We start from the raw sequence: 57212 nt of genomic DNA on the forward strand, positions 1-57212 counted from the left end.
GCGCGACCAGCACGAGCTTCACCTACACGGTGAGCGACGGCACTTCGACGGTGACGGGCACGAGCACGATCAACGTGACGCCGGTCAATGATGCGCCGGTGGCCAGTTCGTCGAGCATCACGGTGGCCGAAGAAAGCCAAAACACGGGTCTGGGCCTGAGCGCACCGACCGATGTGGACAGCACGAGCCTGACGATCACGGTGACGGGCCTGCCGAGCGTGGGCACGGTGACGCTGGCCGATGGCACAGCGGTGAGCAACGGCATGACGCTCACGAGCGCCGATCTGGCGGGTCTGCAATACGACGCGCCGGCGGACCTGGCGAGCGCGACCAGCACGAGCTTCACCTACACGGTGAGCGACGGGACATCGACGGTGACGGGCACGAGCACGATCAACGTGACGCCGGTCAATGATGCGCCGGTGAACACGCTGCCGAGCAGCTTCACGACCAACGAAGACACGTCGGTGAAGCTGACGGGCATCTCGGTGACGGACGTGGACGCGGGCAGTGGCACGATGACGGTGACGCTGGCAGTCAATAGCGGCACGATCACGGCAGCGAGCGCGGGCTCGGTGACCGTGAGCGGCACGGGCACGGGCACGGTCACGCTGACCGGCACGCTGACAGACATCAACAGCTACCTGGCGTCGAGCACGACGGCACCGACCTATGTGCCGGTGGCCAACGCGAACGGCACGGCGACGCTGACGATGACGACCAGCGACGGTGGCAACACCGGCACGGGCGGCACGCTGACGGACACGGACACCAGCACGATCACGATCAGTGCGGTCAACGACGCACCGGTGAACACACTGCCGAGCAGCTTCACGACCAACGAAGACACATCCGTCAAGCTGACGGGCATCTCGGTGACGGACGTGGACGCCAGCAGCGGCACGATCACGGTGACGCTGGCGGTGACGAGCGGCACGATCACGGCGACGGGCACCAGCTCGGTGACCGTGAGCGGCTCGGGCACAGGCACGGTCACGCTGACCGGCACGCTGACAGACATCAACAGCTACCTGGCGTCGAGCACGACGGCACCGACCTATGTGCCGGTGGCCAACGCGAACGGCACGGCGACGCTGACGATGACGACCAGCGACGGTGGCAACACCGGCACGGGCGGCACGCTGACGGACACGGACACCAGCACGATCACGATCAGTGCGGTCAACGACGCACCGGTGAACACACTGCCGAGCAGCTTCACGACCAACGAAGACACATCCGTCAAGCTGACGGGCATCTCGGTGACGGACGTGGACGCCAGCAGCGGCACGATCACGGTGACGCTGGCGGTGACGAGCGGCACGATCACGGCGACGGGCACCAGCTCGGTGACCGTGAGCGGCTCGGGCACGGGCACGGTCACGCTGACCGGCACGCTGACAGACATCAACAGCTACCTGGCGTCGAGCACGACGGCACCGACCTATGTGCCGGTGGCCAATGCAAACGGTACGGCGACGCTGACGATGACGACCAGCGACGGAGGCAACACCGGCTCAGGCGGCACACTGACGGACACGGACACCAGCACGATCACGATCAGTGCGGTCAATGACGCACCGGTGAACACGCTGCCGAGCAGCTTCACGACGTCCGAAGACACATCTGTCAAGCTGACGGGCATCTCGGTGACGGACGTGGATGCCAGCAGCGGCACGATCACGGTGACGCTGGCGGTGACGAGCGGCACGATCACGGCGACGGGCACCAGCTCGGTGACCGTGAGCGGCTCGGGCACAGGCACGGTCACGCTGACCGGCACGCTGACAGACATCAACAGCTACCTGGCGTCGAGCACGACGGCACCGACCTATGTGCCGGTGGCCAACGCGAACGGCACGGCGACGCTGACGATGACGACCAGCGACGGTGGCAACACCGGCACGGGCGGCACGCTGACGGACACGGACACCAGCACGATCACGATCAGTGCGGTCAACGACGCACCGGTGAACACACTGCCGAGCAGCTTCACGACCAACGAAGACACATCCGTCAAGCTGACGGGCATCTCGGTGACGGACGTGGACGCCAGCAGCGGCACGATCACGGTGACGCTGGCGGTGACGAGCGGCACGATCACGGCGACGGGCACCAGCTCGGTGACCGTGAGCGGCTCGGGCACAGGCACGGTCACGCTGACCGGCACGCTGACAGACATCAACAGCTACCTGGCGTCGAGCACGACGGCACCGACCTATGTGCCGGTGGCCAACGCGAACGGCACGGCGACGCTGACGATGACGACCAGCGACGGTGGCAACACCGGCACGGGCGGCACGCTGACGGACACGGACACCAGCACGATCACGATCAGTGCGGTCAACGACGCACCGGTGAACACACTGCCGAGCAGCTTCACGACCAACGAAGACACATCCGTCAAGCTGACGGGCATCTCGGTGACGGACGTGGATGCCAGCAGCGGCACGATCACGGTGACGCTGGCGGTGACGAGCGGCACGATCACGGCAGCGAGCGCGGGCTCGGTGACTGTGAGTGGTTCGGGCTCGGGCACGATCACCTTGACTGGTACGCTGGCCAACATCAACAGCTACCTGGCGTCGAGCACGACGGCACCGACCTACGTGCCGGCATCGAACGTCAATGGCACGGCGACGCTGACGATGACGACCAGCGACGGTGGCAACACCGGCTCTGGCGGCACGCTGACGGATATTGATACCAGTGTGATCACGATCAGTGCGGTCAACGACGCACCGGTGAACACACTGCCGAGCAGCTTCACGACCAACGAAGACACATCCGTCAAGCTGACGGGCATCTCGGTGACGGACGTGGATGCCAGCAGCGGCACGATCACGGTGACGCTGGCGGTTGATACCGGCACGCTCACAGCTACGAGCTCGAGCTCAGTCACGGTGACGGGCACGGGCACCAGCACGGTCACGTTGACTGGCACACTGTCTGACATCAACAGCTATCTGGCGTCGAGCACGACGGCACCGACCTATGTGCCGGTGGCCAATGCGAACGGCACGGCGACGCTGACGATGACGACCAGCGACGGTGGCAACACCGGCTCTGGCGGCACGCTGACGGACACGGACACCAGCGCCATCAAGGTCACAGCGGTTGCTGACGCCCCGACGTTGGCCATCACCACAACCACTTCTGCCGGTTCCATCACGGTACCGACCAGCGTTGGTTTGACGCGCTACACCTACACCAATATTTCGACTGTGGATACCACGGTGGCGTCGTCACCGACCAATTTTGAGGCTGGTGTCGAGGCTGCAACGGCCACGAGTTCAACTACCGTGACCAATGTGGCAGTGACATCAACCGTGGCGGTTGATACGGCCCAGCGCTATTACGGCTACATCTATCTGGAGGCTGGGCACACCTATCTGATTACCGGTACCAGAGATGACACCTTGGTCGTGAAAATTGGTGGCACGACGGTGGTTGCCTCCGGGTACAACAACTGGGGTGATCTGAGTTCGGCTACAACGGGGACGGGGACAAATGGAAACAATGTCTCAACCTACACCGCCTACACGGTGACCGTGTCGGGTTACTACACCATCGAGGTTGACTACTACAACGGTGATGGTGCGTCCGCACTCGATTTGAATGTGTCGGTGGATGGTGCCACATCAGTCGACTTGAGTACCTCGAACTTCAATCTCTACACATCAACGACCTCGTTCTCGTCGGTGGCAGGCTCGCTGGTGTCGATTGGTGATGGCGGGTATTACCCTGCTTCTGGCTATGCCAAGCTGACCTTGGCCAACGTGACGGCCTCCCTGACTGACACAGACGGGTCCGAGACGCTGGCATTGACCGCCAGCGGTGTGCCTGTGGGCTACACCTTGACCGATGGGGTGCATACCTTCACGGCAACCAGTTCGTCTACCTCAACGGACATTTCGAGTTGGAATCTCCATGATCTGACGATCCTGGGTGGCAGCACGTCAGCTGACAACAGCGTGACGCTGACGGTGACAGCAACGGCGACAGAAAGTTCGAACGGCAGTACGGCCTCGACGACCTCCACTGTCACCCTGGACACTTCTTCGACGACGACATACACCATTGGTACCAGTGCCAGCGCCTCGACGACCGGTACCACCGGCGACGATGAAATCCTGGGTCTGGGTGGTAATGACACCCTCAATGGAGGCAATGGTGATGATGTGCTGATTGGCGGAGATGGCAATGACAGCCTCGTTGGTGGCGCTGGATCTGACGTGCTGTGGGGGGGAGCCGGCAACGACACCCTGACAGGGAACACCACAACTGCGACTGAAAATTCGACTACGGACGTTTTCGTCTGGCGACTGGCTGATGCAGGAACGGCAGGTAGCGCGGCTGTGGACACGGTGACACGTTTCAGCACGGTTGCCGCCAGCAGTGGCGGCGATGTCCTGGATCTGCGAGACCTGTTGCAAGGCGAATTGCACACTGGTACGGCCGTGGGCAACCTGACGAACTACCTGCATTTCACAACAGTTGGTGGGACAACGACCATCCATATCAGCACGGCTGGTGGTTTCACAACGGGCAATTACACAGCTGAAGACCAGCAAATCATCTTGACGGGTGTGAATCTGGGGGCTGGTACTGATGCATCCATCATCCAGACGTTGCTGACCAACGGTAATTTGAAGACGGATTGACCATCCACCCCATGAGTGACTTTCCGTCTTCTGACCCGGGCACCTTTGAATGGCAATTGGCTGACGCTTCTACAGCGTCAGCCCCTGCCGTCAAGTCCGAAGTCATCGCCGATTTCAACCCCGCCGCGCCAGCGGCTGGGGGAGATGTGCTTGATCTGCGAGATGTGTTGACTGCAGGGCAGGGCGGATCAGGTGGCCAACTCGACCATTTCCTGGATTTCGACACCACCTCGTCGGCTGGTTCGACCATCGTGCGCATCAGTGCCACCGGCGGGTTCGGCGAAACGCCAACAGAGTTGCCGCAGGAAACCCAGCGCATCGTGCTGGAAGGCGTGGACTTGCGTCTGGCGATGGGGCTGGACAGCCATGCACCCGACACCCAGGTTATTGCCCGGCTGCTGAGTACTGGCAATCTGATTGTTGATCTCTGATTCAGTTCAGCGCTGGATCACGTCAATCTGACCGGCTGAAGCTTTTCGGGGTTCGGCCTATACTCGTCGCAACTGACCACTTTCCTAGCGCAGACGCCCCATGAAGTTTCAAGGTACCGACCAATACGTTGCCACAGACGATCTCAAGCTCGCCGTCAACGCAGCGCTGACCCTGCAGCGCCCCTTGCTGGTCAAGGGTGAGCCGGGTACGGGCAAAACCATGCTGGCTGAACAGGTGTCCGAAGCCCTTGGCATGCCTTTGCTGCAATGGCACATCAAATCGACCACCAAAGCCCAGCAAGGCCTTTATGAGTACGACGCGGTCAGCCGTTTGCGCGACAGCCAGTTAGGTGACGAAAAGGTCAAGGACATCCACAACTACATCGTCAAGGGCGTGTTGTGGCAAGCCTTTGAAGCCGAGCAGCCCGTGGCGCTGCTGATTGACGAAATCGACAAGGCCGACATCGAGTTTCCGAATGACCTCCTGCGTGAAATCGATCGCATGGAGTTCTACGTTTACGAGACCCGTCAGATGATCAAGGCCAAGCATCGCCCGCTGGTGATCATCACCTCCAACAATGAGAAGGATCTGCCTGATGCCTTCCTGCGTCGGTGCTTCTTCCATTACATCCGCTTCCCAGATGCGACCACGATGAAGCAGATCGTGGACGTGCATTACCCGAACATCAAGAATGATCTGGTCAGTGCGGCCCTGCGCCACTTCTATGAGGTGCGCAATCTGCCGGGCCTGAAAAAGAAGCCGAGCACGTCGGAGTTGATTGACTGGCTGAAACTGCTGCTGGCCGAAGAGATTCCGGCTGAAGTGCTGCATGGCGAGGGTGACAAGGTCAGTGTGCCGCCCATGGTGGGTGCCTTGCTGAAAAACGAGCAGGACTTGAGCCTGTTTGAAAAACTGGTGCAGATGGCCCGCAACAACCGATAAGCTTCGAGGCGGTCAGGCCAGATGCAATAGAGGGGCGCACACCACACGGTTGCGCCCTTCTGCTTTGGCACGGTAGAGCGCCTCATCGGCTCGGTGCAGCAGCGCAGACAAGGGCTCTTCACGCCCTTGTGAAGTAGCCAGCCCGGTCGAAATGGTGACCTTGATCAGTTCTCCGTTCCAGGCCACGCTGGTCTGACTGACGGCCTGACGCAGTCGTTCCGCGGCAAGCAGGGCACCTTCGTGCAGGGTTTGTGGCAACAGCAGGCAGAACTCTTCTCCCCCAAAGCGGGCCACCCGGTCCACTTCGCGGGCATGCTCCTTCAGCGTGGCCGATACGGCGCACAGCACGGCGTCTCCGGCAGCATGCCCGTAGCAGTCGTTGATGCGCTTGAAGTGGTCCACATCCAGCATCAGCAAGGTGAAGTGCTCGCCGTAGCGCTGCATGCGCACCACTTCGCGGTCCAGCAGGTGCTCGAAGGCGCGCCGGTTCAGCAAGCCGGTCAGGGCGTCATGATGAGACAGGTGTTCGAGTTTCATCACCAGGCGCCGCACAACGATGTAGCCCAGCACGAAGCACGACAGGATCGAGGCGACGATGCCCAGAAACACCACACCATACTGCGTCAAAGTGCGGTCTGGCCAGCCCGTTGGCCAGAGGCTCGATGGGATCATTTCACTCAGGCTCAGCCCGGCAAAAATCAGTCCGGCGGTGGACTGCAGGATGCCATGCGCAAGAGAAATGCCTGGTTCGAACTCCATGATCAGCGGGCGGTGGCACTCGCGGGCTGTCTGTACCAGCCCCCACGCATAGATCGCCGCGCAAGCTGTGATGCCGGCGGCTTTCCAGTTCAAGGGGATGCAGATGGCCAGGCAAAACAGGGGGGTCACCAGCGCGGCGAGCACGTGTCCCAGGTCGGTGCGGTGTATGCGCAGGAAGGACTGCAGGCCGCGGCGTGTGGAGACCTGGGCAAACAGGCCGCAGACAGCGGCCAGTAGCACCAGGGTGGTGTCATCGGCTGCGCGGGTGTTGGCGGCCATCAGGGCCAGCGCGGCCCCGTTGGCCAGAGCTGACACAAACCAGTGCATGGCGGCTTTGCGAGACAAGCCTAGCCAGGCCCCGGCAGTCCACCAGGTCAGCGCCATGAGGGCATGCGTGAGCACGACAACCGACAGCAAGAGGTGGTGAACATCCATGTTGTCAATTTAACGGCGGACTCTGTGCGCGAGATGAGCGGGGCAACCCTGATTTCTGTTCGTCCCGTTACTGCACGTCACCCGATAACAGGCCAAAATACGACATAGTTGGCAGGACTTCACATGCTCATTGATTTCTTCTTTGCCTTGCGCGCGGCTCGTCTTCCGGTCACGATTCCGGAATATCTGAGCTTGCTCGATGCGCTCAAACGCGGTGTGATTGAACCCTCGGTGGACCAGTTCTATCATCTGGCGCGGATGTCGCTGGTGAAAAACGAGACCCATTTCGACAAGTTTGACCGCACGTTCGGGGCCTATTTCCATGGCGCCACGCAGGCGCTCGACCTGACACGCGATCTGCCTGCCGAGTGGCTACGCAAGCGCTTCGAACGTGATTTGACGCCCGAAGAGAAGGCTGCCATCGAAGCGATGGGCGGACTCGACAAGCTCATGGAGCGGCTCAAGGAGCTGTTCGAGGAGCAAAAGGAGCGTCACGAGGGGGGCAATAAATGGATTGGCACCGGTGGCACCTCGCCCTTTGGCGCCTATGGCTACAACCCCGAAGGCATCCGCATTGGTCAGGATCGCTCACGTCATCGCAGTGCGGTGAAGGTGTGGGACAAGCGGGAGTTCAAGGATTACGACGACTCGATCGAACTCGACACCCGCAACATCAAGGTGGCTTTGCGCCGTTTGCGCAAGTTCGCGCGGCAGGGCGCAGCAGAAGAACTGGCACTTGATGAGACGATCCATGCCACCGCGGCCAACGCCGGCATGCTGGACATCAAGATGGTGCCCGAGCGTCACAACACGGTGAAGGTGCTTTTGCTGATGGATGTCGGTGGCTCGATGGACGACCACATCCACCGCGTGGCCGAGCTGTTTTCGGCCGCCAAGAGCGAGTTCAAGCACCTGGAGTTCTATTACTTCCACAATTGCGTCTATGACTTCATGTGGAAGGACAACCACCGCCGCTATACCGAGCGCATCCCGACCTGGGATGTCATCCGCAAGTACAACAAGGATTACAAGCTGATCTTTGTTGGTGATGCGACGATGAGTCCGTACGAGATTCTGCAGCCCTATGGCTCGGTCGAATACAACAACGAAGAGCCGGGTGCCGAGTGGATTCAACGCCTGACCCATGCCTTCCCGCACTTCGCCTGGATCAATCCTGAACCGCCGGGTGTGTGGGAGTACCGTCAGAGCGTGTCGGTCATGCGTCAGTTGCTGGGCAACCGCATGTTCCCGCTCAGCTTGCAGGGGCTTGATGGTGCCATGCGGCTGCTGAGCAAATAAAGCGGATCCATGGCGAGGTTGCTCTCTGGTTTCTTGGCTGCGGCGGGCTTGTTGCTGGTCAGCGCTTGTGCTTGTGCACAATCGCCTTCCACATCGGTGCCAGGTTCGGCAGAGGGGGGCGCTGTGGCTGCCATGGCGCCCGACGCTGCTGCCAGTGCCCCATCGCGTGTCCGGCGTCCGCCACCGGACTGGCGGCTGGAAATCAAGGCGCCCGACGATATTCGCCAGCTGCTGTCGAGCTATCTGGATCTGGCCCGCTACCGGGTAGAAGCCCAATCTGCGGCCAACGCACCGGCTAATTCAGCCTCTGAGGCCGCCACGCTTCCTCTCATGACAACCACGACCATCAGTCGCAGCGAGTTGCGGCGCCTGGTAGCAGCCATGCCTGATCAGGCTCGGGATCTGATCGAAGCTCAGGGTTATTTTGCTGCCACCATCACCACCAGTGTGGGCGATGAGGTCGAGGGCCAACCGCTGGTGATCACGCTGGTGGTCGATCCGGGTCCGAAAACAAGGGTCACTCAGGTCCAATTGATGTTTGAAGGCACCCTGGATGTGAAGGCCGATGCGGGCGACAAGGCGGCATTGGCACTCGAGACCCAGTTGGCGGAGCAGTGGACTCTGCCGGTGGGCAGTGATTTCCGGCAGGACGAGTGGGCTGCAGCCAAGAACGCCTTGCTGGCACGACTGCGGGCACAGGGCTATCCGATGGCCAGTTGGAGTGGTGCAGCTGCCACCGTCGATGCGCAGGCGCACACGGCCAAGTTGTTTGTCGTGGCAGACAGCGGGCCGGCGTTTCGATTCAGCCATGTGGACATCGAGGGCCTGAAGTACCACAGTGCGTCCACGATTCTCAATGTGTCGCCCTTCACCACAGGTGAATTGGTCACCGAGAAAGAACTGCTGGATTTTCAGGAGCGCATCCAGAAGCTCGACTTGTTTGACAACGTCTTCGTGACGCTGACCCCTGACGAAAGTCAGGCCGATGCCGCGGTCGTGTCGGTGCAGGTTCGGGAGATGTTGCTGCAGCAGGCCACGCTGGGTGTGGGGATCAGCAGTGACACCGGGCCGCGCGTATCAGCCGAACATGTGCATCGTCATGTGTTTGGAACCGATTGGCAGTCGAAGTTGAAGCTCCAGCTGGGCCAAGACGACTCGTCTTTTGAGTCCACATTCACCTCCGCGCCGTTGAAAGGCCGTCGACGCTGGACTTCGGCGCTCCAGTTGGCGCGTGAGCTTCAGTCGGACGATTCGGTCAAGACGAGTGAAGGCGCACGTTTTGGTCAACTGCAGGAAGGTGATCGCCTGGAGCGGACCCATTACGTTGAATACATCCATGCCAAGGTAGATAACAGCAGTGGTGACCATGTGTCTGACGCATCCGCCGTCGATGCCACGACGCAATGGACCTGGCGTGATGTGGACAATCAATTGCTGCCAACCAAAGGCATTGCCCTGACGACCACGTTGGCGCTGGGGCAGAGTTTTGCGCGCATCGGTGGCAGCGGTGGTTTCGGCCGTGCTTACGGCAAGGTGGTCTGGTATCAGCCGCTGCCTTTGGGCTGGTACGCCACCACGCGGGCCGAGGTGGGGCAGGTGCTGGCCAGGGGCAGTGTGAGCGTGCCAGACACCTTGCTGTTCAATGCGGGCGGTGACAACTCGGTGCGTGGCTATGACTACAACAGCCTGGGCATTGAAAAGGACGGCGCCACGGTGGGGGGGCGTGCGATGGCGACGGGCAGCATCGAGTTGGCCCATGTGTTGTCCTCCCGGATGCCCAGCTTGCTGGGGGCGGCCTTCGTCGATACCGGTGCGGTGTCCGACCACCTGAGCGACCTCAGTTTCGTGAAGGGCTTGGGTGTGGGCTTGCGGTGGCGCAGCCCGGTCGGTCCTTTGCGTTTTGACATTGCACGTGGTGTGGATGCGAACCAATGGCGCGTGCATTTCAGTGTGGGGATCGCGCTGTGAGTGACGGGCACGGGCGCATGCGTCAGGTGGGCCGTGTGGTCTGGCGAACCGTGCTCGGCTTGTTGGCGGCGGGGGGGCTGGCGATTGCGCTCACAGCCGGGGCAGCATGGTGGATATTGCGGACACCCGGTGGCACCGCTCAGGTGCTGGACTGGCTTCCCGGCGTGCGTGTGGTGGCGCCTAGCGGGGCACTCCTGGGCGACTTCGCTGCGGCACGAATCGAGATAGACATGCCCCGAGGGGGCCGATTGACGCTGCTTGAGCCCAGTTGGAGCAAGCTGAGCGTGGCCTATGACCCTGGGGTGCTGTGGCAGTTCGGCCTGCGGGCCGATCGTGTGCAGGCGCGAGAGGTCGAACTCAAATGGGTCAGCAACCCGGTAGCAACGCCGGCTCAGGGCGAGCCTGCACTCTCGGTGCCTTTTTCGCTGGATGTGAAGCGGGTGGAGGTGGGGCGCTTTGCCAGCAACCTGCTGGGCACGCAGACGGTTGCGCAACTGGTGGCGTCCCTGCGCCTGCAGCGCCCGTCTTCAGCTGTGGGGGGGCGTGGCCATAGCCTCCAATTGACGAGCCTGGATGTCGCCGGCTGGCATCTTCAGGGGCAAGCCGATCTGGGCGTGCACGGGCTCAAACAGACCCAACTGAATCTGAAGGCGCAGCAGCAAGATGGTGGCACTGCGGCACAGGTGCCCGTCGGCGCAGCGGTTTTGAGCTTGCGAGGGCCTTTATCGCAGCTGTCAGCGCAGGGGGCGATCAGTCTGACGGGTGGCAAAACCGGCGCGCAGTCCCTGAGTTGGCAGGGCGAGTTGGCGCCTTTTGCGGCTTGGCCGGTACACACCTTGTCGGTTCAGTCCCAGGGGCTGGATCTGGCTCGAGTCTGGCCAGAGGCTCCGCGTACCGCGGTGACTGGACAGATTCAGATCATCCACGAACAGCCCAAAGGCAGCCGCACGGCCAGCCTGCATGGCGTGGTACATGTGCGCAATCCGGCCTCAGGCCCCTGGGATGCAGGGAGGGTGCCACTCACGCAACTGGATGGCGATGTCTGGCTGGACAGCCCATCCAGCCTGGCTGGTACGACATCGTCCGCGTGGTGGCAAAAGGGCTGCTTGTCAGCCAGGGCCGTGTTGCCTTCGCCTGATGCCAAGGCGCGGCTGGAATTGGAAGGCCCGTGGAATCTGGCTGTTGCAGGGCAGACGCGCGTGCAGGCACGACTCACCGCCATTGACCTGAAGTCGATGGATGGTCGCGCGCCACCTTTGCGTGTGGGTGGCGAACTGCGGGTGCAGCCCGATGCCGCGCAGGACGGTCATCCCAACTGGCAGAAGTTGTCCGTTGTTGCGCAACTGTCTGGCGTGAGAACGGATTCGAGCAGTGCCGTTGCCAACCGACCGGTTTCTGCAGACCTGGATGGCAGCTGGACGCCTGGGGAGGTTCTGGTTCGGCAGTTGAGGCTGCTGTCCGGTGGCGTACAGGCGCGCGTGACCGGCAAGGTGCTGTTGCCGCCTCAGCATCCGGTCTGGCAGGTGCAGGCGCAGGTTGATCTCAAAGAGTTCGATCCCCTGGCCTGGTTGCCATCGACGTGGCTGCCTCCCGGGCCGCATCGTCTGCAAGGCAGTGTCCGCCTGGATGTGGATGGCTTGCTGCAGGGGCAGGCTTCCGCTCACCTGGACAAGAGCATGCTGTCCGGACTGGCTCTGGACGGCAGCGTGAACTGGGTGGCGCCGGCCGGGCGCGCTGACATGTCTGTTCAGTCAGACCTCAAGCTGGCTGGTAACCGCTTCACGCTGGCGGGTGACGTTCCTGTTCAGCGCCAGGCCGGACAGGTGCGCTGGTCCGCGCAACGTTCGGTGAAGTTGGCCGCTTCGTTGCAGGCGCCGGTTGTTGGGTCGTGGCAGCCCTTGCTGGCCTGGTTGGGCTGGCGCGACGTCCAGGGACAGTTGGCTGCAGACGTCGGTGTCGAGGGCGTTTGGCCCGCATGGCGTGTGCATGGCAATCTGCATTCGGATGGTCTGAAAGCCACATCGCCCCAGCAAGTGCCGATGGAGCTGAGCAAGACGGTGGGGCAGTGGGATTGGCAGATGGCCTCCAGCAATGCGCCCGTGTCCGGTTCCGTGAATCTGTCTGCGGGCCGGGTTGGCAACGTCCGGCTGAATCAGTTTGTCGCACAACTCTCGGGCTCGGCTGCCAGCCACAGGCTGAAAGCTCAGGGTGATGTACAGCTCAGTACCACCTCGTCAGGAGCCCACCCGCGCACCACCGTGAGGGCTGCGCACCTGGACTGGTTGTCTCAGGGTGGCTGGCTGGGTGGTGGCGTGCTGGGTTGGCGAGGCGAGGTGAGCCACCTGCAACTGCGTACGGTGGAACGCAAGCCTCAGGACATGCTGGTGGCAGACACCATGCCCATGAGTTGGCGACTGGATGAGCAGGCCTTGAATGCGCAGGTCGGTGCATCTGCACTCAACCTCGCTGGCGCCCAGACACGTGTCAAGGAGTTCGTGTTGTCCTATCCCCGGCAGGGGGGCGGCATCGAGCAGTCGCAGATCAACCTGGCGATGGAGATCACACCTTTCGCCCTGGCCGATGTGCTGGCGCGCTGGCAGCCGCAAGCTGGGTGGGGCGGCGATTTGATGGTCGCGGGGCATGTGCAACTGGTGCATCGCCCGGGCGAATCATGGCAGGCTGACGGCCGATTGGAGCGGCAATCAGGTGACTTGTCTTTGTCCGAGCCCTCCATCCAGGGCAACACACGGCAGAGCCTGGGTATCAAAGTGGCGGTGGTGAGTCTGACCGGGCGGCAGGGGGTCTGGAGCTTGTCCCAGCAGTTTGAAGGGCGGGTGCTCGGCACCGTCAAGGGTGCCCAACAGGTGGTGGTGAAAGACCCGTCTCGCCTGCCAGCTGGTGGTGATGCGGTCTCTGGTGCGCTGGATCTCAACATTGGCAACCTGCGTCCGTGGGGCGTGTGGATGCCTGCGGGCTGGCGTCTGGGTGGGCAGGTACAGGCGCATGTGGCGATGTCTGGCACCTTGATGCACCCAGGCCTGACAGGGTCGGTCAAGGGGCAGGCGCTGTCAGTCGGGAACGCCTTGCTGGGCGTCAATCTGGCCGATGGTGTGCTCGACCTGTCGCTGGATGGTGACCACGTGACCTTGACGCAGTTGGCTGCGCATGGTGCGTCAGACCAAAGCGGCGGGCTGGTGTCGGTGACCGGCGATGCTCGGCTCGGGGCATCGAACGAGTCGCCTCAGGTCAAGCTCAATGTGCGCGCTGATCGGTTTGCCTTGCTGCAGCGCATTGACCGCCGTGCCTTGGTATCGGGCCAGGGTGTGATCGAGATGGGCGAGGACGACCTGAAGGTGGATGGCCAGTTCACGGTTGATGAGGGGCTGGTCGACATCAGTCGCTCAGACGCACCGACTTTGGGTGACGACGTCAATGTGATCAACCGGCCCGGCGAGGTGGCGTCGGATGACGCGGCTCAGGATGTCGAGGCCGCACAGGGCGCCAAACGCAAGCTGCAGGTGAATCTGACGGTTGATCTGGGGAGCAAGTTGCAACTCAAGGGGCGAGGATTGGAGACCTTGCTGGCAGGCCATCTGCGCCTGACCACCCCCAATGGGCGACCAGCCCTGAACGGCGTGGTCCGCACGGTATCGGGCAAATATGCGGCGTATGGGCAGAAGCTGACCATCGACCATGGCTCGATCACGTTCAACGGCCCCGTTGAGAACCCCCGTCTCGATATCCTGGCGCTGCGTCCCCAGTCCCCATCAGCTCAAACCGAGGTCAAGGTAGGTGTACAGATATCGGGCACGGCACAGGAGCCTCGTGTGCGGCTGTATTCGGACACTTCCATGTCTGAAACTGAAAAGCTGTCCTGGCTGGTGCTGGGGCGCGGTCCTGCCGGCTTGGCTGGTGCGGACATCGGCTTGCTGCAAACGGCGGCATCGGCCTTGCTGGTGGGGGAAAACGGCTCGCCCAAGGACTCGGTGCTCTCGGCCATTGGCCTCGATACCTTGTCAGTTCAACAAAAGAGCAGCGGAGACGTGCAGACCACCGTGGTCAATGTCGGCAAGCAGATATCGCGGCACTGGTATGTCGGATATGAGCGCAGCCTCAACGCGACAACGGGTAGCTGGCAACTGGTCTATCGGCTGGCCCAGCGCGTGACCTTGCGGGCGCAAGCGGGTGAAGACAATGCGCTTGACCTGATCTGGTCCTGGCGGTTCAACTGAGTGCAACAGGGCTCAGCGCAGCTTGCCGAGCAGGGATTCCACGTCCTCCAGGACGGTCTTCATGTCTTCGGGGTGGTTCTCGCGGTCTGCCCCGTGGCAGGCTTGCAGCTGCTGCTCCATGTAGCACACCGTCATGCGCACGTAAGTGCTTTCCAGCGCCTTGCGTACGGCGGCCATCTGGGTGGCAATCTGCATGCAGGGCTCGCCTGACTCGATCATGCGCTGAATGCCTCGCAACTGCCCCTCGGCTCGCTTGAGCCGATTGAGCAGGTCGGTGCGGTGCTTGTCGTCGAGTGTGGCCATGGCGCGTGACGGTGATGGGGTGCGACTCAGCCAGGTATGAGTACGCTGGACTGCGGATTGGCGGGGTCGTAATAGACCTTCACCTTGGCGCCGACCGGGAAGGGCTGCAGGGCTTGAGCCGCTTCCTGTTCGGAGAAATAGCGCGGTCCCATCGCTTTCAGGCGGCGGCCGGTGTACGTCGTACCATTGACGACGTATTGGTAGCTGAGCTCGACATCCCAATCATGATTGGGTACGGCGACCTGGCTTTCACTGACGTTATGGGTGCGTGGGCGGGATTGTGTGATGTCTCCGTCAACATACGGCCAGGACTGGCTGGCCTGACGATCCCGCCAGGCGTGCCAAGCCAGCGTGCCGAAAAACAGCACGAAGCCGATCAACAGAATTTTTCCCAAATCGCCGCTCATGAGGCCGGATTGTCGCGCGAAGATACACCCCCCGGTATTGATCTATCTTGGAAAGTTGTCACTGTCATGGCCTCCAGCAGCCCTTTTTATGCCCACCTGTCCCGCTTGCGCTTCATCAAGCGTTGGGGGTTGATGCGCAATGCGGTGGAGGAAGACGTCGCTCAGCACAGCTGGGAAGTGGCCATCCTGGCCCACGCGCTGGCGGTGATTCGGCGGGATGTGCTGGGATTGCCCTGTGACCCCAATTCGGTGGCCACGCGCGCACTTTTTCATGATGCGACAGAGGCCATCACGGGGGATCTGCCCACGCCGGTGAAATATTCTCCGGCGATGCGTCATGCATCGGCCAATCTGGAAAACGAAGTGAGCGGCGAAATGCTCGCGCTGTTGCCTGCTGCGGTGCGTCCGGCCATCGAGCGGGCGCTTGACCATCGGCAGTGGCCGGAAGATGAGGCTCGGCTCATCAAGACGGCAGACAGGTTGGCGGCCTGGCTCAAGTGCCAGGCCGAGTTGCGCTATGGCAACCGGGAGTTCGAGCAGGCTGCGCAGCAGATTCACGCCAAGCTGGAAGAGACGATGACGCCTGAATTGCGTTATTTCCTCGACCAGTTTGGCGCTGCCTACGACTTGACGCTCGACTCCCTCATGCGTTCAGCCGACTGATATCAGGCGGGCAGAGCGGGGTAGTCAATGTAGCCGTGCGGGCCTTGGCCGCCGTACAGGGGCGCATCCTTGAACAGTTCGTTCAGGGGGGCGTTTTCCTTGAAGCGGCGCACCAGGTCCGGGTTGGTGATCATGGCGCGGCCAAAGGACACCAGATCGGCCTTGCCGGAGGCGATCGCTTCCTGAGCCATTTCCTTGGTGTAGCCGTTGTTGACCATCCAGACACCGCTGTAGAGGCGGTGCAGGGCTTCGTAGTCGAACGGGGCGATGTCGCGCGGGCCACCGGTGGCACCTTCCACCACGTGGATGTAGACCGGGTGCAGCTTTTCCAGTTCGCGCACCACATGCTCGAACAGCGGTTGCGGGTTGCTTTCGCTGGAATCGTTCACCGGCGACACCGGCGAGATGCGCACACCCACGCGCTTGCCGCCAATTTCACCGATCACGGCGGCCATCACTTCCAGCAGGAAGCGGGCACGGTTTTCGATGCTGCCACCGTATTCATCGGTGCGCTTGTTGGCGCCGTCGCGCAGGAAGGCGTCCAGCAGGTAGCCGTGGGCACCGTGGATTTCCACGCCATCAAAGCCGGCTTCGATCGCGTGGCGTGCAGCGGTGCGGAAATCGTTGACGATGCCGGCGATTTCGCTGGTTTCCAGGGCGCGCGGCACCGAGGTGTCGGCGTAGCCCTCACCCGGGATGTAGGTCTTGGCATTGGCGCGGATGGCCGACGGGGCCACAGGCGCGGCATGACCGGGCTGGAACACCGTGTGCGACATGCGGCCGGTGTGCCACAGCTGTACGAAGATCTTGCCGCCACGGTCGTGCACCGCCTTCGTCACAACCTTCCAGCCTTCGATTTGCTCGGGGGTGTGCAGGCCAGGCGTGGCAATGTAGCCCTGGGCCTGGGCTGACACCTGGGTGGCTTCGGCGATGATCAGACCGATGGAAGCACGCTGTGCGTAGTATTCCGTTGCCATGTCGGCGGGCACGTTGCCCTTGTCGGCGCGGTTACGCGTCAGAGGGGCCATCACCATGCGGTTGGCCAGTTCGATGTCGCCCAGCTTGAAGGGTTGGAACAGGGCGTCAGGTTGGTTCGTTGCCATGTTGAATGCGGCTCCGGTTGCGTGTCAGGGTTGAAGAAAGTGGTCGAGCATGGCGCTCACGGCTTCTTTCAGCGCTCGGCTGTCCTGTTCCACTTTCATGCGAAGCAGGGCGCCTTCCCACATGTCCCAGAACAGCACCGCCAGGGTGGTCGCATCCATGTCGGTGCGAACCTGGCCAGCTTGCTGGGCGCGTGCGAGGAGTGTGGCGAGGTGGTCCCGCCAGTGGTTCATGCCGGTTTGCAGCACTTCACGGCATTTAGGGCTGGACTCGGACACCTCGGCGGCAAAGTTGCCGATGAGGCAGCCGGGCGTGGCCGATTGCTCGTGATAGGCCGTGAACCGCTGAAACACGTGGCGCAGGGCCTCCAGCGGGTCGCTCGGGGCATCTGCCAGGCAGAGTGCCCATTGCTCACCCATCCACTGGATGTAGTTGCCGATGATGACCGCAGCAAAACCTTCCTTGCTGTCGAAGTGGTTGTAGAACGACCCCTTCGGCACACCCGCGGCATCCGTGATCTGCTGGATGCCGGTGGCGTTGTAGCCGTGCTGGTTGAACAGCTCGTAGCCCGCTTTCGCGAGGCGCTTGGGGATGTCGGTCTTGTCTGCGGTGCGTGCCATGGTTTTTAAATAATATGACCAGTCGTCTTAAATTGCAAGCGGGGGGTGATTCGGGTGCGGATGGCGGTGGCGAGGAGGCCGCATCGCCCAGTGCTTGAGCGCTTCGGCACAGGCCAGGTAGGCCAGCACCAGCAGGGTGATACCGAGCAGCACGCCGCCGCTGAGCGGTGCGAAACCCAGCCAGCTGCCCAAGGGGCTCAGCGGCAGGATCAGCGCCACGGCCAAGGCTGCCAGTGATGACAGCGTCAGTGGCCATTTGGGCAGGTCTCGCCAGGGGCGGCCCGCCGTCCGGATCACGAAGATCACCAGAATCTGCGTGGCCATGGACTCGATGAACCATGCGGTGCGGAAGGCTTCTTCACCGGCGCGGAACAGATACAGCAGGCCGCCAAAGGTGAGCAGGTCGAACACCGAAGACAGCGGCCCCATCACCCCGGCGAAACGGACGAGGCCGTGCATGTCCCAGACCTGCGGCCTGGCTGTGGCCTGGGGGCGAACGGAGTCGAAGGGGATACCGATTTCCGAGCAGTCGTACAGCAGGTTGTTGAGCAGAATCTGGATGGGCAGCATGGGCAGGAAAGGCAGAAACAGCGAAGCCACGGCCATCGAGAGCATGTTGCCGATGTTGGAGCTGGCGCCCATGCGCACGTACTTGAGGATGTTGACGAAAGTGCGGCGGCCCTCTTCAACGCCGTCGGCCACCACATCCAGTCCTGAATCAAGCAGGATCATGTCGGCCGCTGCCTGGGCCACGCCGGATGCTCCCTGCACCGACAGGCCGATGTCGGCTGCATTCAGCGCTGGGGCATCGTTGATGCCGTCACCGAGAAAGCCCACGACTGCGCCGCGCGACTGAAGCGCGCGCACGATGCGCGACTTCTGGTCAGGTGCCAGCCGGCCGTAGGCGTCAACCTGCTGCACCTGCACGGCCAGCGCCGCATCGCTGAGCTGGGCCATGTCGGCGCCGGTGAGCACACGGTCTGCCTTGAGCCCCACCTGAGCCGCCAGGTGCCGCACCACCACCGGGTCGTCGCCAGAGAGAATCTTCAACCCGATGCCGGCGCGAGCCAGTCGGGCAATGGTGGCGGCCGCCGTGGCCTTGGGGGGGTCGACAAAGGCACACAGGCCTTCCAGGGTCAGGCCGGTTTCGTCTGCGGCATCAAGTTCATGTGCTGCGCCTGCCCAGGGTCGGGAGGCCACGGCCACGGTGCGCAGGCCGTCTTCTGCCAGGGCATGAACGCGCGCCATGGCGGCCTGCATGGCCTGGTCGTCAAAGGTGCTGCACTCATCGCCAGCTTGTCGAGCCTGGGTACACAGGGCAAAGACCGCCTCGGGGGCGCCCTTGACGATGAGCCATTCCTGCCCTTGCGGTGAGCGAGCCAGGACGGATCCCACACGACGGTGAAAGTCAAAAGCCTGTCGGCTGAGCAGCGTCCAGTCCTTGCCCGCGTCAGGGTGAACTTGCTGCAGGGCGTTGTCGAGCGCGCCACGGTCGCCGCCCAGGTCGGCAGCAACGGCGCCCAGCAAGGCCGGCTGCGGGTGGGCGTCGCCATTGGCCAGCAGGCTGCTGGCGACCGAAATATTCGCTTCCGTCAAAGTGCCAGTCTTGTCCGTGCACAGCACGGTCATGGCACCCAGATCGTGGATGGAGGCCAGGCGTTTCACGATCACTTTCTGCCGGGCCATTCGCAGGGCGCCCTTGGACAGCGTCACGGTGGTGATCATGGGCAGCAACTCGGGGGTCAGCCCGACGGCCAGGGCCACGGCAAACATCAGTGATTCGAGCAAGGGGCGACCGAACATCATGTGGGCGCTCAGCACCACCACGACCAGCCCCAGTGTCAGCCGGGCCATGGCCAGGCTGAATGCGTGCAGGTCTCGCTGAAAGGGGGATGGCGCCTGTGTCTCCACCATGGCGGCCGCTGCTGCGCCGAACACAGTCTGTCGGCCGGTGCCCACGACCATGGCCAGGGCTTCGCCGGTTTCGGCCACAGCACCGCGAAACAGGGCGTTGGACGCTTCCGCCGGGGCGGTGGTTGCGACCTGTCCAGGCAGTTTTTCGACTGGGTAAGGCTCACCGGTCAGGGCGGCTTCGCCTGCGGTGAAACCATCGCTGCTCAAAACCAGCGCGTCAGCGGGGATGATGTCGCCGGCGCGGACACGCACGACATCACCGGGCACCACCTCGTCGACCGGGACGGTGCGGAATTGCCCGTCACGTCGCACTTCGGCCTGAATGGCCACGGAAGCCTTGAGCATGTCGGCCGCCTGGCGTGCACGGCCCTCCTGGAAGGTGTCCAGCCCGATAGACAGGCCCAGGATCACGACGATGATCGCGCCGCCGGTGGCGTCACCGGTCGACATCGACACCAGCGCGGCGGCCAGCAGGATCATCGAGAGGGGTTCCAGCAGCCGTCGCCCGATCGCCCGCATGGTGCCTTCCGGGCGGTGGTGCTCATCGGTATTGGGGCCGTAGCGCTGAAAGCGGTCGGCAGCCTCCTGCATGCTCAGCCCCTCAGGGCTGCTCTCCAAGGCCTTGCCCAGGTCGTCAGGGCTCTGGTTCCAGAACTGGTTCAACTCGGGGCGGTCGTTTGACGCGGTATCCGTCATGTGGGGCTTCCGGGAGGCGCTATGCTGCACTGCATGAACGATACCCCCTTGCTTGATCCAGTTTTTGACGCGCCCGAGTCATTGGCGAAAATTCTTGATGCGCACCCTGATTTCCGGGTGTTGCGTCGTCTTCAGCCTGCCCGCCAATTCGGGCACAAGGCACCGCGTGATGCCGTGCGTCGCATTGCTGTGCTGGATACCGAGACCACCGGACTGGACGCCCGCCGCGACCGCATCATCGAGTTGGCCATGGTGCTGGTCGATGTGGATGTCAGCACGGGGCAGGCGGTGAAGGTGGTGGAGGTCTTCGACGAGCTCGAAGACCCGGGCATGCCGATTCCTGAACCAGCCCGGCGGGTGACTGGCATCACCGATGAGATGGTGGCTGGCAAGCGACTCGACGATGAACAGGTGAAAGGCTTGCTGAATGGGGTGCATCTGGTCATCGCCCACAATGCCCGATTCGACCGAGGCTTCGTAGAAGCCCGGTTTCCCTTTTTCGCAGAGGTTCCGTGGGCGTGCTCGGTCAGCGAGGTCGACTGGCAAGCTGAAGGGCGTGGCTCAGCCAAGCTGGAGTTCCTGGCGTCCGAATTGGGTTTTTTCTATGATGCCCACCGTGCCGAGATGGACTGCCATGCCTTGCTGGCCGTATTGATGGCACCGCTGCCGCTGACTGGCGTGACAGGCTTGAAAGCTCTGTGGGACAAGGCCCAGCGCGTCAGCTACCGCGTGATGGCGACGGGGTCACCCTTCGAGTCCAAGGATGTGCTCAAGGAGCGTGGTTACCGCTGGGATGCGGAGCGCAAGGTGTGGCATACCACCGTGTCTGACGATGACGCCTTGACGGCCGAGTGCGCGTGGCTGAAAGCCCAGGTTTACAAGGGGCGGGCGGCACGGGTGGACGTGGAGCGGGTCACTGCGCTGGAGCGCCATTCCCCACGGGGTGGAGACATGACTCAGCAGGCTATCTGATCCCCCGTGTGCATCGGGTCAGCACTGCGGCAGCAACTCGTCAGGTAGCAACTCGATGGTCTTGCTGTGAAAGAGCTCGGCACGGTCCGGGCCGGCGATGTGGTGCAGTTCTTCGACGCATACGGCGAGCCATGACATCAGGCTGGGGTGGTCAATGACCTCGCGAGCGGCCACCCGCAGGTGTTCATCGCGGTGTCCCAGGATGCGGCCCAACTGATCCAGTGCATAAAACTTGGCGGCAGCCAGCGAACGGTTGCTTTTCGGTGCAGCGGGCGCTGGTGTTGCGACGGCCGGTGTTTCCTGTACAGCGGATGCCACGGTGGCTCTGGCTGCCGGTTGAGCTTTGGCGGCCACGGCAGAGGCGGCTTTGGCCACCGGCATCAGCAGCCCTTTGTCGACCAGCGCGTGGACATCCTCGACCTTGAGCGACAGTGCCTTGAGTGCGGGCAGCGCATCCAGCAGGGGCTTTTTGCCATCCATCATGATCAGCAGCGCCCGCATGGCAGGCGCCAGACCTGCGCTGCGCTCGCGGATCACCTCCCAGCCCTTGTCCGTCTTCGAGTAGGGAATGCTCAATTCCACGTCACACCTCTTGAAAGTCCACCTTCGACGCAGCGGACTATTCCCAAGGTGTGTGACAGGCGGACGAAGACCCCTACATCCGCTGAGACCATCTGCCATGTCAGGTGTGAACTAAGTCACATACATGGCTTGGTCAAGTTCAGCCGCGCAGGTGCTCTGGTGCGGTCAGCAGGAGCTTGCGCTGCAGTTTGGCCAGTTGGCTGAGTTCCTCGTCGGTCAATCCGGCCGTCAAAGCGCGAATGTCATCGCTGACGATGGGCAGCAATTGTTCAATCTGCTGGACGCCCTCGGGGCTCAGTGTGACCTCGATCTTGCGGCGGTCGTCCTCGGCCTGTCTCCGCACGATCAGGCCCTTGGCACTCAACTGGTCTGTCAGGCGGGTGACATTGGCCAGTTTTTCACCTGCGGCCGCCCCCAGCAGGGAAGGCGTCAAGGTGAAGGCCTCCGACCCGTACAACATCAGCAAGATGGTGAACTCAGGATGGCTCAACCCCGTGGGGTGCAGGGTTGTATTGGCCGAGTCCTGGATGCGTTTGCCGATCAGTTTGGCAGAACGGATCACGGAAGCAGCCTGCTTCGGGTAGCCAGGGTAGCGGCCCGCGATCAGTTCCAGTCGTTTTTCTTCAGGGATGGCGTCGTCGGACATGTTGATCCTGTTGTGCACGCAAACAAACTAGATGATACATTAATGAACAATACAAACATGAACTAGGTGACGAGGGCACTTTGTCTCTCGGCATCTGACGGACGGCGGTAGATGGTATTGCCTACTTGGAGAGATTGGCTGTTTTCGGTGAAAGCCTTTGTGGCCGCCATGCTCGCACTGTACTGTGCGCTGGCGCTGGGCTTGCCACGTCCTTATTGGGCGATGGCCACCGTCTATGTGGTCTCGCATCCACTGTCTGGTGCGACGCGCTCCAAGGGCGTTTACCGTGCACTGGGTACCTTGCTGGGGGCTGCGGCGTCGGTCGTGATCGTGCCCACCCTGGGCAGTGAGCCCGTGTTGTTCAGCCTGGTGCTGGCGCTGTGGACCGGGCTGTTGATGTATTTCGCGCTGCTGGACCGCACCCCTCGCAGCTACCTGTACATGCTGGCGGCGTATTCCCTGGGCCTGATTGCCTTGCCTGCCATCACCACACCGGAGCAGATCTTCGACATTGCCATCGCGCGCAGCGAGGAGATCCTGCTGGGCATCCTGTGTGCCAGCGTGGTGTCTGCCGTGGTGTTTCCCACCCGCATCTTGCCGCTGCTGCAGGCCAAGCTCCATGCCTGGCTGAAAGATGCTGCAGGCTGGGCTGCCGCCATCTTGTCGACTTCAGATGGTGCACAGCCTGTCAAGGTGTTCACCCGGCACCAGCTCGCCTCCGACATCCTGGCACTTGATCAGTTCATCCTGCAGTTGTCGTACGACACCATCAACACCCGTCTGGTGGCACACACCCGCGGGCTGCGTGACCGTCTGGCCATGCTGCTGCCCATCCTGTCGTCCTTGTCCGTGACCTTGTCCGAGCTGAAACAGCAAGACGGTGGGGTGCCGGCTGACGAGGCAGGCCAGATGCAAGCCGTTGCGGACTGGCTTGCGCTGCCGTCTGGCCCCGCCATGCACGATGAAGGGCAGCGTTTGCTCGGGCTGCTGGACAAGCCTCTGCCAGAGGCGCAGGCAACGGACCCTTCACGCGCAGCCGTGCTGGGGCATCTGCGTACTCGGCTGCATGCCCTGGTGAGCTTGTGGCTGGACTGTCAGATGCTGCGCGACACCATTGCACAACAGTTGCCTCAACCGGCCAGAGCCTTTTACTTCGACCGCTGGGAAGTTGGCAGCCAGGCTCGTCACCATGACTTTGGCATCGTGACCTTTTCTGCCACCTCGGTCTGTGTCGCCATCTTCCTGTGCTGCCTGGGGTGGATGTGGATGGGGTGGGATGACAAGGGCAGCCTGGTCTCCATGGCGGCCATCGCCTCGTGCTTTTTCTCTGCCCTCGACGAGCCGGCACGCGCACAGAAGTCCTTCTTCATCTGGAACACCGTCCTGATCGTGGTGGCTGCGGCGCTGCTGTTTCTCATCATCCCGCTGGCACACGAGTACGAAACCCTGGTGATGTCCTTGATGGCGCCCTTCATCCTGGGCGGTCTGCTGGCCACCCGGCCGCAGTTCACGATGATCGCCATGACGCTGACCGTGGCCATGGCATCGGTGATGGGTTTGTCCGGCGCCTACAACGCCGACTTCCCCAGCTACTTCAACATGAGTCTGGCCAGTGTCGTGGGCATTCTGTACGCGCTGGTGTGGACCCTGGTGACGCGCCCGTTCGGTGCCAAGCTGGCCATGCGGCGCCTGGTTCACTCCAGCTGGGACGACCTGGCCCGGATGGCGGCCGGAGAGCACTCCGATGACCATGCGGTCCTCAATGCCCGCATGCTGGATCGACTGGGGCAATTGGTGCCCAGGCTGTCGGCCAGCGGTGACGACAAGCCTACCGACGGTTTCAGCGAGTTGCGGGTGGGCTTCAGTGTGCTGGATCTGCAGCAGGACGAGAAGTTCCTGGGCCCGGTAGCTCGAGCCGCCGTGCAGCGTGTGCTGGAGGCGGTCTCGACGCATTACCTGGCCCTGTTGGGGCGCGCTCGTGCGCAGGCGGCAGAGCCGTTGGGAACACTCATTCAGACGGCGCTGGCGCACGTGCACCAGGAAGACAGCCAGGCAGCCACGCAGGCCGCGCACGCCCTGGTCGAGTTGCGTTTGACGCTGGCACCGACACAGACCAAGCCCGCATGAAGAGGTTCACATGATTGGTGAGTTCGAGTTCTACGGCATCTATTTCCCCGCCTTTTTTGCGCCGGCCTTGCTGGCATTTGTGGCGGCCAGCGTGATCTGGCGTGTGCTGGACCGCCTCGGCGCCTACCGCCATATCTGGCACCGCTCCCTGTTCAACCTGGCGCTGTATGTGGTCGTGCTGGGTGGCATGGTCGTTCTGACGCGTTGATGGCATTCATGATGAAACTGCAAGCAAAACAGATCTTTCCCGTCGTGCTGACCCTGGTGGCCGTCTCGGCCGCCTTGGTTGTGGTTCACCATCTGTGGGAGTACTACATCAACTCGCCCTGGACCCGTGACGGGCATGTCCGCGCCGATGTCTGGCAGGTGTCGCCTGATGTGGGCGGGCTGGTGACCGACGTGCGCGTCAAGGACAACCAGCCCATCAAGCGCGGCGATGTGCTGTTTGTGGTCGACCATGCGCGCTACCAGTTGGCTGCGGAACAGGCCACGGCCAACCTGGCTGCCCAGAAAGCCAGTCTGGCCCAGGCCCGCCGTGAAGCGACACGTAGCCGCGGGTTGTCTGACCTGGTCGCCAAGGAAAGCCTCGAAGAAGCCGATGCCAAGGTCCAGCAATTGCAGGCTGCCGTCGACGGGGCCGAGTCCGCTCTCAGGCTGGCCAAACTCAATCTGGAGCGTACCGAGGTGCGCAGCCCGGTAGACGGCTACCTCAATGACCGTGCACCACACCAGGGTGACTACGTCCACTCCGGTCAGCCTGTGCTGTCCGTGGTCGATGCCAATTCAGTTCATGTGGACGGGTATTTCGAGGAGACCAAGCTGGAGCGGGTGCAACCCAACCAGCCCGTGTTGGTGCGCATCATGGGGGCGCCGCGTGATCTGAAGGGGCATGTGCAGAGCATCGCTGCCGGCATTGAAGACCGTGACCGCAGCAATGGCAGCAACTTGCTGCCCAATGTGAACCCCACTTTCAACTGGGTTCGATTGGCTCAGCGCATCCCGGTGCGCATCGTGCTGGACGAGAAGCCATCTGACATCCGCTTGATTGCCGGTCGCACCGCTACCGTGTCCGTGGTGGAGCAGCAGGGCGGGGCAAGCAAGCAGGGGGGGCAGAAGTGAAGTCCATGATGTCAGGCTCGCGGCTGCCTGCTTTCCTGCCGGCCTCGTTGTCAGCCCTCACGCTGGCGCTGGCGGCGTGCACCACGGTCGGTCCGCAGTATCAGCTTCCGGAAAAAGCCGCCTATCAGCACCCCAAGGCGCAAGGTGCCTTCCTGGTAAAGGACCCCGCCGTGGTGTCGCTCGGCGATGTGCCGCAGGGCTGGTGGAAGCTCTATGACGACGCTGTGTTGAATCAACTGGTGGCGTCCAGCCTGTCCGCCAACACCGATCTGAGGGTGGCGCAAGCGCATCTGCAGCGTGCCTTGTCGGTAGCCGATGAGGTGAAGGATATCGGTGGCCCGCATGCGGCGGTGTCCGCCAGCGTAGAGCGGGCGCAGGTGGCCGGTGAAGCCTATCTGCTGGAAACCAAGGTGCCGGTGTTCAACCTGGGCGACGTTGGTGCGCATGTGTCTTACCAGCTCGACCTGTTCGGTCAGCTGGCGCGAGCCAGTGAGGCGGCCGAGGCGAATGTGCAGGCCACGGAAGCGGCCATGGACCTGGTGCGGGTCTCGGTCGTGGGTGAAACCGTGCGCGCCTATCTGCAGGTCTGCGCGGCCGACACCCTCAGCGAGGTCACCCGGCAGGCGCTGGTACTCCAGCAGCAGCAATGGGGCCTTGCATCCCGTATGTACCAGGCCGGCCGTGGGTCGGTCACCGATGTGGAGCGTGCACAGGCATTGGTCAACAGCTGGCAGGCTGAACTGCCTCGGTACAAGGCCGAGCGTGATCGTGCCACTTTCCGTCTGGCCCAGTTGGCCGGGCAGCCACCGCAAGCGATGACACAGTCCATCCCGGTGTGTCAGGCCATGCCCGCCCTCAAGCAGCCCTTGCCTGTGGGCGATGGGGCAGCCCTGCTCAAGCGTCGCCCTGATGTCCGGCAGGCCGAGCGGCTGCTGGCGGCATCGACGGCCCGTATCGGTGTGGCCACGGCCGATCTCTACCCCAGCATTTCGCTGGGTGCCGGCGTCGGGTTGACGGGCATCCTGGACCACCTGGGCCAGGCACCAACGCAGCGCTGGTCGATCGGGCCCCTCATCAGCTGGCATATCCCGGACAGCGGCGCCCGTGCCCGTGTGCAAGCGGCTGAAGCCGATCAGTCGGCCGCCCTCGCGCAATTTGATGGCGTGGTGCTCAATGCGCTGCGTGAAACCGAGACGGCTTTGTCCGCCTACGCCCATGACCTGGAGCAGCGGCAGTCGGTGCAGGCTTCCAGGCAGGCGTTGCAAACGGTTTCCGACCAGAACCGCCGCATGGTTCAGGCTGGGCGGATGCCGGTTCGTGTCCGCCTCGATGCGGACCAGAGTGTGACCGCCTCTCAACTGGCCGTAGCGCGGGCCAACGTGCAAGTGGCGCAAGACCAGTTGGCCGTGTTCATGGCCCTCGGTGGCGGCTGGGCACGCTGAACTGCACAGCTCTGGTCAGGCAGCCTCATCCAGGTTGGCCCTGACCTTGCCCAGCAGGGCAATCAGTTGCGCGCATTCTTCGGCCGTCATGCCATCGATCGCTGCGGCGGACAGGCGCTGCTCCTGTGCTTCGAGCAGCGCATGCACGGTCTGACCTTGCGGAGACAGTGTCAGGCGGGTGCTGCGGCGATCCCGTTCATCCGCTTGTGCTGTCAGCAAGTCCATGTCGCGCAGGGCCGCAATCAGGCGTGCAGTCTGCCCCTTGTCTCGCCCCGAGCGAGCGACCAGATCGCTCAATGTAGCGCCGGGGTGGTGTGCGAAGAACGCCAGCGCCTTGCCTTCGAGGTGGCTGAGGTCATAGGGGCTGTCTTTCAGCGCGCGGTACTGCTTAGAACGAAGTGCGTGCATGACCGAATGCACGGCCTCAAAGACCGCGTGGGCCGTGTCTCCGCCGGATTGGTTGACAAGTTCAACTTTGTTGCGCATGATGGATGACATTATCAACCAATTGGGTTGGTTTGTGTAGACGTGTAAGGCACAGGCCGACCAGATCATCTTAGATGAGGGCATGGTCATGTTGTGCAAGCGCGTGAGTGCGTATTTGTTGCTCTTGTTGGCATGCACGCTGACCCCATGGTCCGGTGTGCTGGCCAAACCGACAGGTGTCAGCGGGGATCTGCAATCCGTGACGCCGGTCACCTCTTGCGAGCGTCTGGTCAAGGTGAACTTGGTCGCTGTCGGCGGGCGGGGCAGTAAAGTCCAAACGGCTGAAAGGCGTGGGGAGGGCGCTGCTGCTGTGTGCCTGGTCACCGGTGTGCTGGCCCCTAGCATCACCTTTCAGGTGTCCTTGCCCATGCAGGGATGGACGCAGCGCTTCCTTCAGGTGGGCTGTGGTGGCCTGTGTGGGCGTGTTTCTCTGGAAGTCGGGGCAGCCGATGGCTGTGTGCCCTTGAAGGCCAATGGCTTTGTCCTTGCCGGAACGGACATGGGACACCAAGGCGGGATGGATGGCAGCTTTGCCAAAGATCCGCAAAAGCGTGTTGACTTCGCTTATCGAGCCCAGCATCTGACAGCGCTGGCGGCCAAGCGCCTCATCCAGGTGTTTTACGGTCAGGCTCAGCGCCATGCCTATTTCAGTGGCTGCTCTGATGGCGGGCGCGAAGCCCTGATGGAAGCGCAGCGCTTCCCTGATGACTTCGACGGCATCATCGCGGGCGCCGCAGCCATGAACTTCCAGTCACAAAACGGGCTTTATCACGCCTGGGTGGCAGCCAGTAACCGTGGCGCCGACGGCAAGGCTGTGCTGGTCGCCAGCCGTTTGCCTGTGCTGCACGAGGCAGTGCTGAAGGCTTGTGACGAGCTCGATGGTGTGCACGATGGGCTGATCACGGACCCGCGCGTCTGCCATTTCGATCCCGCCTCCATACAGTGCCCTGCCTCTGCCACGGAAACCAGTACCTGCCTGCGCGCTGACGAGGTTGTGGCAGCCCGGCGAATCTACGAAGGGCCACGGGACCCAACCACGGGTGTGCGCTTGTTGGTGGGTGGGCCTCAATACGGGTCGGAGTTAGCCTGGGCAGGGGTTTTTGTGCCTTTTGGTGCGGATCAGGCGGTTGCCAGTGAGTCGATTGCACAAGGGGCCCTGCCGGTGCTCTACGCAGACGATTCACCATCCATCAAGAAGCTGTCCGATCTGACCTTTACGGAGCAGGATCTGGTGCGTCTCAAGGTGCTGCATCCCCTGAACGATGCCACCAACCCGGATCTGCGCCGCTTCTTTGCTCGGGGCGGCAAGCTGATCCTTTGGCATGGCTGGAGTGATCCTCATATTTCTCCGCGTACCTCCATCGCATACCACGAGGCCCTGCTGCGCACAGTCGGTTCCGACCGGGTGGCGGCCTCCGAGCGTCTTTATCTCTTGCCCGGGGTCAACCACTGCAGCGGCGGAGAAGGCCCCAGCGCGGTGGACTTCCTGACACCCATGCTGGCTTGGGTCGAACAAGGCCAGGCACCAGACCGTGTCGAGGCCAGCACGCCCCAACCCAGTCAACGCCCTAGCGGCTTTGGTATGCCGAATGGGGCACCACCCAAGGGTGACCTGGCCGCCATGCGCCCCCCCAGTTTGGACAGCGCTTCCACCGTGCAGCGCAGCCGCCCCCTTTACCCCTATCCGGCCGTGGCCCGTTATGACGGCCAAGGTGACCCGAATCTGGCCAGCAGCTTTGTGAAGGGTATGCCGTTGACGCTGGAAGCCACACCCTCGTGGGCTGGTGAGGGCTTTTTCAGCCCCTATCAAGCCCGTATGCATTGATGACTCTGTAAGCGAGTCGAATGAAAGGACAGACCATGAATACCCCTGTGATCGATGCCAATATGCATTGGCTGCCAGAGGATCTGTTTTCCAACGAGCGCCTGCTCGAAGCCTTTACAGGTGCCGTGCCACGCCAATACGGCATCCATGCCAAGCTGACACCTATTCCCGGCGATCCGGGCAAGCGTCAGATCATCATCGAGCAGCCAGAAGGCTACGAGGTGTTGAACTATGCCGAGAACCAGTACAGCCACGAAGGCCGACTGGCCGACATGGACAAGGCTGGCATCGACCGGGCGGTGTTTCGCATGCCTTGTTGGCAGGAGTGGCTGGACCTGGACACCTGCAAGCTCGTCAACGATGCCATGGCCGCCCACATCCGGCGCAGCCCGACACGGTTTGCTGCGCTGGCGATTGTTCCGCCCTGGGGCACCCGTGAAAGCGTCCGCGAGATGGAACGCTGCATCAAGGAGCTGGGCTTCAGTGGCGTGCAGATGGCGGCTCACTACGGCAACCTCTATCTCGACGACATGGCATTTCGCCCCCACCTGAAGGCCGTTGCGGCACTCGGCGTGCCGGCGGTGGTGCACCACACGCCTTTGCCGGTTGACTTCGCTTCCATCGTCCCCTACACCAACCAGCGCCGCCAGTATGGTCGTTGCGTCGCCCAGGCAACCGCTGTGGGGCGCGAAATCTTCAGTGGTTTGTTTGATGACGTGCCCGACCTGATCCTCAGCCATTCCATGCTGGGTGGAGGGTTCTTTGCCTTCGTCGACATGCTGTTCCCGCCCAAGAGCGCCCAGGCCGAGCTGCATGACGAGGTGGACCGCTTTGAGTCGCAGGGTGGGCGCTTGCGCGAACAGCTGCGCCGCAATATCCGTTTCGACATCTCCGGTGCGCCGCAGTGGGGCAAGGCCCAGCTTGAATGTGCCGTCAAGGTGCTCGGTGCCAACAGCATCCTCTATGGTGGTTCCTATCCGATTCGCCGTGACTGGTTCCTCGAGGGGGTGAGCTACATCCAATCCCTGGATATCAGCGAATCGGACAAGGGCGCTATCCTTGGTGGCAATGCAGCCGAGTTGTTCCGGCTGGCTTGACAGGTAGAGTGATGACGAAGATTTCCCGTGCGCTTGCCGTTGTGCTGGTGCTGCTGGCCGGCCTGTGGTTGATGGCAGATACCCTGGTGCCTCAGCCTTTCAGCTACTTTGCGTTCCGCGCCAAGTTCATGCAGTTCTCCGGCGTGCTGGCCATCGGGGCCATGAGCCTGTGCTTGGTGCTGGCTGCGCGCCCACGTTGGCTTGAACCCCATCTGGACGGCCTCGACAAGATGTACCGCCTGCACAAGTGGCTGGGCATCACGGCGCTGGTGACCTCGGTGGCCCACTGGTGGCTGGGGCAGGGCACCAAATGGATGGTGGGCTGGGGGTGGCTGGTGCGTCCCGCACGTCGTCCACGCGCAGGCGGGCCTGATCTCGCGACCCTGGAAGGACTGTTCAGAAGCCAGCGCGGTCTGGCAGAAACCGTGGGTGAGTGGGCTTTTTACGCGGCGGCCGTCTTACTGGTGCTGGCGCTGGTCAAGCGCTTCCCTTACCGGTGGTTTGCGAAAACCCACACGGTTCTGGCTGCGCTTTACCTGGGGCTGGTTTTCCACTCCGTCATCCTGCTGCAGTTCAGCTATTGGCTTCAACCGGTGGGGTTGCTCATGGCCAGCCTCATGGCAGTTGGCAGCATCTGTGCGGTGCTGGTACTGACTGGCCGGGTGGGGTCGCGTCGCAAAGTGCGCGGCCAAGTCGTAGCTGTCCAGTCCTACCCAGCGTCACACGTGCTTGAAACCCGCATCGAACTGCAACCTGGCTGGGCTGGGCATCAGGCAGGTCAGTTCGCCTTTGTCACCTTTGACCAGCGCGAGGGTGCACACCCCTTCACCATCGCGTCTGCCTGGTCTCCACAGACGCGGCAGCTCACCTTCATCACCAAGGCCTTGGGCGATCACACCGCAGCGATGCCGGGCCTCGTCGAAGCTGGCTTGCCGGTGACGGTGGAGGGCCCCTACGGCTGCTTCAATTTCGAAGACCAGCAGGCCAGCCAGATCTGGGTGGGCGGCGGCATCGGCATCACACCGTTCATCGCCCGCCTCAAGCAACTGGCGCAGCAAGGCGGGGCAGACAAACCGATCGACCTGTTCCATGCCACGGCCGTGTATGAGTCGGCGGCGATTGACCAGCTCAAGGCTGATGCCGAGGCTGCCGGGGTGCGCCTGCATCTGTTCCACGATGCCACGAATGGCCGGCTCGATGCGGACAAGATCAGGGCGCTGGTACCGGGCTGGAAGGCATCCAGCATCTGGTTCTGCGGGCCATCCGGCTTCGGTGCAAGCTTGTGGCAGAACTTCAAGTCGCATGGGCTGCCACAAGCGGCTTTCCATCGCGAGTTGTTCGAGATGCGCTGAGGCGTGTATCTTCCACTCGACAAAGGCCTTGCATGCGTGCAAGGCCTTTTCAGTTTGTGGCCTGACTCGCTGAAAATGAGCGTGGACTCTATCCCTGTACCACCACGACATGAAGCGCCTGAGCGAACTGTTCACACCACGTCACTGGCGTTTGGCCGCGGTCGGCGTGCCCGGTATCGCGCTGATTCTGTTTGTGGGCAGGCAGATGACCGATCCTTATCATGCGGCGGTGGCTGCCGGGGCCGCTTTCTCGGTCGGGTTTGGCTTGTCTCGCGACCTGGGTGGGATGCGTTGGGGTGCCATGGCAGCAGCCATGCTGGGCATGAGCGTGAGCGGGGCGTTGGGTACGTTGGTGGGGCAATGGTTCCCGCTGTCTGCGCTGGTGTCGGCGCTGCTGGCGGCCGTCTGCGCGGCCCTGGCTCTGCTCAATGAAGATCTGTGGTGGGTTGCGCTGCAACTGGTCATCGCCTTCATGATGGCCGGTTACTTTCCGGGTGGCGTCAACGTGGCCATGGAACGGGCCCTGGCGGTGCTCATCGGCGGCACCACCGAGATCATCGTGGCCATTGGCGTGGCATCCTTGTTCACCCGGCCGGTGCAGCGTCTGCCGCTGGCCCTGGGGGAGCCACCTCAGCCAGGTATCACCACCGCGCACGCATGCCGCGCCGCCGCTGCAGTGCTGATCAGCCTCATGGTGGCCCGCATGATTGGCCTGACCTTTGATTACTGGGCACCTATCACGGCGCTGATCGTGCTCAAGCCTGGCTTGCACGATACCCGTGCGCGTGGGGGGGCTCGCTTGCTGGGTACCGCCAGTGGCAGCCTGCTGGCAATCGCCTGGGGGCTTGGCTTTGCTGACAACCACCACGCGCTGGCACTGGGTGCCGTGGTGGCCATTGCCCTGAGCTATACCCTGCAAAAGGCCAGCTACGAGATTTTTTCCGCCTGCGTCACCATGTCGGTCGTGTTTCTGGTGTCGATCGGGCAGGGCGGTCCGGTGATCAACTCTGAACACCGTTTGTTTGCCACGGTCATTGGGGGGCTGGTGGCCTTGCTGGTGTCGGCCCCCTTGCCACATCGGCTTCGCGACGACGATGCCCGCGACCGCATGGGCAAATTGCCCAAGTTGTGACCACATCCGGCATCCGGAAATGAAAAGAGCCCGCGTGAAGCGGGCTCTTTTGCTTTGTTTGGCTCCCCGACCTGGGCTCGAACCAGGGACCTACGGATTAACAGTCCGGCGCTCTACCGACTGAGCTATCGGGGAATATGTCGGTTCAGTTGTTGACTGCTTCGTTTGTTTCGTTGCTGTCGTCAACCGAGAACGTAACTATAGCATCTTTTTTCAAAAGTGCGCAAGTGGGGCCCTGTTTTTGCGCCTTGTTGGCGAAATCAAACAATGCTGTCTGATTCACGCATCATCCGCGTCACAGCACGCCCAGGCGCTGCTTCAACAGGGTGCTGGTGGTGGTGTATTGCAGCAGTTGCGACTCGTCGGGTTTCAGATAGGCCTGCAGGGCATGTGCCGCCATCGTGGCTTCGTGAAACGCGCAAACCAGCAGCCGCTTTTTGCCAGGGTAGGTGTTGATGTCACCAACCGCATACACCCCGTCAAGCGAGCTCTGAAAAGTCACCGGATTCACCAGCACCTGCTTGCGGTCCAGGGCCATCCCCCAGTCGGTCAATGGGCCCAGCTTGGGGCTCATGCCTTGCCGAACGAGGAGGTGATCAAACGTCACGATGTGCGTACCGTCGGCATTGACCAGGGCCAGGCCATGCACACGACCTTCAGTGATCAAAGCTTCTTGGGGAACGCCTTGCACCCACCCCAGCTCACCAGAGGCGATGTATGCCTTGATGCGCTCCACCAGCTCGGCTTCGGCCTGGAACACATCGCGGCGGTGCATCAGCGTCACCCGTGACGGACGATGTGATTCAGGCAGCTTGATCAGCTGTTCTGCGGCCTCCAGTGCTTCATCGCCACCACCTGCAACCAGCACCTGTTCGCCTCGCCACGACGCCATCGCTTCTTCGGCGGGGAGGTGGTAGTGCAGGTGAGATGTGCCTTCGTCAAGGCCGGGCAGATTGAGCCCCTTGGGTGTGAAAGCTCCTGCACCAGCGGCAACCACGATGGCGCTGGTGGTGAAAGCCTGTCCGTCGTGTGTCCGGACCTCGTAGCCACCACCTGTTTTCGCCACCACGTGATCCACCCGCACACCCAGGTGCAGTGATTCGCCCAGACGAACAAAAGGACGGATCTGCTCCAGCAGTTGCTGGCTCAGTTGCCGTCCTGTGCATACCGGGATACCCGGCACGTCGTAGATGGGTTTGTCAGGGTAGAGCGCCACACACTGGCCACCGGCCTCCGGTAGCGCATCGACCACCTGCACACGCAGACCCAGCAAACCCAGCTGAAACGCCTGGAACAGGCCCGCGGGGCCTGCCCCGATCACAAGCACATCAGTCTGGATCATGCAGGGTCTGTCGCATCAGCGAACCAGCAAAGGCAGCTTGCCGGTCTTGTCCTTCCACTCATCGGCATCCGGCAGCGCATCCTTGCGCTTGGTGATGCTGGGCCACACCTTGGCGAGGTCGGCGTTGATACCGATGAATTCCTGTTGGTTGCCAGGCACATCTTCTTCGGGAAGGATGGCGTTGGCCGGGCACTCGGGAATGCAGACAGCGCAGTCGATGCACTCATCCGGGTCAATGACCAGGAAGTTCGGGCCTTCGCGGAAGCAGTCCACCGGGCACACGTCCACACAGTCGGTGTATTTGCACTTGATACAGGCTTCGGTGACGACGTGAGTCATGTCAGGTCTCTTGGAAATCAGGTTGAAGAATATTGACCGCGATTTTACGGGTGCTGTTTCGGCTCGAACCGACCAGTTTCGCCACAAATTGCGACATGGGTCAAAGGTTCATCGGGAATTTCAGTGGCGCCAGCCCCCACGATCACCAGGGTCGGGCGACCCGCGTGAACCACACTGGCATCGTCCAGTGACGCCACGGTATGCAGGGAATGGCGTACATCAGGCCAACCGGCACGCGACACCACACTCACTGTTGTCTCGCCTGGCCAGCCTGCATCCAGCAAGCCTTTCGACAGCGGCGCCAACTGTCGCCCAGCCATGTAGAACACCTCGGTGTCCGCACGTTGCCCGGGGCCCATGCCGCACTGGAGGTCACCGGTTCGCGTCATGGCTGTGGTGAAACTCACGCTGCGCCCGGTGCCCCGGCGGGTCAATGGGCGCTGTGTCGATGCCGCAGCAGCCAGGGCAGATGTGACACCAGGCACGACCTCGGAAGCGATACCCGCCTCGCGCAGGGCATGAAGCTCTTCCTCAAGGCGGCCGAAGATGCTGGGGTCGCCCCCTTTGAGCCGTGCCACGATGGCGTCAGGCCCGTGTTGCCGACCGACGGCCTGGGCGTGCTCAACCAGCAGACGGTTGATGCGCGTCTGTCCGTTGAAGTCGCTGCCCTCTTTGCCAGAAAAGCCGCGCTTGCCCACATCGATCCAGTCGGCAGACGGCGCAAGGTCACGCAGCTCAGGGTCGGCCAGGGCGTCAAACAGGACAACCTTGGCTTGCGCCAGAACGCGTGCGCCGCGCACGGTGATCAGATCGGCCTGCCCCGGGCCCGCACCGATGAACACGATACGAGCCGTCGAGGCAGCAGTCTCAGCGATGTGTTGTGGTTCCGTCATGCCCGAATGATAGGCGTTCAGGCAGCCTTGACGAGCAAGGCCCCACTCGTCCGATTGGTAGTCGGGTCGACCACAATCAGGGCACCACCCACGCGGTTTTTCGCGTAAGGCTCGACCGGCAGCGGTTGCTGGGTCTGGATCTGCACGCGACCGATTTCATTCACAGCCAGTTCATGCGCGTCGGTGTCTTCCAGCGAGTGGATGTCCAGACGGCTGTCGATGGCCGTGATACGGGCTTGCACCCAGCGGTTGCCATGGCGAACCCAGTACTTGCGACCCACGACAGCCGGCTCCGTGTCGAGCCAGGCCAGCGTGCCGCTGAAGGTGGCGGTCGGCGCTGTGCTGCCAGGGGCGAAGATCCAGTCGCCGCGAGAGATGTCGACCTGACGGTCCAGCACGATACCGGCCGATTGACCAGCCTCGCAGCTGTCAACCACTTCGGCCGAGTGACGCACTTCGGCGACGATGGCGGTTTCACCACTCGGGAAGATCTGCACTTCGTCGCCAGCTTTGACGGCGCCTTGGGCAATGCGACCCCAGAAGGTGCGGTACTGATGGCCTGTGCCGGATGCGGCGGCTTCACCTTCACCCACGCTGTCGCGGGTCACGTACTGCACAGGGTGCAGCAGCGGGCCGTTCAGGCTTTCGGTGGTGACCGGCAGTTGCTCCAGCACCTGCAGCAGGGTCGGGCCGTTGTACCAGGTCCAGTTGGCGCTCGGAGTGGTCACGTTGTCACCACGCAGCGCAGACACCGGGATCACGCCCTTCACATTGATGCCGGCTTGCTCGGCAAACCCTTCCAGCGAGGCCTTCACATTGTTGAAAGCAGCCTCGGTGTCTTCTTCAATGGCATCCAGCTTGTTCACGGCAAACACGATGGACGGAACGCGCAGCAGATGAGCCAGCAGACTGTGTCGGCGGGTCTGTGCCAGCAGCGGCACCGGTGTGGCCTTCCAGTCGATCTTGGTGATGTCGACCAGCACCACGGCGGCGTCGGAGCCTGCCGCAGCGGTCACCATATTGCGGGTGTATTGCTCGTGGCCAGGGGCGTCGGCGATGATGAACTTGCGGGTCTTGGTCGCGAAGTAGCGGTAGGCGACGTCAATCGTGATGCCTTGTTCGCGTTCGGCTTCCAGACCATCCGTCAGCAAAGACAGGTCGATCGGTGCGCCAGCTGCACGCTTTTCCAGCGCATCCAGCTGGTCAGCCAGGATGGCGCGGCTGTCGAACAGCAGGCGGCCGATCAGGGTGCTCTTGCCATCGTCCACGCTGCCTGCAGTCAGAAAGCGCAGGGCCTTGTGAGCCAGTTCGTTGCCAGCTTCGTTGTGGTTCAGGGTGCTCATCAGAAATAACCTTCCTTCTTGCGGCGCTCCATGGATGCTTCGGACGTGCGGTCGTCCATGCGGGTGGCGCCACGCTCGCTCACGGTCACGTGCAGGGTTTCGGCGACGATGTCGGCCGCGCTGGTGGCGGTCGACTCAACCGGGCAGGTGCAGGTCATGTCGCCGACAGTGCGGAATCGCACATCGACGGTTTCCACAGTTTCACCAGGCTGTGCCGGGGTGACTTCGGTCAGCGGTACCAGCAGGCCCTTGCGGCGGATCACCTGACGGGGATGCTTGTAATAGATGTTGGGCAGCGGGATGTTTTCGCGGGCGATGTAGAGCCACACGTCCAGCTCGGTCCAGTTCGAAATCGGGAAAGCCCGGAAATGCTCGCCCGGCTTGATGCGGGTGTTGAACAGGTTCCACAGTTCGGGACGCTGCTCCTTGGGCTGCCATTGGCCGAAGCTGTCGCGGTGCGAGAAGATGCGCTCCTTGGCGCGGGCCTTCTCTTCGTCACGGCGGGCACCGCCAATCAGGCAGTCGAAGCGATTGTCTTCAATGGCTTCCAGCAGCGTCACGGTCTGGTGGCCGTTGCGCGACTCGAGCGGGTGAGCCAGACGCACGGTGCCACGCTTGATCGAGTCTTCCATGTGCGCCACGATCAGGCGCTCACCGATTTCCTTGACGCGTTGTTCGCGGAACGCGATCACTTCAGGGAAGTTGTGGCCGGTGTCGACGTGGACGAGCGGGAAGGGCAACTTGCCTTCCAGCTTGCCTTCGGCGTTCTTCATCTTGAAGGCCTTTTCGGCCAAATGCAGCACCACGCACGAATCCTTGCCGCTGGAAAACAGCAGGCCAGGGCGCTCGAAACTGGCAGCCACTTCGCGCAGGATGAAGATCGCTTCCTCTTCCAGCGCATCCAGGTGGCGGTGGTCGACTTCCGCCAGCAGTTGTTTCACTTCACTCATCTTGTTCTCTTTCAATGCACGTGGGGACGTGTCGTTGAGGCATCACTTGTGGACGTGGAGGCCACATTCCTTGGCCTTTTCGTCTTCCCACCACCAGCGACCTGCACGGAAATCTTCGCCAACGGCGATGGCTCGTGTGCAGGGTGCGCAGCCGATGCTGGGCATGAACTGGTCGTGCAGCGGGTTGTACGGCACGTGGTTGACCGCCACGTAATGCCACACATCGCCCCAGGTCCATTCAATCAACGGGTTGAATTTTGCCCGACCTTGGTCGTCTTGCTCGCGTGCCAGCATGCCGCCACGGTTGTTTGACTGTTCGCGGCGCAGGCCGGTGACCCATGCTGCACGGCTGGCCAGCATGCGGCTGAGCGGTTCCAGCTTGCGGATACCGCAGCAGGCCTTGCGCAGGTCGATGCTCTCGTACATGGCTTTGTCACCATGCTTCGAGACGAATTCGATCACGCTTTCCTGTGCCGGGTGGTAGACCTCCACCTTGATGCCTGCATCGGCGTAATGGGTCTCGATGGTGCCGATCAGCGAGGCCGTTTCCGCATGCAGCATGCCGGTTTCGAGCGTGCCGATGGCGATCGGCAACTGGTTGCGGGCGATCAGGTCGGTCAGCACCATGTCTTCCACGCCTAGGCTGGTGGCCTGCACCACCTTGCCGGGGAATTCGATCGCGGCAGCCTTGAGCAACTCGATCGTGGCGTGGACCTTGTCAGCGTAGTCCTTGCTAGGCTGGTTATACAGGCTGATGGCCGACCCCGCTGGGGCGGGCCCACCGAAGAGAGAGGACACTTCACTCATCTTGCGTCTCCTGGCCGATTCAGGCGGCAGCGCGCCCGAAAGCAGGCTTGGTCTCAACCACATCGCCCTGATAGTGGCCGGTGGTCGCAAAGAAGCCCAGCGCACGTTCTGCTGCAGCCCGGTCTTGGTCTGCCCGCAGCGCGGCTGCGTCAAAGCCTGTACGCGCCAGCAAGGGCACCATGTCAACCAGCACCTCACCCGTTGCGCGGATTTCACCGTTGAAACGATAACGGGCGCGCAGAATATGTGCCTGGCTGTAGGCGCGGCCATCCACCCATTTCGGGAAATTCAGCACGACCAGCGAGAGCTTGCATGCATCGTTGGCCAGCACTTCCACGTCGGCATCGTTGGGCAGGATCACGCCCACAGGCTTGTAGTCGGCAGCGTCGCGTGCCGGCCATTGATCTCGCACGGCGTGCCATTGGGCCAGCGTCAGCAGGCTGTTGCTCTTGATCGGTGGGTGCGGCACGGGGCCGTCTTCTCCACCCACCGTGCGCCAGGCGTCTTGTTGAATGTCGATGAATTTCATGATGCTGTTCCTTCCTGTCTGGGCACGGTTCAGGCTGCCGCCTTGGCGGTGGTGCGGCGCACGGCATTGGCGGCCAGCTTGAAGGGCTCCAGGCCCAGGCGCTTGACCGCGTCGACAAACTTTTCACCAGACTCGCGTTGTGCGCGGTAGGTTTCAATCACGGCTTCGATCACATCAGACACCTCGTCTGCCGAGAACGAGGGGCCAATCACCTTGCCAGCCACGCTGGTCGGGGCATGGCTGGAGCCATCCGAGCCGCCGAGGGTGATCTGGTACCACTCGCTGCCGTCCTTGTCGACACCAAGGATGCCGATGTGGCCCGTGTGGTGGTGGCCGCAGGAGTTGATGCAGCCCGAGATGTGCAGATCGATCTCGCCGATGTCGTACAGCTCGTCCAGATCCTGGTAGCGCTCGATCAGCTCATTGGCAATAGGGATTGAGCGGGCGTTGGCCAGGGCGCAGAAGTCGCCGCCGGGGCAGGCGATCATGTCGCTCAGCAGGCCAATGTTGGCCGAAGCCAGTGTGGCGGCCTTGGCTGCTTGCCAGACGGCGTACAGATCTTCCTCGCGCACGAAAGGCAGCAGCGCGTTCTGGTCGTGCGTGACGCGCAACTCACCGAAGCTGAAACGGTCAGCCATGTCGGCAATCGCTTCCATCTGGGTGTCGGTCACGTCGCCGGGCGCCTGGCCAACACGCTTGACCGACAGGTGCACGTTCTTGTAGCCCTGCACCTTGTGGCCCTTGACGTTGCGCTCCAGCCACTTGCCGAATTGCTTGCGATCGGCTTCCGATGCCTCTGCCGGCAGGCCATTGCCAGCAGCAGCATGGGCCTGCACGCCAGCCGGATAGGTAAAGCTGGCGTTGACACGGTCGAATTCGGCCTGCGGAATCAGGTGAGCAGCACCGTCCACGTCGCGCTCGAGAATGGCCTTGAACTCGGCATTCACCTGGTCGAAGAACTTCTGACCTTCAGCCTTGACCAGGATCTTGATCCGGGCCTTGTACATGTTGTCGCGGCGACCGTAGCGGTTGTAGACGCGCACGATGGCTTCCAGATAGACCAGGATCTGCTGCCACGGGACAAAGCGGTTGATGATGGTGCCGGTGATGGGGGTGCGGCCCATGCCACCGCCCACGATCACGGTGAACCCGACTTCGCCGGCTTCGTTGTGCACCAACTGCAGCCCGATGTCGTGCCAATAGATGGCTGCACGGTCTTCCTTGGCGCCGCTGATCGCAATCTTGAATTTGCGAGGCAGGAACGCGAACTCGGGGTGCAGGGTCGACCACTGGCGCAGCACTTCGGCGTAGGGGCGTGCGTCGATCACTTCGTCTTCGGCGACACCCACGGTGGCATCCGAGGTGATGTTGCGGATGCAGTTGCCTGAAGTCTGGATGCCGTGCATGTTGACCTCGGCCAGCAGGTCCATGGCGTCGGCACTCTTGACCAGCGGAATCCAGTTGAACTGGACGTTCTGACGGGTCGTGAAGTGGGCATAGCCGCGGTCAAGCTCGCGGGCGATGCGTGCCAGCTGTCGGAGCTGCTTTGAAGACATTTCGCCATACGGTACGGCCACGCGCAGCATGGGCGCATGACGCTGGATGTACCAGCCGTTTTGCAGGCGCAGGGGGCGGAATTCATCATCGCCCAGCTTGCCGGCCAGGTTCCGCTCAAGTTGGTCACGGAACTGCGCCGCACGGGCGTGAACGAACTGTTTGTCAAATTCGGTGTACTGATACATGGCATCAATCCGGTCAGACCGGTGTCAATGTGTCAAAAAATGGCGGCAGCCTGTTGGTTGGGGGCAGGCCGCCCTCAGCGAGGGTCGGGAAATCAGGCGGTCAGCAAGACCTTCTGGGCGGCAAACAGCAGGCACAGACACAGTGCCATGCGGGTCACAGCCTCCGGCATATGGCGGGTCAGCTTGGCAGCCAGCCAGATGGCAGGGATGGAACCAATCAGCAGCTCCACCAGCAGCATCCAGTTGACGTTGCCGAGCGAGGCGTGTCCTATGCCGGCCACAATGGTCAGTGGCACGGCATGGGCGATGTCGCTGCCAACCAGTCTTTTCATGTCGACGCGGGGGTACAGCAACAGGATCATGGTCGCACCCAGCGCACCTGCGCCGATGGAGCTCAGGGACACCATCACACCCAGAATGGCACCGCACAACACCGTCAGGGTGGGGCGGTTGTCGCGGGTGATCCAGCGCTCCAGCCAGATGCCCACACGGAACCAGACCGGCCGGAAAGCAACCGTCACTGCCGTCAGCAACAGGGCAATGCCCAGTGCGTAGGCGAGCATGCTGTCCTTGCTCTTGCTGATGCCCACCACGTGCATGAACACCATGGTGAGGATCGACATCGGAATGCTGCCCATCAGCAAGCGCGAGGTGATGTGATAGTCCACATGACCTTCACGGTGGTGTGCTACAGAGCCGGACACCTTGGTGAGCCCGGCGAACCAGAGGTCGGTGCCAATGGCGACGGCCTTGTCAAGATGAAACACCGATATCAGCAATGGTGTCATCAATGATCCGCCACCGACGCCAGTCAGGCCCACAATGGAGCCCACACCTGCGCCTGCTGCGATGGCTTGCCAGTCGATGGTCATTGAAATTCTTTGCTTTTCTGAAGACGCTCGTTTTCATAACGAGCAGTTTGAAGGAAGTCGAACTGTAGAAAAGTTCTATATAAATGAGAAGAACATTTTTGAAAGTTGTTAATAACTATTTGGAATATTCTGTTCGCAAAAGTGTCCTGGGCACCTTGGCGCTGGCTTTGTCGGCCTGCTCGGCGATCGGTCCAGCCCCAGCGTCGTCACCCCCTGCTCAGCCCGTGGTCAAGACGCCAGCCAAGCCGCCGCGCATTGCGCTGGCTCTGGGCGGCGGTGCTGCGCGCGGCTTTGCGCACATCGGGGTGCTGCAGGTGCTGGAAGAGCAGGGCATCAAGCCCGATCTTATTGTGGGAACGTCTGCAGGCAGCGTGGTTGCAACTCTTTACGCAGCAGGCAAGTCGCCTTCCGAGTTGGGAAACATGGCCATGACCATGGATGAGTCCTCCATCACGGACTGGGTCTTTCCCGGCCGTTCGGTGATGAAGGGCGAGGCGCTGGCCAAATTCATTCGCAGTCATACAGGTGGGCGCCAGATCGAACAGATGCGCATTCCCCTTGGCATCGTCGCCACGGACCTCAATAACGGGCAGCCCATTTTGTTCAGGCGGGGTGACCCCGGCGTCGCCGTGCGGGCGTCCAGTTCCGTGCCGGCCGTGTTCGAGCCCGTGAAAATCGGTGGGCGGGAGTATGTCGATGGAGGGCTGGTGTCGCCCGTGCCGGTGCGTTATGCCAAGTCCATGGGGGCGGATATCGTCATTGCGGTCGATATCTCTGCCATCCCGGAGGGGCAACCCACCAAAGGTCCCATCGACATCCTGCTCCAGACGTTCAACATCATGGGGCACAGCATCAGTCAATATGAGTTGCAGGAAGCGGATGTCGTGATGCGCCCCAAGCTGGCGGGTGTCGGCAGTGCAGATTTCAGTGCCCGCCGGCTGTCGATTCTGGCTGGGCGTGAAGCGGCCTTGTCCGAATTGGCGGAGCTGAAGGCCAAGATCGCTGCCAAAACCCGCTGAGGCGGGGCGACTCGCTTACCGAGGCGTGCCGAAGGGTGCGCCGGTGAGCTTCATGCCCGGCTTGATGGCGTGCTTCGTGAACCAGCCGGTATTCATTTCCAGCACGTAACGAACGGGCTTGCTGGAGCAGTGTGGTTCGGTCGTTTGAGGCTTCATTTCGTCCAGATTGACGATGGTGCCGTCGTCATCGACGAACGCAACCTGCAGCGGGATGAGGGTGTTTTTCATCCAGAAGCACTGCTTGGACTGCTGCTCGAACACGAAAATCATGCCGTCGTTGTTGCCCATGTTGGTGCGGAACATCAGTCCGATCTGATGCTCCCGTGGGCGGGAGGCGACTTCTGCCTTGATGTTGATGAAGCTGGCACCCAGCGTCACGGTAGGCAGTGGCGGTTGGGCCGCATCCTGGGCGTTGGCGGTGATGCTGGTGCACAGCGTCAGCGCACCTGTGGCGAGCCATGCGGCCCATTTTCTCGACAGACTGGTCATCATTTGCTGGGGTTCTTGAAAGACAATGGCGATCTTTGCCTCGGCATTATTCACAACATTGGTAGTTTGGGTGTGGGGTTGGCCCCGCACATGTTCGAATGAGTATCGTGCCTGAGACCACAACCCAAGACGTTCGACTGCTTCCACCTTTACCTGACTTGACCGCCGCCCAGGTGGCGGGTCTGGACGATCCCGAACTGCTCGCACAGTGTGAGGTCGAAGGGCGTCAGCCGGGAGGTGTGCGGCGAATTGGCCTCGGTCTGTCGGGCATGTACTGTGCCGCATGCGCCATCACCATCGAAGATGCCTTGATGGGTGTGCCGGGGGTGCGAGAGGTGCGTGTGCAAGCGGCCACGCAACGGGCGCGCATCCTGTTCGATCCCCGAAAAGCGACCCTGTCGACCTTGGTCAGGGCTGTTCAGCGGGTGGGATACCGGGCGTGGCCAGATGCCGCTGCACGTGCGGGCAATGAGCGCCTGAAAGACCGCCGCAAGCTGTTGTGGCGGCTCGCTGTTGCCGGTTTTTGCATGATGCAGGTGATGATGATCACCACCATGCAATACGTGGCTGGGCCGGGTGAGATTCCGCCAGACCTGTGGAACCTCATGAACTGGGCCTGCTGGGTCTTGAGTTTGCCGGTGCTGTTCTTTTCGTGCGGGCCTTTCCTTGTGGGCGCCTGGCGAGCGGCGCGTCAAGGGCGTGTGGCCATGGATACCCCCGTCGCCCTGGGCATCGTGGCGATGTTTGTGGTCAGCATGGGGGCCTCATTTGGCGCCACCGATATTTTTGGGCACGACGCCTATTTTGACTCGTTGACGATGTTCGTGACCTTCCTGCTGGGGGGGCGTTGGCTGGAAAGTCGTGCACGAGAGGGCGTGACGCAATCGCTGGAAGCGCTGTGTACGCGCTTGCCCGAGTCGGTCGAGCGGGCTGTCGCGGGTACCGAGGCCGACGCCCTGGCTGCGGCGCAGGTGGAGTCCATCCCTATTTCCAGTCTCCAGCACGGGGATCTGGTCCGCGTGGCAGTTGGTCAGGCGTTTCCGGCTGACGGTCAGATTCTGCTGGGGCGCACCGAGGTGGACGAGGCTTTGCTGACTGGTGAATCTCGGGCCGTGCCGCGCCAGCAGGGTCAGATGGTGGTGGCCGGCAGCGTGAACCTCGGGGCATCGGTCTGGATCGCGGTTGAGCGCCTGGGGCCGGACACGCGATATCAGCAAATTGTGTCGCTGGTTCACCAGGCCTTGACTGAAAAGCCCGGTTGGATGCGTGCTGCCGACCGGTTTGCCGGCCCCTTCCTCTGGACTGTGCTTGCACTGGCAGCGCTTGGCGCGCTCGCGTGGTTGTGGATCGATCCGGCGCGATCGATCTGGGTGGCCGTGTCGGTCCTGGTGGTGACTTGCCCTTGCGCCTTGTCGCTTGCAGCGCCGTCCGCCTTGCTGGCAGCGGCTGGCTCCATGGCGCGCCATGGGGTGCTGGTCCGGCATCTGGACGCGCTGGAGGCTCTGTCCAGTGTGCAGCAGTTCTATTTTGACAAGACCGGTACCCTGACAGAGGGCGAATTGCATCTCATCGGGGTCATTGAAGGTGTCAACAACCTGACCCATTCGGTCGAGCAGGGCGCTCGCGTGCACAGTTGGCATGCTGCAGTGTCTCTGGCCATGCATTCTCAGCATCCCTTGTCGAGATCGCTGGTGCAAGCAGCCCAGCGTCATGCTGAGGATGGACAGGTTCCTGCATTCGCCTGGCATGACGTGCGCGAAGAGGCGGGTAAAGGTGTGGTCGGCATCGACGTTGCCGGCCGGCGCTGGAAGCTGGGGGCTGCCTCCTGGGTATTGGGCGAATCATCCGCTGCTCAGGCAGCGCAACTGCCCAATGCGGCGCTGGCTCGCGTATGGTTTGGGCCGGTTGACGATGAGCAATCCCTGGAAAACGTGCTTGGATTTGTGTTTGATGAGTCGTTGCGGGCGGATGCGGCACCTGCCTTGGCCGGTCTGCATGAACTGGGCGTGCGTTCAGCCATCCTGTCTGGCGACCGACAGGATCGGGTCGATGCCGCCGTGACCTTGCTGGGAGGCGCGTCAGTCGTGGATGTCGCTGCAGCCGAAGCAACGCCGGAAACCAAGTTGCGTGTGATCGCAGAGATGCACAAGCACGGGCACCGTGTGGCAGTTGTCGGTGACGGCATCAACGATGCGCCCGTTCTGGCGAAGGCGGACGTGTCGATTGCGCTGGATCAAGGCTCGGCTCTGGCGCAGTCGCAGGCTGACCTTCTGATCCTCGGTGGGCGACTCAAGGGTATACCCTTGGCTGTTCAGGTGAGTCGACGGGCGTCTGCTGTCGTTCGCCAGAATCTGGTGTGGGCTGCAGCCTACAACCTGATCTGTATCCCGGTGGCCCTGGTCGGGTGGTTGCCACCATGGCTGGCTGGTCTGGGTATGGCCCTGAGTTCCCTCGGCGTGGTGCTGAACGCCTTGCGTCTGTCGAAGGTGTCGCCTGCTAATTGAATATGGAAATCAAGAAAGATTTGCCATGGAAATCCTGTATGTCCTGATTCCGGTGTCTGTTCTGCTGGTGCTCGCCATCCTGGCGGTATTGGGCTGGGCGATATTCGGCGGGCAGTTTGAAGAAATTGATCAGGAGGGGCTTCGAATCTTGCGCGAAGACGACACCGACGGTCAAAATGTTGAGCGGCGTCAAGACTGACCAAGCCTTTGCACAGACAATAGCACCCGTAACAAAGGAGAAAAAGAGATGGCAACCACCAACTCTGCGACGTACAACGACACCGTTGTACGGCAGTTCGCCATAGCCGCCGTGATATACGGCGTCGTTGGCATGCTAGTCGGCGTTCTGATCGCGTCCCAGTTGGCGTGGCCGGAACTCAATTTCGGGATTCCCTGGCTCACTTACGGTCGTCTTCGACCTCTGCACACCAACGCGGTGATCTTCGCCTTTGGCGGTTGTGCTCTGTTTGCCACGTCTTACCACGTGGTTCAGCGTACCTGCCAGACTCGTCTGTTTGCAGGCCCCCTCGCTGCCTTCACCTTCTGGGGTTGGAACCTGGTGATCGTGGCCGCAGTGGTCACGTTGCCGCTGGGTATCACGACCAGCAAGGAATACGCAGAACTGGAATGGCCGATTGACATCCTGATCACGTTGGTCTGGGTGGCTTATGCCATCGTTTTCTTCGGCACCATCGGTACCCGCAAGATCCGCCACATTTATGTGGCCAACTGGTTCTACGGTGCCTTCATCATTGCTGTGGCACTGCTCCACATCGTCAACAGTGCTGAAGTGCCTGTGACCCTGTGGAAGAGCTACTCTGCTTACGCCGGTGTGCAGGACGCCATGGTCCAATGGTGGTACGGTCACAACGCTGTGGGCTTCTTCCTGACGGCAGGCTTCCTGGGCATGATGTATTACTACATCCCCAAGCAAGCTGGCATGCCCGTGTACTCGTATCGCCTGTCGATCGTGCACTTCTGGGCTCTGATCTTCACTTACATGTGGGCGGGTCCTCACCACCTGCACTACACCGCTCTGCCTGACTGGACGCAATCCATCGGCATGGTGTTCTCGCTGATTCTGCTGGCTCCCTCCTGGGGCGGCATGATCAACGGCATCATGACCCTGTCGGGTGCTTGGTACAAGCTGCGTGATGACGCCATCCTGAAGTTCCTGATCGTGGCCTTGTCGTTCTACGGCATGTCTACCTTCGAAGGTCCGATGATGTCCATCAAGACCGTGAACTCGCTGTCTCACTACACCGACTGGACCGTGGGTCACGTGCACTCCGGCGCCCTGGGTTGGGTGGGCATGATCTCGATCGGTTCGCTGTACTACCTGATCCCCCGCCTGTTCGGTCGCACCCAGATGTTCAGCGTGCCGGCAATCTCGGTTCACTTCTGGGCTGCCACCATCGGCATCGTGCTGTACATCGCTTCGATGTGGATTGCCGGTGTGATGCAAGGTCTGATGTGGCGCGCTATCAACCCCGATGGCACCCTGGTGTACACCTTCGTTGAAAGCGTGAAGGCGACCAAGCCCTTCTACATCATCCGTGTGGCCGGTGGTCTGCTGTACCTCGGCGGCATGATCCTGATGCTGTGGAACGTGGTGATGACCATCGTGGCTGGCCGTGCTGCCACGACCCCGGTCCCCGCACCTGCACACGCCTGAGAGTAGGAGAACAAGAATGGCTAACAACCACAAGCCCGCTCTCTTCTCGCACGAGAAGATCGAGACCAGCAACTTCCTGATGATCGTCCTGGTGCTGATCGTCGTGTCCTTCGGCGCCCTGGTCGAAATCGTGCCGCTGTTCTTCCAGCACAGCACGACTGAACCGGTGCCGGGCCTCAAGCCCTACACCGCACTGCAACTGGCTGGCCGTGACATCTATCAGCGTGAGGGTTGCTACAACTGTCACTCGCAGATGATCCGTCCGTTCCGCGCCGAAACCCTGCGCTACGGGCACTACTCTGTGGCAGGTGAGTTCGTGTACGACCACCCCTTCCAATGGGGCTCCAAGCGTACCGGTCCTGATCTGGCCCGTGTCGGTGGCAAGTACTCCGACCAATGGCACATGGACCACCTGAACAACCCTCGTGACGTGGTGCCTGAATCCAACATGCCTGCATACCCATGGCTGAAGGAAAACAAGGTCGATGCCGCTGGTATCGCGCCTCGTATGAAGGCCCTGCGCATGGTGGGCGTGCCTTACACCGATGCCGATATGGCTGGTGCTGCCGATGAAGTCAAGGACAAGACTGAACTGGAAGCCCTGATCGCCTATCTGCAGGTGCTGGGTACCTACGTCAAGTAAGAAACAGGAGTAATGCACATGGACGTCAATGACTTTCGCATCGCCTTCACGGTGGGAAGCCTGTGCATTTTCGTGGGCATCGTTGCGTGGGTGTACGCCCGCTCCAACCGTGCCCAGTTTGAGGAGGCAGGCAAACTGCCCCTCGCTGATGATTAATCTGGAGTCTCAGCTATGAGCGACTTCATTTCGAGTGCGTGGGCGTGGTACGTCGTCGCGATCGTTGTGTTCGGGTTGGTGTTTTGTGTGGGCGTTCTGCTCGGCGCAAGCCGCCACAAGGTGATCTACGATGCCCAAGGCAATGTGGACAAGACCACTGGTCACGTCTGGGACGGTGACCTCCAGGAGTTGAACAACCCTCTGCCGCGCTGGTGGCTGATGCTGTTCATCATCACCCTGGTGTTCGCTGTGGCTTACTTTGCCATGTATCCGGGTCTGGGTACCAACAAGGGCACCCTGGGCTGGACTTCGGTCGGCCAGCTGGAAGCTGAAAATGCCAAGGCTGTTGCTGAAGAAGCCAAGGTCTATGACGCCTTCAAGGGTCGTTCGGTGGAAGATCTGGCACGTGACCCCAAGGCTCACGACATTGGTCAGCGTCTGTTCCTGAACAACTGCGCAGCTTGCCACGGCTCTGACGCTCGCGGTGCCAAGGGCTTCCCCAACCTGACCGACGGCGATTGGCTGTATGGTGGTACCCCTGACAAGATCATCGAGACCATCACCCACGGTCGCCAAGGCACCATGCCGATCATGGCGCCGGCAGTGGGCGGTCCCGAAGAAGTTCGTCAGGTTGCCAACTATGTGCTGAGCCTGTCGGGTTCGGCTCACAACTCGATCCTGGCTGGCCTCGGCGAAGCCAAGTTCAAGAGTGTGTGTGCTGCCTGCCACGGTCCGGACGGCAAGGGTAATCAGGCCATCGGTGCACCTAACCTGACCGACAAGATCTGGTTGCATGGCTGGGGCGAACAGGCCATCATTGACATGGTCAGCAAGGGCAAGCACAACGTGATGCCGGCTCAAGAGGCCCGCTATACGCCTGACCAGATCAAGCTGTTGGCTTCTTACGTGTGGAGCCTCTCCAACGTGGACAAGACTGCCTCCAACTAAGCTGATCGCTTCTTGACGCGTACAACTGAAGAGTTGATGCGAGTCAAGTGACAGGTGGAAACCCACCCTGATGCGGCTGCGCTCTGATACCCTACAGGGTATAGGCGCAGCCGCTTTTCATTACAGAGCTGATATGAGCGATACCCCCAGCAACGAGGCACAAGGCACTGGTACCCAGGCCCCGGTCCAATCTCCTTCTCCACAGTCTCAGGCTGTGCGTGAAGAGGTCGTGTCCTTGTACAAGAAGACAGCAAAGATCTACCCACGCGAGGTGCATGGCCTGTTCATCAAGTGGCGTTGGGTGCTGGTCTGGCTGACCCAGATCGTGTTCTATGGACTGCCTTGGCTGACGTGGAACGACCGCCAGGCCGTTTTGTTTGACCTGGGCTCTCGGCGCTTCTACCTGTTCAATCTGGTGCTGTATCCACAGGACTTCATCTACCTGACGGGCCTGCTGCTGGTCAGTGCGTATTCGTTGTTCCTGTTCACGGCAGTGGCAGGCCGTCTGTGGTGTGGCTATGCCTGCCCGCAGACGGTCTACACCGAGATCTACATGTGGATCGAGCGCAAGTTCGAGGGAGACCGTGGTCGCCGCATGAAGCTCGACAAGGGAGCCTGGAGTGCAGAAAAGATCGCTCGCAAGACAGGTAAGCAGATTGCCTGGATCGCGTTCGGCCTGGTGACCGGCTTCACGTTGGTGGGGTACTTCACGCCGGTTCGCGTGTTGATGCAGGAGTTGGTGACGTTGAGTTTTGGCCCCTGGGAAACGTTCTGGGTGCTGTTCTATGGCTTCGCCACCTACGGCAACGCAGGCTACATGCGCGAGCAGGTCTGCAAGTACATGTGCCCGTATGCCCGCTTCCAAAGCGCCATGTTTGACCGCGACACGCTGATCATCACCTATGACAGCAAGCGTGGCGAGCCTCGCGGTTCGCGCTCGCGCAAGAGTGACGCCAAGTCGCTGGGGCAGGGGGACTGCGTGGACTGCACCTTGTGTGTTCAGGTCTGCCCAACCGGCATCGACATCCGCAAGGGCCTCCAATACGAGTGCATTGGCTGCGCAGCCTGTATCGACGTGTGTGATGAGGTCATGGACAAGATTGGTTCGCCTCGCGGCCTGATCCGCTACTCGACCCTCAATGCATTGGACAACGGCTGGAGTACCAAGGACATCGTCAACCGGGTGATGCGTCCCCGTGTGCTGATCTACACCGCCATTTTGGTGGCCATCGTGGTGGCCTTCGTGGTCAGTCTGTACAACCGCAGCCCCTTCAAGGTGGACGTGGTGCGCGACCGTGGCGTGTTGGCCCGCGTGGTGGACGAGGGTGTGGTGGAGAATGTCTACCGCATTCAGATCATGAATACGACCGAGTCAAAGCAACGTTATCGCGTGGGCGTTGAGCAGCTGCCTGCCGGCTCTGTTCAAGGTGGCGAGGATGTGGTTCTTGGCCCGGCCGAGGCTCGTTGGGTACCGATTGCCGTGCGTGTGCCGCCGGAAGCTGCGGCGCGCTTGGGTACAGGGCAACATCCGTTTATGATCGTCGTCGAACAAACCCGCAGCGGTGACCAGCCGCAGCTGGATGTGCGTGAGCACTCGACATTCATGGTGCCCCGTTGATGTACGGGCTCCTGTGAGGAAAACACAATGTCAGAAATTTCGTCAAACCAAGTGAACGAGCAACCCGCAGCGGAACACCAGGACAAGGGCAAGCCTTGGTGGAAGTTCCCGATCGTCTGGATGGTCATCAGTGGCCCGCTGATCGTGGTGGTCGCCGCCTTGACCACCGTGGTGGTGGCCGTCAAGCACGTTGACCCTGTCTTGAACGTCGACAACACCAGCAACAAGGGCCTGATGCCAGCAGTGCAGGGGCGCAACCATGCAGCTGAAACCTCAGCCAACGAGCCTGCCGAACGCTGAGCTGGCTCACCCATGAAAAAAGCCCACCAATCGGTGGGCTTTTTCTTTGGTGAAAGGGAAGAAAGCAGGTTGATCAGCTTTTCACGCTGTTGACCAGGGCACGAAGGCCATCTTCGTTGAGGATGCGGATGTCGCGTTGCTTGACCTCCAGCAGGCCTTCTTCCTGGAATTTCGAAAAGGTACGGCTGACCGTTTCGAGCTTCAGGCCGAGATAGCTGCCGATCTCTTCGCGCGTCATGCGCAGCACCAGTGCAGAGGCCGAAAAGCCGCGTGCATGGAGGCGTTGCGTCAGGTTGAGCAGGAAGGCCGCAAGGCGCTCTTCTGCGCGCATGCTGCCCAGCAGCAGCATCACCCCATGGTCGCGCACGATTTCGCGGCTCATGATCTTGTGGAACTGATGCTGCAGGTCAGAGAACTCGCGCGACAGGTCTTCCAGTTGGGAGTAGGGGATCACGCAAACCTGAGAATCTTCCAGTGCGATGGCATCGCAGGCATGCCGGTCTGTGCTGATGCCGTCCAGGCCAAGCAATTCACCGGCCATCTGGAAGCCCGTTACCTGGTCTCGGCCATCTTCGGATGAAATGGCGGTCTTGAAGAAGCCCGTGCGCACGGCGTAGACCGAGCGGAAGGGGTCCCCGGTGTGGAACAAGGCCTCGCCACGCTTGACGGTGCGGCGTGAGGCAATCAGGGTGTCCAGATGCGAAAGCTGCGGTTCGGTCAGACCGACGGGCAGGCACAACTCGCGGAGGTTGCAGCTGGAGCAGGCGACTTTGAAGGCTTCGTATTTCATGGAACAGGGATCGTGGCCGCTCGAGTCGGCTTGCGGTTTGTTACTCGGGACATTGACAACGGTGTCCCCGCATTGTGCGTCAAGGTTGGGCGTAGATCTGTTCGACATGAGAAACCTCAAAGGTGGCCCGATTGTTGCCAGATCGGTCTACGTGACTTTGAGCCATGTCAACCCTTCAATATCCAAGTTTGGCACAGTCCCCGCCCATGAGCACACAGGTCCTCGCACATTCTCAGCCACCAGTCGTTACACGGGAGATGCTTTCGCGTCTGGACGTCAGTGGCCCCCGCTATACGTCTTACCCGACGGCTGATCGCTTTGTAGAGGCTTTTGGCCCGGATCAATATGCGACGGCCTTGTCCCAGCGCGCCAGCGCCGTGGGGGGCGCGGTCATGCCCTTGTCTGTGTACGTGCATATTCCGTTTTGCGAATCGGTTTGCTACTACTGTGCGTGCAACAAGGTCATCACCAAGCACCATGAGCGTGCGGCGGAATACCTCGACGCACTGCAACGGGAAATCGATCTGCACGTGTCGGCACTCGGGCGGGGCCAGAGCTTGTCTCAGTTGCACTTCGGCGGCGGTAGCCCGACGTTTCTGACCGACGACGAACTGGAGCGCGTGCTGGGCATGCTGCAGTCGGCCTTCCGTTTCGCTCCGGGGGGTGAGTATTCGATCGAAATCGATCCGCGCACCATTGATGTTGAACGCCTCAAGCGTCTGGCGGCGATGGGCTTCAATCGATTGAGTTTTGGTGTTCAAGACTTCGATCCACATGTGCAACAGGCCGTGCACCGCGTGCAGCCCTACGATCAGGTTGCTGGGCTGATGGCGGCTGCCCGTGCCGAGGGCTTTGACTCGATCAACACGGATCTGATCTACGGCTTGCCGCGTCAGACCCTGGCCAGTTTCCGTCGGACACTGGAGCAAGTGATCTCGTTGCGCCCCGAGCGGGTTGCATTGTACGCGTACGCCCATCTACCGCAGCGCTTCAAGCCTCAGCGTCGCATTGACGCCGCATTGCTGCCGGCGCCGACCGACAAGATCGGCATGCTGGCCATGGCCATTGAAGTCTTCCGTGATGCTGGTTACGAGTACATCGGCATGGATCACTTCGCCTTGCCCACCGACAGCCTGGCTGTGGCGAAGCGTCAGGGTTTGCTGCATCGCAATTTTCAGGGCTACAGCACGTATCCGGACAGCGACCTGATCGGCCTGGGCGTCTCGGCCATCGGTCGTGTCGGGGCGCACTACAGCCAGAATGCCAAGACGCTTGAGGAGTACTACGACGCCTTGTCGCGCTCGGAGTTCCCGATCGTCCGTGGCCTGACCTTGAGCCACGACGACATCCTTCGGCGGGCCGTGATCATGGCCATCATGTGCCAGGGGCGAGTCGACTTCGAATCGATCGATCTGGCTTACCTGATCGATTTCAAGCAATACTTCGCCTCTGAGTTGCGTCAGCTGGAGCCGCTCGTCGAGTTGGGGCTGGTGCAGATGGAGTCGGATGGTGTTCGCGTCACGCCGCTGGGGTGGTACTTTGTGCGTGCCATCGCCATGGTCTTTGATCGCCATCTGCAGGCAGACAAGACGGTCGAGCGCTTCTCGCGCATCATCTGATTCGTCGGCCTTGAAGGGGAGCCAGGCATGTTGTCTGGTCTGATGCTCACGGCCTTTCTCATGGGCTTGGCAGGCATACCGCACTGTGCTGCGATGTGCGGCACGGCCTGTGCTGCACTGTTGCGCAAGCCGTTGCCGATGGCTGCCCTCGTTGGGCGGGTTGTTGGTTATGCCATGCTGGGTGCCGTGGCGGCCACCGCCACCACCCTGGCAGGTCAATGGAGCAAGCAGATTGCGATGCTTCAGCCACTGTGGGTGCTGGCGCAATTGGCGGCGTGCATGCTGGGTTTGTGGCTGCTCTTCACGGCACGCATGCCAGTGATGCTCGAGCAGTGGGCGCATGACGCCTATCGTGCGGTTCAGGTGCGAGCAGGGCGTCAACCTGCATCGTCGTCTGGTGGTTGGGCCGGCATGTTGCTACCGTTGTTGAGCGGGATGGCCTGGGCGGCACTGCCCTGTGGCCTGCTCTATGGTGCGGTCACGGTGGCTGCGCTGGGCAACACGCCGCTGGACGGCGCGCTCGTCATGGTGTCTTTCGCGGTGCCCAGTGCGGTGGGGTTGTGGGCCATGCCCTGGCTGGTAGCCAAAGCACGCCATCAACCCGTGAGCGCGCCAGCCGTCGCGCAAGGAGCAGGTGACGGCTCCATGCCATTGGTGTTCTATCGGCAGCAGCCCAATTCGCTTGATTCGGCCGAGGCCTTGCCGGGGGGCTGGCAGGGTTTGGTGTTGCGCTTGACCGATCCGCGCTGGGCTATTCGCTTTGCAGGCCTGATGCTGGCCATCATGGCTGGCTGGGCGGTGTACCACCGACTGGTCGACCAATGGAATGCCTGGTGCGCCTGAGTGAGGCGGCCGTGGCGTTGATGTGACGCAACGTTCATGACATGTTGCGCATCGGGGCGGCGCCAATTGGCAACGTAAACCCGTATTTACGGTCCTTACTGCTACGTCGGATAAACGGGCTCGCTTAGAATCGTTGCCACGCGCTGCCGACATCCATGGCATCGCAATCACGGAAACGCCAAACGCGGAGACGACAATCATGTACCAGCACATCAAGGTGCCCGAAGGTGGCCAGAAGATCTCGGTCAACCCGGACTTCTCGCTCAATGTTCCCAACAACCCCATCATCCCTTACATCGAAGGGGATGGCACCGGTTTCGACATCACGCCCGTGATGATCAAGGTGGTTGACGCTGCAGTGGCCAAGGCTTATGGCGGTCAGCGCAAGATCCACTGGATGGAAATCTATGCTGGTGAAAAGTCGACCCGCGTGTACGGTCCCGACGTCTGGCTGCCTGAAGAGACCCTGCAAGTCCTGAAGGACTATGTTGTGTCCATCAAGGGTCCGTTGACGACGCCTGTCGGTGGTGGCATCCGTTCGCTGAACGTGGCACTGCGTCAAGAGCTCGACCTTTATGTCTGCCTGCGCCCCGTGACCTACTTCAAGGGTGTGCCTTCGCCTGTGAAGGAACCCGAAAAGATCGACATGGTGATCTTCCGCGAGAACTCGGAAGACATCTATGCCGGTATCGAATTCGAAGCCCAGAGCGACAAGGCCAAGAAGCTGATCAGCTTCCTGCAGACCGAGTTCGGCGTGAAGAAGATCCGTTTCCCCGAAACCTCCGGTATCGGCATCAAGCCCGTGTCAAAGGAAGGCACTGAGCGTCTGATGCGCAAGGCCATCCAGTACGCCATTGACAACGACAAGCCCAGCGTGACCATCGTGCACAAGGGCAACATCATGAAGTTCACTGAAGGTGGCTTCCGTGACTGGTCGTACGCCCTGGCTCAAACCGAGTTTGGTGCAGAGCTGATCGACGGTGGTCCGTGGTGCCAGTTCAAGAACCCGAAGACCGGTAAGACCATCGTCATCAAGGACGCTATTGCCGACGCCTTCCTGCAGCAGATCCTGTTGCGCCCTGCAGAGTACAGCGTGATCGCCACGCTGAACCTGAACGGCGACTACATTTCTGACGCGCTGGCAGCTCAGGTTGGTGGTATCGGTATCGCTCCGGGCGCCAACCTGTCTGACTCCGTGGCCATGTTCGAAGCTACCCACGGCACTGCACCGAAGTACGCTGGCAAGGACTATGTGAACCCTGGTTCCGAAATCCTGTCGGCTGAAATGATGCTGCGTCACATGGGGTGGTTCGAAGCAGCTGATCTGATCATCAGCTCAATGAACGGCGCCATCCAGAGCAAGAAGGTCACCTATGACTTCGCCCGCCTGATGGAGGGCGCAACCCAGGTGTCGTGCTCGGGCTTTGGCCAGGTCATGATCGACAACATGTGATCACGGGCCCGTCAGGGCCGATCGCAGATAAAAAAACCCGCCAGTGATGGCGGGTTTTTTGTTTCTGTCGGCTGTGTCGGGATTGTTGCGCCCATGTACGCTTTGTCGGGCTTACATGCGCGCGATGATCAGATCTCAGTGCGACAGGCTGGTGCCGCTTGCGACAGCGGTTTCCCGATAGTGCAACTCGGGCATCGGGTCTGCCTGCTTGACTGTGGCGGAGCCACTTTCAATGGGTTGGATGTTCTGCGCCAGCATGCCTTTGGGGCCGGCTACCAGTTCGTACTGAACCTTGGCGCCTTGCTTCAGGGTGCGGAACCCTTCCATCTGGATCGCTGAGAAATGAGCGAAGACGTCTCCGCCTCCTTGGTCCGGCTCAATGAAACCAAATCCCTTGGCGTCGTTGAACCATTTGACGGTGCCTGTAGCCATGCTACCCCTCCTGTTAATTTGTTCACATTTTTGAGCGTTGCTTCGGACAGTGTCAAGCAACCACCTGGGGGTGCTTTCCCTCAGTTTGGGGTTTGAATCATAAATGAGATTGGCCCGCGGATTGCATGGTAGCCGACAGGTGCGCTGTGTGTTGTGAGGGTGTGCCCGGTGAGTAAGCGGAAAAATCCAACAACCCTGCCGGATTTCCGCCCTTGAAGAATGGTGGGATACCTCAACATGGCACACATGAGCGGAATCCGTCTCTTAGAATGAGTTCATGACCAGACCGTTACATCCTCATGCTTCCACGCCGGGCCAGGTTCCCGGCGAGGGCTCGGACGGCTTGGCCATTGCCGAGAAGAAGGCAGTCAGTCTGGAGCCGCCCAAGTTGTACAGGGTCGTGATGTTGAACGACGACTTCACCCCTATGGAGTTCGTGGTTGCTGTTTTGCAGGAATACTTCCGGCACGACATTGAGACAGCTACGCAAATCATGCTCAAAATCCACCACGAAGGTCGTGGTGTGTGCGGTGTCTATACCAAAGACGTCGCGGCCACCAAGGTCGAACTCGTTCTTGCCGCCGCCCGGCGCGCCGGGCATCCCCTGCAGTGCATTCTGGAGACCGCATGATCGCGCAAGAGTTGGAAGTGAGTCTGCATATGGCCTTCGTCGAGGCCCGTCAGCAGCGCC

51 protein-coding genes and 1 tRNA gene (1 of these 52 running past the window's edge) are annotated in these 57212 nt (G+C 61.5%); 30 read left to right on the plus strand and 22 right to left on the minus strand.

Annotated elements, in window-relative coordinates; genetic code table 11:
- The 3 genes from ACE3PH_RS14660 to ACE3PH_RS14670 form a co-directional block, all read left to right on the plus strand.
- The coding region (locus tag ACE3PH_RS14660) for a beta strand repeat-containing protein (protein ID WP_374320389.1) at window positions 1-4664 on the plus strand (4664 nt) is incomplete at its 5' end.
- Between the two features lie 11 nt (window positions 4665-4675).
- The gene (locus tag ACE3PH_RS14665; RefSeq protein WP_374320391.1) at window positions 4676-5095 is read left to right on the plus strand and encodes a type I secretion C-terminal target domain-containing protein; all 420 of its coding nucleotides are present in this window, start codon (window positions 4676-4678) and stop codon (window positions 5093-5095) included.
- A gap of 100 nt (window positions 5096-5195) precedes the next feature.
- Window positions 5196-6038: an AAA family ATPase gene (locus tag ACE3PH_RS14670; RefSeq protein ID WP_374320393.1), complete on the plus strand. Its 843-nt coding sequence runs from the start codon at window positions 5196-5198 to the stop codon at window positions 6036-6038.
- Between the two features lie 12 nt (window positions 6039-6050).
- Here ACE3PH_RS14670 and ACE3PH_RS14675 read toward each other — a convergent pair whose 3' ends face one another.
- On the minus strand, window positions 6051-7232 hold the full coding sequence (locus ACE3PH_RS14675; RefSeq protein ID WP_374320395.1) for a GGDEF domain-containing protein: 1182 nt from the start codon (window positions 7230-7232) through the stop codon (window positions 6051-6053).
- Between the two features lie 123 nt (window positions 7233-7355).
- Here ACE3PH_RS14675 and ACE3PH_RS14680 point away from each other — a divergent pair, with 123 nt between their 5' ends.
- The 3 genes from ACE3PH_RS14680 to ACE3PH_RS14690 all read left to right on the plus strand — a co-directional run bounded on the left by ACE3PH_RS14680 (window position 7356) and on the right by ACE3PH_RS14690 (window position 14731).
- Entirely contained in the window at window positions 7356-8531 is a 1176-nt protein-coding gene (locus ACE3PH_RS14680; RefSeq protein ID WP_374320397.1) for a VWA domain-containing protein, read from the plus strand.
- Between the two features lie 132 nt (window positions 8532-8663).
- Window positions 8664-10499 (plus strand): autotransporter assembly complex family protein, encoded by a 1836-nt coding sequence (locus tag ACE3PH_RS14685; protein WP_374320398.1) that lies wholly within the window; start codon window positions 8664-8666, stop codon window positions 10497-10499.
- The gene (locus tag ACE3PH_RS14690; protein WP_374320400.1) at window positions 10496-14731 is read left to right on the plus strand and encodes a translocation/assembly module TamB domain-containing protein; all 4236 of its coding nucleotides are present in this window, start codon (window positions 10496-10498) and stop codon (window positions 14729-14731) included. Before ACE3PH_RS14685 ends, ACE3PH_RS14690 begins: the two co-directional genes overlap by 4 nt.
- Before the next feature lie 12 nt (window positions 14732-14743).
- Here ACE3PH_RS14690 and ACE3PH_RS14695 read toward each other — a convergent pair whose 3' ends face one another.
- A complete protein-coding gene (locus ACE3PH_RS14695) occupies window positions 14744-15034 on the minus strand; it encodes a metal-sensing transcriptional repressor (RefSeq protein ID WP_374320403.1) in 291 nt (96 codons plus the stop codon).
- Window positions 15035-15060: 26 nt separating this feature from the next.
- Window positions 15061-15441 carry a DUF3592 domain-containing protein gene (locus tag ACE3PH_RS14700; RefSeq protein ID WP_374320405.1) on the minus strand — a complete coding sequence of 127 codons (381 nt, stop codon included), beginning with the start codon at window positions 15439-15441 and terminating at the stop codon, window positions 15061-15063.
- A gap of 66 nt (window positions 15442-15507) precedes the next feature.
- Between ACE3PH_RS14700 and yfbR the strand changes: the two genes are divergently transcribed.
- The gene (yfbR, locus tag ACE3PH_RS14705; RefSeq protein WP_374320407.1) at window positions 15508-16104 is read left to right on the plus strand and encodes a 5'-deoxynucleotidase; all 597 of its coding nucleotides are present in this window, start codon (window positions 15508-15510) and stop codon (window positions 16102-16104) included.
- A 2-nt stretch (window positions 16105-16106) separates the two neighbouring features.
- On the opposite strand, the gene ACE3PH_RS14710 is transcribed toward yfbR, so the two are convergent.
- The 3 genes from ACE3PH_RS14710 to mgtA are packed head-to-tail and all read right to left on the minus strand — an operon-like array spanning window position 16107 to window position 20435.
- Window positions 16107-17207 carry an alkene reductase gene (locus tag ACE3PH_RS14710; protein ID WP_374320409.1) on the minus strand — a complete coding sequence of 367 codons (1101 nt, stop codon included), beginning with the start codon at window positions 17205-17207 and terminating at the stop codon, window positions 16107-16109.
- Window positions 17208-17231: 24 nt separating this feature from the next.
- A complete protein-coding gene (locus ACE3PH_RS14715) occupies window positions 17232-17825 on the minus strand; it encodes a TetR/AcrR family transcriptional regulator (protein ID WP_374320411.1) in 594 nt (197 codons plus the stop codon).
- 27 nt (window positions 17826-17852) lie between these two features.
- Complete coding sequence (gene mgtA / locus ACE3PH_RS14720; protein WP_374320413.1) at window positions 17853-20435, minus strand: magnesium-translocating P-type ATPase; 2583 nt, start codon at window positions 20433-20435, stop codon at window positions 17853-17855.
- Between the two features lie 33 nt (window positions 20436-20468).
- Here mgtA and ACE3PH_RS14725 point away from each other — a divergent pair, with 33 nt between their 5' ends.
- On the plus strand, window positions 20469-21407 hold the full coding sequence (locus ACE3PH_RS14725; RefSeq protein WP_374320415.1) for a 3'-5' exonuclease: 939 nt from the start codon (window positions 20469-20471) through the stop codon (window positions 21405-21407).
- Window positions 21408-21425: 18 nt separating this feature from the next.
- Here the strand turns inward: ACE3PH_RS14725 and ACE3PH_RS14730 are convergent, their stop codons facing one another.
- Together ACE3PH_RS14730 and ACE3PH_RS14735 are read right to left on the minus strand one after the other, a co-directional pair.
- Window positions 21426-21989, minus strand: coding sequence for a hypothetical protein (locus ACE3PH_RS14730; protein ID WP_374320417.1), 564 nt, complete (start codon window positions 21987-21989; stop codon window positions 21426-21428).
- A gap of 139 nt (window positions 21990-22128) precedes the next feature.
- Window positions 22129-22635, minus strand: coding sequence for a MarR family winged helix-turn-helix transcriptional regulator (locus ACE3PH_RS14735; RefSeq protein WP_374320419.1), 507 nt, complete (start codon window positions 22633-22635; stop codon window positions 22129-22131).
- 111 nt (window positions 22636-22746) lie between these two features.
- On the opposite strand from ACE3PH_RS14735, the gene ACE3PH_RS14740 reads away from it, so the two are divergent.
- From ACE3PH_RS14740 to ACE3PH_RS14755, 4 genes are read left to right on the plus strand one after another with little or no spacing between them, the layout of a single operon-like run.
- Window positions 22747-24762: an FUSC family protein gene (locus ACE3PH_RS14740; protein ID WP_374320421.1), complete on the plus strand. Its 2016-nt coding sequence runs from the start codon at window positions 22747-22749 to the stop codon at window positions 24760-24762.
- A 10-nt stretch (window positions 24763-24772) separates the two neighbouring features.
- Window positions 24773-24970, plus strand: coding sequence for a DUF1656 domain-containing protein (locus ACE3PH_RS14745; RefSeq protein ID WP_374320423.1), 198 nt, complete (start codon window positions 24773-24775; stop codon window positions 24968-24970).
- Between the two features lie 11 nt (window positions 24971-24981).
- On the plus strand, window positions 24982-25881 hold the full coding sequence (locus ACE3PH_RS14750; protein WP_374320517.1) for an efflux RND transporter periplasmic adaptor subunit: 900 nt from the start codon (window positions 24982-24984) through the stop codon (window positions 25879-25881).
- Window positions 25882-25886: 5 nt separating this feature from the next.
- Window positions 25887-27323 carry an efflux transporter outer membrane subunit gene (locus ACE3PH_RS14755; protein ID WP_374320425.1) on the plus strand — a complete coding sequence of 479 codons (1437 nt, stop codon included), beginning with the start codon at window positions 25887-25889 and terminating at the stop codon, window positions 27321-27323.
- A gap of 15 nt (window positions 27324-27338) precedes the next feature.
- On the opposite strand, the gene ACE3PH_RS14760 is transcribed toward ACE3PH_RS14755, so the two are convergent.
- On the minus strand, window positions 27339-27809 hold the full coding sequence (locus ACE3PH_RS14760; RefSeq protein ID WP_374320427.1) for a MarR family winged helix-turn-helix transcriptional regulator: 471 nt from the start codon (window positions 27807-27809) through the stop codon (window positions 27339-27341).
- Window positions 27810-27897: 88 nt separating this feature from the next.
- Here ACE3PH_RS14760 and ACE3PH_RS14765 point away from each other — a divergent pair, with 88 nt between their 5' ends.
- The 4 genes from ACE3PH_RS14765 to ACE3PH_RS14780 all read left to right on the plus strand — a co-directional run bounded on the left by ACE3PH_RS14765 (window position 27898) and on the right by ACE3PH_RS14780 (window position 33215).
- Window positions 27898-29634, plus strand: coding sequence for a tannase/feruloyl esterase family alpha/beta hydrolase (locus tag ACE3PH_RS14765; RefSeq protein ID WP_374320429.1), 1737 nt, complete (start codon window positions 27898-27900; stop codon window positions 29632-29634).
- A 35-nt stretch (window positions 29635-29669) separates the two neighbouring features.
- Complete coding sequence (locus ACE3PH_RS14770; protein ID WP_374320431.1) at window positions 29670-30731, plus strand: amidohydrolase family protein; 1062 nt, start codon at window positions 29670-29672, stop codon at window positions 30729-30731.
- A gap of 11 nt (window positions 30732-30742) precedes the next feature.
- Window positions 30743-32083 (plus strand): ferric reductase-like transmembrane domain-containing protein, encoded by a 1341-nt coding sequence (locus ACE3PH_RS14775; protein WP_374320433.1) that lies wholly within the window; start codon window positions 30743-30745, stop codon window positions 32081-32083.
- Window positions 32084-32192: 109 nt separating this feature from the next.
- Window positions 32193-33215, plus strand: a complete 1023-nt coding sequence (locus ACE3PH_RS14780) for an FUSC family protein (protein WP_374320435.1) — start codon at window positions 32193-32195, stop codon at window positions 33213-33215.
- Between the two features lie 59 nt (window positions 33216-33274).
- Here the strand turns inward: ACE3PH_RS14780 and ACE3PH_RS14785 are convergent.
- The 10 genes from ACE3PH_RS14785 to ACE3PH_RS14830 form a co-directional block, all read right to left on the minus strand.
- Window positions 33275-33350: transfer RNA gene (locus tag ACE3PH_RS14785), tRNA-Asn, on the minus strand.
- A gap of 160 nt (window positions 33351-33510) precedes the next feature.
- Window positions 33511-34557: an NAD(P)/FAD-dependent oxidoreductase gene (locus ACE3PH_RS14790; RefSeq protein ID WP_374320437.1), complete on the minus strand. Its 1047-nt coding sequence runs from the start codon at window positions 34555-34557 to the stop codon at window positions 33511-33513.
- A 15-nt stretch (window positions 34558-34572) separates the two neighbouring features.
- Entirely contained in the window at window positions 34573-34896 is a 324-nt protein-coding gene (fdxA, locus tag ACE3PH_RS14795) for a ferredoxin FdxA (protein WP_374320439.1), read from the minus strand.
- Window positions 34897-34940: 44 nt separating this feature from the next.
- Window positions 34941-35789 carry a uroporphyrinogen-III C-methyltransferase gene (cobA, locus tag ACE3PH_RS14800; protein WP_374320441.1) on the minus strand — a complete coding sequence of 283 codons (849 nt, stop codon included), beginning with the start codon at window positions 35787-35789 and terminating at the stop codon, window positions 34941-34943.
- Between the two features lie 17 nt (window positions 35790-35806).
- Complete coding sequence (locus tag ACE3PH_RS14805) at window positions 35807-37132, minus strand: sulfate adenylyltransferase subunit 1 (protein WP_374320443.1); 1326 nt, start codon at window positions 37130-37132, stop codon at window positions 35807-35809.
- Entirely contained in the window at window positions 37132-38082 is a 951-nt protein-coding gene (gene cysD / locus ACE3PH_RS14810) for a sulfate adenylyltransferase subunit CysD (protein WP_374320445.1), read from the minus strand. Before cysD ends, ACE3PH_RS14805 begins: the two co-directional genes overlap by 1 nt.
- Before the next feature lie 42 nt (window positions 38083-38124).
- On the minus strand, window positions 38125-38889 hold the full coding sequence (locus ACE3PH_RS14815) for a phosphoadenylyl-sulfate reductase (RefSeq protein WP_374320447.1): 765 nt from the start codon (window positions 38887-38889) through the stop codon (window positions 38125-38127).
- Between the two features lie 19 nt (window positions 38890-38908).
- Window positions 38909-39418: a DUF934 domain-containing protein gene (locus tag ACE3PH_RS14820; protein ID WP_374320449.1), complete on the minus strand. Its 510-nt coding sequence runs from the start codon at window positions 39416-39418 to the stop codon at window positions 38909-38911.
- 29 nt (window positions 39419-39447) lie between these two features.
- Window positions 39448-41160 (minus strand): nitrite/sulfite reductase, encoded by a 1713-nt coding sequence (locus ACE3PH_RS14825; RefSeq protein WP_374320451.1) that lies wholly within the window; start codon window positions 41158-41160, stop codon window positions 39448-39450.
- Window positions 41161-41252: 92 nt separating this feature from the next.
- Window positions 41253-42032, minus strand: a complete 780-nt coding sequence (locus ACE3PH_RS14830; protein ID WP_374320453.1) for a sulfite exporter TauE/SafE family protein — start codon at window positions 42030-42032, stop codon at window positions 41253-41255.
- Between the two features lie 119 nt (window positions 42033-42151).
- Between ACE3PH_RS14830 and ACE3PH_RS14835 the strand changes: the two genes are divergently transcribed.
- The gene (locus ACE3PH_RS14835; RefSeq protein WP_374320454.1) at window positions 42152-43051 is read left to right on the plus strand and encodes a patatin-like phospholipase family protein; all 900 of its coding nucleotides are present in this window, start codon (window positions 42152-42154) and stop codon (window positions 43049-43051) included.
- Between the two features lie 15 nt (window positions 43052-43066).
- Here the strand turns inward: ACE3PH_RS14835 and ACE3PH_RS14840 are convergent, their stop codons facing one another.
- Window positions 43067-43687: a DUF192 domain-containing protein gene (locus tag ACE3PH_RS14840; protein ID WP_374320456.1), complete on the minus strand. Its 621-nt coding sequence runs from the start codon at window positions 43685-43687 to the stop codon at window positions 43067-43069.
- Window positions 43688-43698: 11 nt separating this feature from the next.
- Here ACE3PH_RS14840 and ACE3PH_RS14845 point away from each other — a divergent pair, with 11 nt between their 5' ends.
- From ACE3PH_RS14845 to ACE3PH_RS14880, 8 genes are all read left to right on the plus strand, one after another.
- Window positions 43699-46044: a heavy metal translocating P-type ATPase gene (locus tag ACE3PH_RS14845; RefSeq protein WP_374320458.1), complete on the plus strand. Its 2346-nt coding sequence runs from the start codon at window positions 43699-43701 to the stop codon at window positions 46042-46044.
- 25 nt (window positions 46045-46069) lie between these two features.
- Window positions 46070-46243: a cbb3-type cytochrome oxidase assembly protein CcoS gene (gene ccoS / locus ACE3PH_RS14850; protein ID WP_374320460.1), complete on the plus strand. Its 174-nt coding sequence runs from the start codon at window positions 46070-46072 to the stop codon at window positions 46241-46243.
- Window positions 46244-46291: 48 nt separating this feature from the next.
- Window positions 46292-47719: a cytochrome-c oxidase, cbb3-type subunit I gene (gene ccoN, locus ACE3PH_RS14855; protein ID WP_374320462.1), complete on the plus strand. Its 1428-nt coding sequence runs from the start codon at window positions 46292-46294 to the stop codon at window positions 47717-47719.
- Window positions 47720-47735: 16 nt separating this feature from the next.
- Window positions 47736-48362, plus strand: coding sequence for a cytochrome-c oxidase, cbb3-type subunit II (gene ccoO, locus ACE3PH_RS14860; RefSeq protein ID WP_374320464.1), 627 nt, complete (start codon window positions 47736-47738; stop codon window positions 48360-48362).
- Window positions 48363-48380: 18 nt separating this feature from the next.
- The gene (locus ACE3PH_RS14865) at window positions 48381-48518 is read left to right on the plus strand and encodes a cbb3-type cytochrome oxidase subunit 3 (protein ID WP_374320466.1); all 138 of its coding nucleotides are present in this window, start codon (window positions 48381-48383) and stop codon (window positions 48516-48518) included.
- 15 nt (window positions 48519-48533) lie between these two features.
- A complete protein-coding gene (ccoP, locus tag ACE3PH_RS14870) occupies window positions 48534-49466 on the plus strand; it encodes a cytochrome-c oxidase, cbb3-type subunit III (RefSeq protein ID WP_374320467.1) in 933 nt (310 codons plus the stop codon).
- Window positions 49467-49599: 133 nt separating this feature from the next.
- Window positions 49600-51084, plus strand: coding sequence for a cytochrome c oxidase accessory protein CcoG (gene ccoG, locus ACE3PH_RS14875; RefSeq protein WP_374320469.1), 1485 nt, complete (start codon window positions 49600-49602; stop codon window positions 51082-51084).
- 27 nt (window positions 51085-51111) lie between these two features.
- Entirely contained in the window at window positions 51112-51384 is a 273-nt protein-coding gene (locus tag ACE3PH_RS14880) for a nitrogen fixation protein FixH (protein ID WP_374320471.1), read from the plus strand.
- Window positions 51385-51457: 73 nt separating this feature from the next.
- Here the strand turns inward: ACE3PH_RS14880 and fnr are convergent, their stop codons facing one another.
- The gene (fnr, locus tag ACE3PH_RS14885) at window positions 51458-52174 is read right to left on the minus strand and encodes a fumarate/nitrate reduction transcriptional regulator Fnr (RefSeq protein WP_374320473.1); all 717 of its coding nucleotides are present in this window, start codon (window positions 52172-52174) and stop codon (window positions 51458-51460) included.
- Window positions 52175-52431: 257 nt separating this feature from the next.
- Between fnr and hemN the strand changes: the two genes are divergently transcribed.
- The 3 genes from hemN (at window position 52432) to icd (ending at window position 56089) form a co-directional block, all read left to right on the plus strand.
- Window positions 52432-53793: an oxygen-independent coproporphyrinogen III oxidase gene (gene hemN, locus ACE3PH_RS14890; RefSeq protein ID WP_374320475.1), complete on the plus strand. Its 1362-nt coding sequence runs from the start codon at window positions 52432-52434 to the stop codon at window positions 53791-53793.
- A gap of 27 nt (window positions 53794-53820) precedes the next feature.
- Window positions 53821-54636, plus strand: coding sequence for a sulfite exporter TauE/SafE family protein (locus ACE3PH_RS14895; RefSeq protein WP_374320477.1), 816 nt, complete (start codon window positions 53821-53823; stop codon window positions 54634-54636).
- 199 nt (window positions 54637-54835) lie between these two features.
- Window positions 54836-56089: an NADP-dependent isocitrate dehydrogenase gene (icd, locus tag ACE3PH_RS14900; RefSeq protein WP_374320479.1), complete on the plus strand. Its 1254-nt coding sequence runs from the start codon at window positions 54836-54838 to the stop codon at window positions 56087-56089.
- A 135-nt stretch (window positions 56090-56224) separates the two neighbouring features.
- Here the strand turns inward: icd and ACE3PH_RS14905 are convergent, their stop codons facing one another.
- Window positions 56225-56521, minus strand: a complete 297-nt coding sequence (locus tag ACE3PH_RS14905) for a cold-shock protein (RefSeq protein ID WP_374320481.1) — start codon at window positions 56519-56521, stop codon at window positions 56225-56227.
- A 277-nt stretch (window positions 56522-56798) separates the two neighbouring features.
- Between ACE3PH_RS14905 and clpS the strand changes: the two genes are divergently transcribed.
- Window positions 56799-57152 (plus strand): ATP-dependent Clp protease adapter ClpS, encoded by a 354-nt coding sequence (gene clpS, locus ACE3PH_RS14910; protein ID WP_374320483.1) that lies wholly within the window; start codon window positions 56799-56801, stop codon window positions 57150-57152.
- Window positions 57149-57212, plus strand: partial view of an ATP-dependent Clp protease ATP-binding subunit ClpA gene (gene clpA / locus ACE3PH_RS14915; RefSeq protein WP_374320485.1) — the start only. The gene runs 2258 nt beyond the window's last position; 64 of the gene's 2322 nt are visible here — the first part of the coding sequence; the start codon lies at window positions 57149-57151; the stop codon falls past the right edge of the window. Before clpS ends, clpA begins: the two co-directional genes overlap by 4 nt.

Source organism: Aquabacterium sp. (assembly GCF_041909175.1).
Taxonomy (GTDB): domain Bacteria; phylum Pseudomonadota; class Gammaproteobacteria; order Burkholderiales; family Burkholderiaceae_C; genus Aquabacterium.

Bases quoted from the DNA above. Each gene is read 5' to 3' on its own strand.
- ACE3PH_RS14665 (WP_374320391.1), top strand. From the start codon at position 4,676: ATGAGTGACTTTCCGTCTTCTGACCCGGGCACCTTTGAATGGCAATTG.
- ACE3PH_RS14670 (WP_374320393.1), top strand. From the start codon at position 5,196: ATGAAGTTTCAAGGTACCGACCAATACGTTGCCACAGACGATCTCAAG.
- ACE3PH_RS14675 (WP_374320395.1), bottom strand. From the start codon at position 7,232: ATGGATGTTCACCACCTCTTGCTGTCGGTTGTCGTGCTCACGCATGCC.
- ACE3PH_RS14680 (WP_374320397.1), top strand. From the start codon at position 7,356: ATGCTCATTGATTTCTTCTTTGCCTTGCGCGCGGCTCGTCTTCCGGTC.
- ACE3PH_RS14685 (WP_374320398.1), top strand. From the start codon at position 8,664: ATGGCGCCCGACGCTGCTGCCAGTGCCCCATCGCGTGTCCGGCGTCCG.
- ACE3PH_RS14695 (WP_374320403.1), bottom strand. From the start codon at position 15,034: ATGGCCACACTCGACGACAAGCACCGCACCGACCTGCTCAATCGGCTC.
- ACE3PH_RS14700 (WP_374320405.1), bottom strand. From the start codon at position 15,441: ATGAGCGGCGATTTGGGAAAAATTCTGTTGATCGGCTTCGTGCTGTTT.
- yfbR (WP_374320407.1), top strand. From the start codon at position 15,508: ATGGCCTCCAGCAGCCCTTTTTATGCCCACCTGTCCCGCTTGCGCTTC.
- ACE3PH_RS14710 (WP_374320409.1), bottom strand. From the start codon at position 17,207: ATGGCAACGAACCAACCTGACGCCCTGTTCCAACCCTTCAAGCTGGGC.
- ACE3PH_RS14715 (WP_374320411.1), bottom strand. From the start codon at position 17,825: ATGGCACGCACCGCAGACAAGACCGACATCCCCAAGCGCCTCGCGAAA.
- mgtA (WP_374320413.1), bottom strand. From the start codon at position 20,435: ATGACGGATACCGCGTCAAACGACCGCCCCGAGTTGAACCAGTTCTGG.
- ACE3PH_RS14725 (WP_374320415.1), top strand. From the start codon at position 20,469: ATGAACGATACCCCCTTGCTTGATCCAGTTTTTGACGCGCCCGAGTCA.
- ACE3PH_RS14735 (WP_374320419.1), bottom strand. From the start codon at position 22,635: ATGTCCGACGACGCCATCCCTGAAGAAAAACGACTGGAACTGATCGCG.
- ACE3PH_RS14740 (WP_374320421.1), top strand. From the start codon at position 22,747: ATGGTATTGCCTACTTGGAGAGATTGGCTGTTTTCGGTGAAAGCCTTT.
- ACE3PH_RS14745 (WP_374320423.1), top strand. From the start codon at position 24,773: ATGATTGGTGAGTTCGAGTTCTACGGCATCTATTTCCCCGCCTTTTTT.
- ACE3PH_RS14750 (WP_374320517.1), top strand. From the start codon at position 24,982: ATGAAACTGCAAGCAAAACAGATCTTTCCCGTCGTGCTGACCCTGGTG.
- ACE3PH_RS14755 (WP_374320425.1), top strand. From the start codon at position 25,887: ATGATGTCAGGCTCGCGGCTGCCTGCTTTCCTGCCGGCCTCGTTGTCA.
- ACE3PH_RS14760 (WP_374320427.1), bottom strand. From the start codon at position 27,809: ATGCGCAACAAAGTTGAACTTGTCAACCAATCCGGCGGAGACACGGCC.
- ACE3PH_RS14765 (WP_374320429.1), top strand. From the start codon at position 27,898: ATGTTGTGCAAGCGCGTGAGTGCGTATTTGTTGCTCTTGTTGGCATGC.
- ACE3PH_RS14770 (WP_374320431.1), top strand. From the start codon at position 29,670: ATGAATACCCCTGTGATCGATGCCAATATGCATTGGCTGCCAGAGGAT.
- ACE3PH_RS14775 (WP_374320433.1), top strand. From the start codon at position 30,743: ATGACGAAGATTTCCCGTGCGCTTGCCGTTGTGCTGGTGCTGCTGGCC.
- ACE3PH_RS14780 (WP_374320435.1), top strand. From the start codon at position 32,193: ATGAAGCGCCTGAGCGAACTGTTCACACCACGTCACTGGCGTTTGGCC.
- ACE3PH_RS14790 (WP_374320437.1), bottom strand. From the start codon at position 34,557: ATGATCCAGACTGATGTGCTTGTGATCGGGGCAGGCCCCGCGGGCCTG.
- fdxA (WP_374320439.1), bottom strand. From the start codon at position 34,896: ATGACTCACGTCGTCACCGAAGCCTGTATCAAGTGCAAATACACCGAC.
- cobA (WP_374320441.1), bottom strand. From the start codon at position 35,789: ATGACGGAACCACAACACATCGCTGAGACTGCTGCCTCGACGGCTCGT.
- ACE3PH_RS14805 (WP_374320443.1), bottom strand. From the start codon at position 37,132: ATGAGCACCCTGAACCACAACGAAGCTGGCAACGAACTGGCTCACAAG.
- cysD (WP_374320445.1), bottom strand. From the start codon at position 38,082: ATGAGTGAAGTGAAACAACTGCTGGCGGAAGTCGACCACCGCCACCTG.
- ACE3PH_RS14815 (WP_374320447.1), bottom strand. From the start codon at position 38,889: ATGAGTGAAGTGTCCTCTCTCTTCGGTGGGCCCGCCCCAGCGGGGTCG.
- ACE3PH_RS14820 (WP_374320449.1), bottom strand. From the start codon at position 39,418: ATGAAATTCATCGACATTCAACAAGACGCCTGGCGCACGGTGGGTGGA.
- ACE3PH_RS14825 (WP_374320451.1), bottom strand. From the start codon at position 41,160: ATGTATCAGTACACCGAATTTGACAAACAGTTCGTTCACGCCCGTGCG.
- ACE3PH_RS14830 (WP_374320453.1), bottom strand. From the start codon at position 42,032: ATGACCATCGACTGGCAAGCCATCGCAGCAGGCGCAGGTGTGGGCTCC.
- ccoS (WP_374320460.1), top strand. From the start codon at position 46,070: ATGGAAATCCTGTATGTCCTGATTCCGGTGTCTGTTCTGCTGGTGCTC.
- ccoN (WP_374320462.1), top strand. From the start codon at position 46,292: ATGGCAACCACCAACTCTGCGACGTACAACGACACCGTTGTACGGCAG.
- ccoO (WP_374320464.1), top strand. From the start codon at position 47,736: ATGGCTAACAACCACAAGCCCGCTCTCTTCTCGCACGAGAAGATCGAG.
- ACE3PH_RS14865 (WP_374320466.1), top strand. From the start codon at position 48,381: ATGGACGTCAATGACTTTCGCATCGCCTTCACGGTGGGAAGCCTGTGC.
- ccoP (WP_374320467.1), top strand. From the start codon at position 48,534: ATGAGCGACTTCATTTCGAGTGCGTGGGCGTGGTACGTCGTCGCGATC.
- ccoG (WP_374320469.1), top strand. From the start codon at position 49,600: ATGAGCGATACCCCCAGCAACGAGGCACAAGGCACTGGTACCCAGGCC.
- ACE3PH_RS14880 (WP_374320471.1), top strand. From the start codon at position 51,112: ATGTCAGAAATTTCGTCAAACCAAGTGAACGAGCAACCCGCAGCGGAA.
- fnr (WP_374320473.1), bottom strand. From the start codon at position 52,174: ATGAAATACGAAGCCTTCAAAGTCGCCTGCTCCAGCTGCAACCTCCGC.
- hemN (WP_374320475.1), top strand. From the start codon at position 52,432: ATGCTTTCGCGTCTGGACGTCAGTGGCCCCCGCTATACGTCTTACCCG.
- ACE3PH_RS14895 (WP_374320477.1), top strand. From the start codon at position 53,821: ATGTTGTCTGGTCTGATGCTCACGGCCTTTCTCATGGGCTTGGCAGGC.
- icd (WP_374320479.1), top strand. From the start codon at position 54,836: ATGTACCAGCACATCAAGGTGCCCGAAGGTGGCCAGAAGATCTCGGTC.
- ACE3PH_RS14905 (WP_374320481.1), bottom strand. From the start codon at position 56,521: ATGGCTACAGGCACCGTCAAATGGTTCAACGACGCCAAGGGATTTGGT.
- clpS (WP_374320483.1), top strand. From the start codon at position 56,799: ATGACCAGACCGTTACATCCTCATGCTTCCACGCCGGGCCAGGTTCCC.